The organism is Variovorax sp. GW823-FHT04B03 (assembly GCF_058796495.1).
The window spans coordinates 283,128-335,842 of the sequence record NZ_JBXAIT010000004.1; the positions used below are offsets into that span (position 1 = coordinate 283,128).

The following is a 52,715-nucleotide window of genomic DNA, read 5'->3' on the forward strand; positions in this document are numbered from 1 at the left end:
GTGCATGTGCAGCCGGGCGTCGCCGCCGTCGAGCGGCTCGATCTCCTTGATGCGGCCCAGGTTCACCGCGTGGCTGCGGTGCACGCGCACGAAGGTGGCCGGGTCGAGCTGGGTCAGGAAGTCGGTGAGCGTGGCGCGCAGCAGGTAGTCGTGGCCGTTGACGTGCAGGCCGACGTAGTTGCCCTCGGCCTGCAGCCAGTCGATGTCGGTGGCGGCGATGAGGAATTCGCGGCGCAGCTTGCGCACGAGGAAGCGTTCGGGGCGGGCCGGCGGTGGGGCTGCCGGCGGGGGCACGTCCTGCACGGAGGGTTCGAAACCCTCCGGTTCCGCCAGCGCCTCGGGCACCGGCGCCACGCCCTCTTCCGGCGGATCGAGCACGCGCGCCTCGCCCTGCAGCCGCAGCATGAAGAGCCGGTAGGCCCACACGCCGAAGACCATCGTGGCGTAGACGCGCACGTCCTTCAGGTACTCGTAGCCCCATCGCCCCATGGCGCCGGCGAAGTCGTAGGGCTCGCCGGCGGCCGCGTACACCGCGGCGCGCAGCCCGAACATCGCCGCCACGTGCGCCAGGCTCAGGAGCACGCTGGCCACCAGGTGCCCCGCAAGAAAGCGCACCCAGTGGTCGCGCGCCAGCGGCGACAGCCGGCGCTCCACGGCCACCAGCACCGGCACCAGGGCCAGCAGCGCGATGTGGCTCGACACCTCCCAGGTGACGACCTCCCAGTTCGCGCGCGGCACGGCGCGGCTGCGGGCGTCGATGAGCGCGACCACGGTGCTGATCGCGGCATGCACCGTCATCAGCACGATCCAGAAGCCGACCTCGACGTACCGTCGGATCGGTTCGTAGCGCTCGTACAGGTTCTTGTGCGGCTCGCTCATGCGGGGATTCTCGCGAACCGGGGGCCGGATTTCGTCCCTGGGGGCCACCGTTCGTCACAAATCCGAGCCGATCCGTCCCGGCGATGGCCCCGGGGACGGGCGCGGGGGCCACGATGGCCGCCGTTTCTTCGTTCCAGGAGCCCGCCATGCCCTCCGATCCCGTTTCAGCCCTCGCACCGCAGCGCCGCCACGACATCGACGCCCTGCGCGCCCTCGCCTTCCTGCTCGTCATCCTCTACCACGTGGGCATGTACTACGTGGCCGACTGGCCCTGGCACCTGAAGAGCCCGCACGCGGCCGAGTGGCTGCCGTGGCCGATGCGGGTGCTGAACCTGTGGCGCATGGACCTGGTCTTCCTGATCTCGGGCGTGTCGCTCGGTTTCCTGAGCCGGGGCCAGGGTACCTGGGGCCTGCTGCGCAGCCGGGGGCTGCGGCTGATGCTGCCGCTGGCCTTCGGCATGGCGGTGGTCGTGCCCTACCAGGCCTATGCCGAAGGCGTGGCGCGCGGGTTGGTGGCGCCGGGCTTCGGCACCTTCCTGCTGCGCTACCTGTCGATGGGCGCGCCGTGGCCCAAGGGGGCGTTCGCGGGGGCGGAGTTCGGTATCACCTGGAACCACCTCTGGTACCTGCCCTACCTGTTCCTCTACACGGCGCTGGTCGCGCTGACGCTGCCGCTGTGGCGCTCGGCGGCCGGCCAGTGGGTGCGGCGGCGCTTCAACGGGCTGCGCGGCTGGCAGCTGCTGGTGCTGCCGGCGCTGCCGCTGCTGGCCTGGACGGTGCTGCTGGCGCGGCACTTTCCGGCCACGCACAACCTGGTGTGGGACTTCCACCTGCACAGCATCTACTTCACCGTCTTCCTCTACGGCTACTGGATGGGCGTGGACACGGGCATCTGGCGCGAACTCGAACGGCTGCGCCGCGTGTCGCTGCTGCTGGCGGTGGCGACGATCGGCGCGTTCATCGCGCTGCGCGTCGGGGCCCTCGTTGCGCCCAAGGGGCTGCTGATGGACGTGCTGCGCACGGCCTACCTGTGGCTCGCGGTCGCCACCATCCTGGGCCATGGCCACCGCCACCTGAACCGCCCCTGGCCGTGGCTGCGCTGGGCCAACGAGTCGGTCTACCCCTGGTACATGCTGCACCAGACGCTGATCGTCGCGGGCGTGGCGCTGCTGGCGCCGCTCGCACTCGGCCCGGTGTGGGAGCCGATGGCGCTGGTCGTCGTGACGATCGCCGGCTGCTGGCTGCTGACCGACGGGCTGATCCGCCGCATCGGCTGGCTGCGCCCGCTGTTCGGGCTGAAGCGCAAGCCCGAAGCCGAGACGATGGCGCTTACGCCGCCTGCTTCGGCTTCGGCGTCGTCGACGCCTCGTCCACCGGCACCAGGATGGCGTTCGCCGTCGCCACGAGCTTGAGCTTGTCTTCGCCCTGGCCTTCAGGCTGCGCGAACAGCTCGGCCCCGACGAACACCTGCTTGCGCCCCGCCTTCACCACGCGCCCGCGTGCCACGAAGGCCTCGCCGATGGCGGGCGAGATGCAGTTGATGGAGAAGTGCGAAGCCAGCACGCGGCCCGCCACGGTGGCGGCCGCGAAGCCGCTCACGGTGTCGAGCAGCGCGGCGATCATTCCCGCGTGCAGGAAGCCGGTGTACTGGCCCATGTCTGCCTCGCGCCATTTCATGCGCAGTTCGGCCTGCCCGTCGGCGGCCTGGGTGACGTCGAAGCCGGCCCAGCGGTTGAAGGCGGCCGAACGGTTGATGGCCTGGATCGTGTCGAGCATGGAGGGTGTCCTTTCAGAGTGAATCAATGGAGGGAAGGCGAGACCCACTCTAGGAAGCGGAGCCGCCGCGCACCGTCTCTTGGGTGACCGGTTCGTCGCCGGCAGATGCCTGCGCGACAGCAACGCGCCCGCGTCACACCGGCGTCATGAAAAAAACTTTGCGACGCCTTAACCCCGTTCGCCCGCCCCGTCCGTAGAAGCGGAGATTCGTCACCGACTTTCTTCCGGAAGGCTTTCCATGCACACACCGTTCTCCGCCCGCCCCCTCCTGCGTGCCACCGCCGTCGCTGCCCTCTGGCTGGCCGCGGGCGCCGGCGCCCATGCACAGCTGCAGGCCGATGCCTCGCGCATCACGCAGGTCAAGGTCTACCCCGGCAGCGCCACGGTCGAGCGTGTGGCGCGCGTCGCGGCCGGCAGCCGCTCGGTCACCTTCGCCTGCCTGCCGGCGGGGCTCGACGTGCAGAGCCTGCAGGTGTCGGCTGGCGCGGCCGTGCGCGTGGGCGAGACCTCGGTGCTCAGCGAGGCGCGCGAGCTCTCGGCGAACTGCGCCACCAGCGCGCTCGACGGCCGCATCCGCGAGCTCGAAGACCGCAAGGCCGCGCTGCAGGCCGAGACCGACGCGCTGGGCATGGTCACGGGTTATCTCAAGGGGCTGTCGGGCGGCGAGTCGGGCCCCGGCGCGCGTGCGCCGATCGACGCGCGCAACCTCACAGCCGTGACCGACGCGATGCGCCGCTCGGGCCAGGACGCGCTGCTCAAGCAGCACCAGATCCAGCGCCAGCAGACCGACCTCGACCGCCAACTCAAGCCACTGCTGGCCGAGCGCGGCCGCACGCAGGGCCAGGGCGCGCAGGTGACGGCCGTCACCCTCACGCTCGCCGCCAGTGCCGACGCCGACGTGAAGCTCAGCTACCAGGTCAACGGCCCGGGCTGGACGCCGAGCTACCGCGCGCTGCTCGACACCACGACCCGCAAGGTGCGCATCGAGCGCCAGGCGCTGGTGGCGCAGGCCACGGGCGAGGACTGGCGCGGGGTGAAGCTGGTGCTGTCCACCGGCCAGCCACGCCGCGAGACCACGGGGCGCACGCCGAGCGCATGGCGCATCGGCATCGAGCCGCCGCCGCGCGCGAATGCCGACTTGGCGTACATGGCCGCGCCGATGCCCGCCGCCGCCCCGGCCGCCATTGCCGCCGACCGCAAGATGGCCATGGAGCGCGTGCGCGAGCCGCTGTTCGACGTGAGCGTGTTCGACAACAGCTTCGCCACCGAATTTGCCGTGCCGCAAAGCATCGATGTGCCCTCCAACGGCCAGCGCGTGACCCTGGCGCTGGGCCAGCATGAGGACACCGCGCAGCTCGCCGCGCGCACCAGCCCGCGCGTGGACCCGAGCGCCTTCCTGGTCGCCGAGATGGCGCAGCCCGCGGGCGTGTGGCCGGCCGGTCCGATGCAGCTGTACCGCGACGGCAACTTCGTCGGCCAGGGCCGCTGGAACGCGCCGAGCGACGCGAAGCTCACGCTCTCGTTCGGCCGCGACGAACTGGTGCGCGTGCAGGTCGAGCCCGAGCGCGACAACCAGGGCTCGGGCGGTTTTGTCGGCTCGCGCGCCGAGCGCCAGGTGCAGCGCGCCTACGTGGTCGAGAACCGCCACCGCACGCCGATCGCGGTGCAGGTGCTGGAGGCCGCGCCGGTGTCGGTCGACGAGCAGGTGCGCGTGACCACGCGCTTTGCACCGCAGCCGGCCGAGCAGGCGTGGAACAAGCAGCCGGGGCTGGCGATGTGGCGCTTCGACCTGGACGCGGGGCAGACGGCGCGCGTGTCGGCGGACTACACGATCGGGTATCCGAAGGACGCGCGGTTGCAGATGCGCTGAGGCTGGGTTTGTTCAGGGCGTGTGCACAGGCCACCGGGTACTTCCCTCCGCGAATGTCCCCCGGCCTGCGGCCTCCTCCTTGATTTCGCTGCGGGAAGCACCCAGCGTCCTGCGCACGGGACGCAGCGGTGGTGTGCGGCTGATCAACAAGTGCTCTGACCGCGCTCACGTCGATGGGGTGCCTTGCGCAGCGAAATCAAGGAGGAGGGGCGAAGCCCCGGGGGACATTCGCGGAGCAAGGCTCCCCGTCGGCGGGAGCGCCGCCCCGAACACTCGGCCCTTCAAAAATCAAACTTCGCCGACACCTCGAAGGTCCGCCGCGGCGCCAGCAGCACCTGGCTCGCGGCGCGGCCGGTCCAGGTCGCGTAGAGCCGGTCCGTCAGATTGCGCACACGGAAACTCAGCAGCGCATTCTTCAGGCGGTAGCTCACGGCCGCATCGACCGTCGTGAAGCCGTTGATGCGGATCTGGTTGGCGTTGTCGGTGTACATCGGCCCCGTGTGATTCAGCGACGCGAAGTATTCGAACTTCGAGCCGTCGGGCCGGTAGGTGGCGAAGATGTTGGCCATGCGCTCGGGCACGTTCGGCGGGGTCTTGCCCACGCGCGAGACGTTGCCGGCCTCGACCAGCGTGTCGAAGCGCGCATCGAGCGCCGCGAGGTTGCCCGCCAGCGTCCATTCGCGTGTGGGCTTCCACACGGCCGACAGCTCGAGGCCGCGCGACGACTGGCGGCCGTTGTTCACGGTGGTGGCGGCGTTGTTCGGGTCGCGCGAGAGCACGTTGTCGAGCTCGATCTTGTACAGCGCCGCGGTCCACTCGAGGTTGGCCGCGGGCAGGCTCTGCTTGACGCCCACCTCGGCCTGCTTGCCGCGCGACATCGGGAACGCAGCGTTCGACGCCGACAGCAGGAACAGCGAACCCACCGGCAGCGTGGCGTTGGTGTACTGCGCATACAGGCTCGACTGCGGCGACAGGTCGTACACCGCGCCGAGGCGCCCGGAGGTGGCGCGGTAGCTCGCGCCGAAGCGCGTGACGCTGCCCGCGTTCAGGTCCCAGATGCGGCGGTCGACCTCGGTGCGGTCGTGGCGCAGGCCGCCGACCAGCGTGAGGTCGCGCATCGGCTTGAGCGCGTCTTCCACGAAGACCGAAGCGACCTTCACGCGCGAGAAGGTGTCGGCGCGGTTGCCCGCGCCGGTGGTCAGCGCGGGGTTGTCGTCGAAGTAGCCGGTGTACGGGTCGAACACGGGCACGCGCAGTTGCGCGGCGGTGGCGGGGCTGCTGTTCGAGAAGCGGCGCTGGCTGCCGAAGCGCGTCTCGCTGTATTCACCGCCGACGACGAAGCGGTTGTCCAGCCCGGCGATCTTTCCCTTGTGCGTGGCGTCGAAGCGGTCGAGCCAGAAGTCCTGGTCGTGCGTGATGAGCGTCTGGTCGCGCGCGATGCTGGCCGGCGGCACGAAGGTGGCGCTTTCGGAGTTGCGGAACATGCGCTTGGACTGGTTGGCCGAGAACTCGTTGCGCCACGACCAGCCGCCGTCGAGTTGTCCCGTAAGGCGCGCGCGCAACCAATAGGTTTCTGAAGAGTTCTCGTCGTCGCGCACGTTGTAGTTGGTGCGCGCCATGCGGCGGTCGATCACGCGGCCGTCGGGCGTGCTGACGACATTCGTCGGCTGCGTGGCGAAGCTGCGCGGCACGAGCGGTGTGCCCCAGTAGGCGTCGTTGTCGTCGCGCAGGTAGTCGAACGACAGGTCCAGCTTCACCGAGCCGCCCAGGTCCACCAGCAGGCCGCTCGTGAAGTGGTCGATGCGCTCGCCGTTGCGATCGATGGTGCCCACCTTCGTGTCGTTGCGGCTGTAGTCGAGCCGGTAGGCGCTGGCCTCGCCCAGCGCACCGCCGAAGCCGAAGGCCGCGCGCGTGGAGCCGTAGCTGCCGTACGAGAGCAGCGCTTCCTTGTGCGGGTTGCTGCGGTCGGGCCGCTTGGTCACGAAGTTGACGATGCCGCCGATGGCGCCCTCGCCGTCGAGCACCGAGGCCGGGCCCTTGAGCACTTCGATGCGCTCGTAGTTCCAGGTGTCCTGCACGCGGTTGGTGACGCCCGCGCCCGAGCTGCGCACGCCGTCGTACAGGTACATGAGGCTGGTGAAGCCGCGCAGCGACAGCGTGGTCGGCGACGAGGGCGGGCCGCCGCCCGAGAGGCCCGCCATGCCGCGCAATGCTTCGCTGAAGGTGCGCGCGCCGCGCTGCTGGATCGCGTCCTGCGACAGGATCTCGACCGAGGCCGGCGTCTCGCGCACCGACAGGCCCAGACGCGAGGCCGTGCCGCTCGTGTCGTCGAGGTGCAGGCTGTTCGCGTCGCGGCTGCCTTCGATGGTGACGGTGCCGAGTTCGGCGTTGTTGCGGCTGTCTTGTGCAGAGGCGACTTGCAAGGCAGTGAAGGCGGCCAGCGCGACGGTGGTGCGGGTGAACGGGGTCATGGAGCGGTGCGTGGAAGAAATGAAGAAAGCGTCAGGCCACCGAGAAGCGCCGCAGCCGCCAGGCCGCGAGGCCAAACAGCAGCAGGCTCGGCACCAGCAGTTGCAGCACAGCGAGCGCGGCCTGCCCGCGCACGAGGTCGGCGGGCTCCTCGTGCCAGGCGAAGGTGGGCATGCGGTCGAAGTCGGCCGGCACGAGCGCATCGCGCGCGTCGATGCGCGGGAAGAAGAAGGCCTTCCAGGCTTCGTGGTGCGCCACGGTCTGCGCATCGAAGCGCGCGTGGCGGCGTGCGCCGTTGCCGGCCAGCGCGGTCATGCCTTCGTAGGCCACGGCCGCCGGCGACACGGCGCCGAAGCGGCCCACCAGCGCCTGCTGTGTCGCCTGCTGCGCGTCGAAGCGCGCGAGCGCGGGGCGGATCGCTTCGTCGACCTCGCGCTGGATGCGGTAGTTGGCCAGCGAGCGGCCGGCGATCTCGATCTTGCCGTCGCGCGGCACGAGGATAGCGCCCTGCCCCACGTGCTGGTACTCGGTGCCCAGCAGGTCCTGGTAGCGCTTCATCGCCTCGGCCGTGACCACGCGCTGGCGCGTGGCCAGCTCGGTGCGCGACGGTGCGGGCGCGGCCTGCGTGACGGCCAGGTTGAGCAGCACCGGCGCCACGAGCACCAGCAGCACCCAGGCGATGACGAGCACCATCGCATTCGTCGCCGACGAGGCGCCGAAGGCATTCACCGCCACCACCAGCGCAAACCAGAACAGCGCGTAGGCGCCGACCAGCAAGGCCCACCAGAGCGTGGCGCTGCCCGCCCCGCCCGCCGTGAGGCCCGCATGGCGTGCGATCCACAGCACCGCCACCGGCAGCAGCACGGCCGGCCCCAGCAGCACCGCCGCGCGCACCGTGAGCTTGCCCGCGAGCAGCGTGCGCAGCCGCAGCGGTTGCGACAGCAGCAGGCGCAAGGTGCCGTTCTCGCGTTCGGCCGACAACAGGTTGTAGCTGAGCGCGAAGATGAGCAGCGGCAGCAGGTAGACGATGACGAAGGCCAGGTCGAAATGCCCGCTCAGCAAATGCCACGGGCTCTCGATGTCGCTCGGGTTCATGAACACCACGCGGCTCTGGTTCGTGACCTGGTACTGGCTCGGGAACAGGTCGCTCTGCCCCAGCGCGACCGGGCCCAGCGGCGCGGTCGGCAGCAGCACGTGCTGGCCGCCGTAGCTGCTGGCCATGCGCGAAGGGTCAGCCGGGTTCTCGAAGGGCGTGGGCTGCGCGGTGCCGGCCAGGATGGCTTCGAGCAGCGTGCGTTGCGCGGTGCGGGTGTCGCGGTCGGCCTGCGCCACGGCCGCCTGCGCGCGGTCGCGCTGGGCGGTCTGCAGCAGGCCATTGCCCAACGCATAGGCCACGAGCAAAAGGAACAATGCGCCGACGACCCAGAGGCCGCGCTCGGCAAGCATCAAACGGACTTCCTGGCGCATCACGGCCAGCAGGCGGCGGCCTTGGGGAGGATGGATGGACGACATGGGTGGCATCCCCTCTCAGAGCGCGCGCTGGCGCAAGGTGGCGAAGGCCGCGAACGCCGCCGCGAGCAGCAGGCCGGCGCACAGCACGAGGAAGCTGCGCGCCTGGTGGCGCAGCGCCCACCCTGCTCCCGGCGGGTGGTAGTCGAAGGGCGGCACGGTGGCCCAGAGCTCGGGCGTGGCCTGGTAGGAGAAGTGGCGGTCGCCGAGCGGATCGGCATGCGCCACGAGGTCCTTGCTCATCAGGTCCTGGATATTGCGGCGGTGCAGTTCGGCCGCCGTGGTGAAGCGGCGGTGGTGCGAGAAGTCGGTGCCCGCCATGCCCATCGAGAAGCTGCGCACCGCGAGCAGCGGCAGCAGCAGGCCGCTCCACTCCTGCACCCTTTGCTGCTGTTCCCAGGTGTCCCACAGGCGGCCGTAGTGGCGGTCGTACACGGGGTACGAGGCCTGGTCGTCCAGGCGCAGCGCAATGCCCCACTTGCTCAGCGGCACGTCGCGCCCCCAGCGCTCGGTGGTGCCGAAGTTCTGCTGCCAGACCTGGTTCGACACGGCCTTGAGTTCCGCGCCCAGCGCTTTGTTGAATTCGAGCCGCGTCGGGCTCGGGAACCACGTGCGCGAGAGTTCGGACAGCACGCGCGGCGCCATCACGGCCTGCCCGATCCACAGCGCGAGCAGCACGGTGATCGCCATGCGCGAGGTGGACGACAGCGCCGACACGCCCAGCACCAGGCACACGAAGATGCCGAGGTAGACCGCGTAGCCCAGCGACCACGCGCCCAGCCGCAGCAGCGCATCGACGCGCCCGCCCGGCTCCGCGCCCACCGCCACGGCGACAGCCGCGACCAGTGCCGCCGGCACCAGCAGCACCGCGAGCAACGCCGACAGCGCGAGCGCCTTGCCGGCCAGCAGGCGCAGCGGCGCCACGCCCAGGCTCAGCGTCTGGCGCAGGATGCCCTGCTCGCGCTCGCCCGCGAAGGCGTTGAAGCCCAGCACGATCACCAGCAGCGGGCCGAGCACCTGCAGGATCCATCCGACCGAGAGGTTGCCGAAGCGCTGCAGGCCGGTGGCGTCCTGTGCGGCGTTGAACTTGACCTCGCTCTGGCGGTGCGCCTGCAGCCACACGGTGCTGCCGATGTAGGGGTTGATGCCCGCGTCGACCATCGACAGCGGCGGCTCGGGCTTGAAGGCATGCATGCCCTGGTGCGCGGCGTCGTGCGGATGGCGCTTGTCCTGGTGCAGCCAGTCGCGGTAGTCCATGGCCTGCGCGACGACCTGCTCGGCATGCGCGCCGCGCTGGTGCGCCCAGCCGACGGCGAGCGCGGTGAAGAGCAGCACGGCCACGAGCCCGCCCGCCCAGTACAGGCGGCCATCGCGCAGGCGTTCGGTGAATTCGCGTCGGGCGATCCAGCGCATCGTCATCGGGTCAGGCCCTCATGTGTTGCAGGTAGAGGGACTGCAGGTCGGTCTGGCCGATCTGCGCGCCGTCGAGGCTTTCGACCAGCCGCCCGCGCTTCATGATCCCGACGCGCGTGGCGGTCTGCTGCGCATGGAACAGGTCGTGCGTGGTCGTGAGCACCGCCACGCCGCGGTCGGCCGCGCGGCGCAGCAGGTCGGAGAACTCGGCGGCGGCGTGCGGGTCGAGCCCCGAGGTGGGCTCGTCGAGCAGCAGCGCCTTGGCCTCTTTGGCCAGCGCCACCGCGATCCACACCTTCTGGCGCATGCCCTTCGAATACATGCTGACGCGCTTGTCGGCGGCGGCGTGGTCGAGCCCCACCTCGGTCATCAGCGCAAGCAGGCGTTCGCGCGGCAGTTCGTGGCCCAGTGCGAGGCCGGCGAAGAAGCGCAGGTTCTCCAGGCCCGAGAGCGTGCCGTACAGCGTGACCTGCTCGGGGATGTACGCCACGTCCTGCTTGGTCGCGACCGGGTGGCGCGTGACGTCGGTGCCGTTGATCTGCACCGTGCCGTCGGTCGGCGCGATGAAGTTCAGGAACAGGTTGATGGTGGTCGTCTTGCCCGCGCCGTTGGCGCCCAGCAGGCAGTAGATGTCGCCGCCGCGGATGTCGAGGTCGAGGCGATCGAGCGCGGTGTGCGCGCCGTAGCGTTTGGTGAGGCCGGAGGCTCGGAGCATGGCGGAGGGGTTCCGATGGAAGAAAGAAAGGAAAGACGCGCGCAGGCACGCCCCCGGCGTGGGCACGCCGATGCGGTCATCGAGGGGGAATGAAGGCGGCAGCGGTGCCGCCGCGCGTCAGCGCTTGTTCTTGTTCTTTGCGCCGCCTTGCCGCGCCTTGAAGCGCGGGTTGGACTTGCAGATGACGTAGGTGCGGCCGCGCCGCGTCACCACCTGGCAATCGCGGTGACGCTTCTTGGCTTCCTTGAGCGAGGACAGGACTTGCATGGACGTGGCCGGGGAGTTCGTTCGGACACGCAAATATACGTTATTGCGAATTCATTCTCAATAACTTTGTTGACCTTTCCCCGGCATCCGGGGCCCCGCCGTCGTCAGTGCGGCGGGTGCGCCTTCGGCGCTTTCGCGCCGGCGTCGACGCAGGCCGCGCACAGGCCATGCAGCGTGACCTCGTGGTGCGTCACCTGGAAGCCCTTGGGTGCGAGGTCGTGCATCGGCCCCGGGCACGCGTGCAGCAGGAACACCTGGCCGCACTGCGAGCAATGGAAGTAGTGATGGTGGTGGTTCCCTGCATCGCCACCTTCGCTGGCGCCGTGCGAATGGTGGTCGTGCGGGTCGGCCTTGCAGGCCACTTCATAACGCGCCGGCTCGCCCGGCAGCTCGACCTTGGCGATCTCGCCGTCGGCCAGCAGCAGCGAGACCTGGCGGTACACCGTCGACAGGCTGATCTCGGGCACGATGGCCCGTGCGTGTTCGAGGATTTCGGGGGCGGTCAGCACGCGGCCGGCGTCGCTGAAGGCGGAGAAAACGGCGTTGCGCTGGCGCGTGAGACGTTGCATGTCTCGATGATAGGGGCGGCCCGCGCGGCCTTCAGCGAGCCGCGCGCAAGACCTTCACGCGTCGGCCGTTGGGCCGCCGTCTGCGTCGGGCGCCTCGGGCTTGGCCTTGCCCTTCTTGCCGCGCGCCGCCTTCTTCGCCGCGCGCTCGGCGTCGGCGCGCTGGCCGGCGGCCAGCCACTGCGCGAACTCCTCGGGCGTCTCGAGCGTGACGCGCCCCAGGTTGCCGGCGCGGAACTCGTGCATCACGATCTCGGCGGCCTTCTGCAGGTTGACCTTGCCCTTGCCCAGCAGCGCGCCGCGCTTGCGGCCGATGGTGTCGAGAACGTCTTCGTCCTTCATGCCGCCCAGGGTGGCGGCATCGAGCTCGACGAGCTTGAAGCGCGCGACGATGCCCTCGGCGTAGTTCGCCTTGAGGTAGTCGAGCAGCTCCAGCGCCACTTCTTCTTCATCGAACGCATTGCGCCCCACCGCGCCGCTGGCCGCGAGGTTGTAGCCGCTCTTGGGCACGATGATGCGCGGCCACAGCATGCCGGGCGTGTCCCACAGGTAGAAGTCGTCGGCCAGCGTGATGCGCTGCTCGAGCTTGGTGATGCCGGCCTCGTCGCCGGTCTTGGCCTTGCGCCCGCCGGTGAGCGTGTTGATGAGGGTCGATTTGCCCACGTTGGGAATGCCGCAGATCAGCACGCGCATCGGCTTGGCCATGCCGCCGCGGTTGGGCGACAGCTCGTGGCAGGCGCGCACGATGCGCTGCGCGGGCATGGTCAGGCTGGCGTCGAGCGCAATGGCGCGGGTGTCGGGCAGCGCGTTGTAGTGGGCCAGCCAGGCCTCGGTGCGCGCGGGGTCGGCCAGGTCCTGCTTGTTGAGCACCTTCAGCGTGGGCCGCCCGGCCGTGAGCTCGGCCAGCATCGGGTTGGCGCTGGAGCCGGGCAGGCGCGCGTCGAGCAGTTCGATCACCACGTCGATGTCCTTCACCCGTTCGGTGATGGCCTTCTGGGTCGAATACATGTGACCGGGGAACCACTGGATCGCCATCGATGGATGCTCTTTCTTTCGCGCTGTCTGGAAGGGGACCGGCCTCGCAGGCCGGGTGCGCATTGTGAACCGGGAAACGGACCGATTCCTCGATGCTGCGCTTTTGATAGCACCAACTGGCGTATTCACTGGCTTGTTGGCCGCAGGATCACCCCTAGAATCCGCGCGCTGCGCCCGCAGCCGTTTCAAAAAGTCACACCGAGGGAGATCCTTTTCATGGTCCAGCGCCTTGCCGCCGCCGCCCTGCTCGCGGCCACCACCATCCTGTCCGCCACCGTGGCGCATGCCCAGCGCCCGTCGCCGCCGCCCGGCCCGCTGACCGACGGCTTCCTGTGCTGCAACATGCGCACGTATGGCGACTCGATCAGCGACATCAACTACGACGAACAGGGCACGAGCATCGTCCCCGTGGGCACGCCGGCGCGCATCACGGCCTACGACTTCCGCTTCTTCAACCTCGATCTCGCGGGCAAGCCCCAGCGCATCAAGAACGACTACAGCCGCAACATCACGCTGATCGACTTCGCCAAGCGCTACGTGGTCACCGAAGACCCCAAGCGCAAGATCGCAGGCTTTCCGCCCGCGGTGGGCGCCGCCATCCTCGCGGGCAAGGTGATGCCCGGCATGACGCGCGAACAGGTGCTGATGGCACTGGGCTACCCGGTGGCCAGCGAGAACCCGAGCCTGGACGCGCCGGTGTGGCGCTACTGGCGCGACAGCTGGTCGGAGTTCCAGGTGAACTTCGATGCGCAGGGCCTCGTGAAGGACGTCGCGGGCAATGCCGTGGCGCTGAGCCGCGTGCTCGCCACAGCCCCCTGAGCACCCATTGGGGACACCGGGGTTCGTGTGCGCGGCATGACACGCGCAACACCCCGGAGGGTTTTGCATCGCACAGGGCGATTCCGCCCCTATGATTTGTCCGAAGCACGGCGCCGCCACGTGCGTCGGCCGGATCGAAACCCCTGAATGGAGTGCCTGCGATGAAACCCGTCTCCGAACTGCTCAAGCGCCACGATTCCGCCGCCTGGCGCACCTCGCCCGACACCAGCGTGTTCGACGCGCTGGCCACGCTGGCGCATTTCGAAGTGGGCGCGCTCATGGTGATGGACGGCGAAAAGCTCGTGGGCTTTTTGTCCGAGCGCGACTACACCCGCAAGGTGGCGCTGCAGGGCAAGAACTCGAAAGAGATGAAGGTCGCCGAGATCATGACGCCCGACGTGATGACCGTCACCCCGCAGACCCGCACCCGCGCCTGCATGGCGCTCATGAGCCAGCGCAAGTTCCGCCACCTGCCCGTGGTCGACGGCGACAAGGTGGTCGGCATGATCTCGATTCAAGACCTGATGGACGACATCATTGCCGAGCACGAGCAGACCATCACCCAGCTGACTAGTTACATCCAGAGCTGAGCGCGCTGCCATACCCCCGGAAAAGAGGGGCAACACACCTACGCACAGGGGCACTCTTTCGGGTGCACAGTGAAGGCTCGTTCACCATCCAGCAGGGACATACGCAATGCAGATCCAGGTCAACACGAGCAATGGCATCACCAACAAGGACACGCTGGAGCGCTGGGCAGACACCGAGATCAAGCAGCACCTGAGCCGTTTCGTCGAAGACGTGACGCGCGTCGAGGTGCACCTGAGCGACGAGAACCACGACAAGGCCGGCGGCGGCGACAAGTGCTGCGTGATGGAAGCACGCCTGGCGCACCACCAGCCGCTCGCGGTGACACAGCATGCCACCAGCCTCGACGAGGCCTTCCGCGGCGCGGCCGACAAGCTCAAGCGCCTGCTCGACAACACGCTGGGCCGCCTCAACAACCACCGCGCCCGCGACTCGATCCGCCGCGACGGCGAGGGCTTCGTCGCCGAATAGCGCTCAGCGCGCCGGCTTGCGCTTCGGCGCCGGCAGGCGCTGCGGCGTTTCCACCGGAATGAGCGGCGGGCGCCGCCCGTCGGCCATCCAGGCGTCGTAGAAATCGATCTTGCGATCGACCAGCGACAGCGCCTGCTGCCAGTCGGCAATGGTCTGGTGCACGCGCGCGCGGTGCGCCTCGAGCAGGTCGCGCCGCTGGCGCAGCGTGGCCTTGCCCTGCAATGCGAGCGCCGTGTAGTCGCGCATCTCGGCAATCGACATGCCGGTGCGGCGCAGCCGGTCCATCAGGTCGAGCCAGCCCACGTGCAGCTCGCCGTACACGCGCCGCCCGCCCGCGTCGCGCGCCACGCCGGGCACGAGGCCCTGCGATTCGTACCAGCGGATGGCGTGCACGGTGCGACCGGTGCGCGCGGCCAGTTCGCCGATGTGGAACGACGGCGTGGTGGTGGCGGCGGGTTCAGCCGGCATGGCCGGTCGGCGCGTCGAGCGCCCGCTCGACCAGCGCGGTGTCGAAGTACTCGGTCAATGTTTTCACCTGGCCTCCTTCGAGTCGGTAGACGTAGCAGTAGCGGTTGTTGTAGCGCTTGCCGGCCTTGGTGGGCACGTCGCCGCTGAACAGCACCACCACGCGGTCGCCTTCCGCAATGATGCATTCGGTCTTGCTCACATAGGGCCCGGCGAACTGCCCGAACAGCGGCTTGATCAGCTCCTCGCGGATCGCCTGCTTGCCCTGGTAGGTGCGCGACCAGGGCGTGCTGCCTTCCAGCGTCCAGCTGGCGTCGTCGGCCAGGCTGTCGATGAAGGCCTGGCCGTTGCCCCTGTCCAGCTCCGCGTGGATGCGCTGGACCAGGGCCTTGTTGTCGATCGTGTGCATGGCGTGATTTCCTTGGATGAATGAAGACACCGGACATCCGGTGAATTCATTGGAAATGCTCGAGTGCGCTCGAAGTCAAGCGCCATGCACCGAAGAACGGCGCGTCAGCCCCGGCCGGCGTTCGCCTGGCCCTTGGCGACTTCGTTCGCGCCCTGGGCTGCACCGCTTTGCGGCACGGCCTCGCCTTCACGCGCGGTCACTTCCGACAGGCGCGCGGCCAGCTGCTCGGGCATGTCGGCGGCAATGCCCAGCCAGGCGCCCTGCGTCAGCGTGATGTGGGCGGCCTCGAAGGTGCCGGCGCCGGCGCAGAGGATGGTGCGGTTGGGCGCGTCCTGCGCGGCCAGCACCAGCATCGCGGGCACCACGGCCTCGGGGCGGAAGGCCTCGAGCATGTCCTTGGGGAACAGGTCTTCCGTCATGCGCGTGGCGGCGGTGGGCGCCAGGCAGTTCACGCGGATGTCGTTCTTGGCGCCTTCGATGCTCAGCGTCTGCATGAGGCCCACCAGCGCCAGCTTGGCGGCGCCGTAGTTGCTCTGGCCGAAGTTGCCGTACAGGCCCGACGACGAGGTAGTCATCACGATGCGGCCGTACTTCTGCTCGTTCATGAGCGCCCAGACGGCCTTGGTGCAGTTCACGGCGCCCATCAGGTGCACGTCGACCACCAGCTTGAAATCGTCCAGTTCCATCTTGGCGAAGCTCTTGTCGCGCAGGATGCCGGCGTTGTTCACCAGGATGTCGACGCGGCCCCAGGCGTCGACCGCCTGCTTGACCATGGCCTGCACGGCCTCGAAGTCGGTCACCGAGGCGCCGTTGGCAATGGCTTCGCCGCCGGCCGCCTTGATCTCGTCGACCACCGCCTGCGCGGCGCTGACCGAGCCGCCCGAGCCGTCGCGCGCGCCGCCCAGGTCGTTGACCACCACCTTGGCGCCGCGCGCCGCCAAGGCCAGCGCATGCTGGCGGCCCAGGCCGCCGCCCGCGCCGGTCACGATGGCCACGCGGCCCTGGAAGTCGATGGAGGTGCTGTTGCTCATGAGGTCTCTGCTCGCTGTCTGAACGGTGTGGGTCGGTGTTGGTGAGGGTTGCCAATTGACAACAACCCAACGTTTTACCTCAGTTCCCCGCCCCGTTCGCCGCCGGGCGCCCCCGGCGGGAGTCACCCATGCGACGGCTGGACGGTGGCGCAGTACGCCACCAGCTGGTCGAGTTCGGCCGATTTGTCGAAGAAGGCATCGGCGCCCAGCTGCTGCGAGCGCAGGCGCATGTCGGCGGTGGCGTAGTTGCTGAGCACCACCACCTTCTGGTGCGGGGAGCGCTGGCGGCAGGCGTTCAGCACGGCCAGGCCATTGCCGCGCTGCAGGAACAGGTCGACGATGGCCAGGTCCCAGTCGCTCTTGTGGTCGCGCAGCCATTCGAGCGCTTCGTCGGCGGTGCTGGCCGAGGCGATCACGTGCGCATCGATCACGTCCTCGAGAAAGTCGACCAGGTTCTCGCGGATCACCGGACTGTCCTCGACCAAGTAGGCATGGAGCGTCATGGTGGGTGTCTCGGGTCCGGAACTGGGCAGCGCATGACGCCATCTTCGGGGCTGGCCGCCGCGCCACGGTGAGCCGGACAGGTCAATGGCTGTAGGCCATCGGCCAGCGGCGCTGTCGGCATGCGCCGGCCGGCGCCGCCGTGGCGCCGCCGTGAGGATGCTTCAGGCTGCGACCGGCAGGCGGCCGGGGGCCATGCCCAGGCGCGCCGGCGAGACGTACTGCTCGCGGTAGATCTCGAAGGGCATGGTGTCGGCCGCCTCGATGCGCTTTTGCGCCTGGATCGACTCGGCCGTCATCTGCTCGAACCCGGCCTGCTGCGCGGCCGAGAACGGCAGCGCCAGCAGCGCGGCGCGGGTCTGCTCCGACTGGGCGCGCACGAAGCCGACGAAGGAGTTGCCGTGCTGCTGCTCGATGGCCGCGAGCACGCGGGCCGAGGGCAGGCTGTCGGGGTTCTCGAGGCCGGCCTTGGCGGCGCGCACCGCGTCGACGTGCTGCGTGCCGCCCTGCGCCGCGTCGAGCGCGGCGGCAATCGGCAAGCACTGCTCGACCAGCTCCAGGCCCCAGTCGGTGAGCCCGACCTCGCGCCCGTCGCGGCGCAGCTTCAGCCCCGGCTCGCGGCCGCGCGCGGCCGTGAGGTGCTGGTTCTGCGCCAGGTCGGCGATTTCTTGCGGCGTGTCGTCGGGGCTGTCGTTCAGCAGGCAGTGCAGCAGGAACACGTCGATGAAGCGCATGGTCTGCGCGTTGATGCCGACGGTCTCGAAGGGGTCGAGGTCCATCAGGCGCACCTCGACGTACTCCACGCCGCGCTCGCGCAATGCATGCAGCGGGCGCTCGCCGGAATGGATGACGCGCTTGGGGCGGATGGTGCCGTAGAACTCGTTCTCGATCTGCAGCAGGCTGGTGCCCAGCTGGTTGTAGTCGCCGCCCAGGTTGCGGATGCCGATGGCCTCGTAGGCTGGCCACGGGCGCGTGAGCGCGTCCTGCAGCGAGGCGCCGTAGCCCTCCAGGCTGTTGTAGCTCACGGCCAGCGAGGCCTGCGCCTCGCTCTGGTAGCCCAGGCGGCCCATGCGCAGCGAGGTGCCGTGCGGCATGTACATGCTGCCGTCGCCCAGCGGCTGCAGCTCGTGCGGGCGGCCCGCGACAAAGCTCGAACACAGGGCCGGCGAGGCGCCGAACAGGTACAGCAGCAAAAAGGCCTGGCGGCGGAAGTTGCGAATGAGCGCGAAGTACTCTTCGCTCGACACCTCCGGCAGCGACCAGTTGTAGTGGATGCCCGAGATGGTCTGCATGCGGCGGCCATAGCGGTGGCTCAGGCCCATGCGGTAGACGCTCTTGGCGCGGCCCACGTTCGACGAGCCGTAGCGGCCGATCGGAATGGTCTCGTCGGTCGGCAGGCCGCAGGGCATGCTCGACACCCACAGGCGCTCGTCGCCGAGCTGGTCGAGCACGCGGTAGGTGAACTGGTGCACCCGCGTGAGCTCTTCGAGCGCCGACTCCACGCCCGCGTGCACGCCCGTGATGAGTTCGAGCTGCGATTCGCTGAAGTCGGTCGTGATGTGCGGATGCGTGAGCGCCGAGCCCAGCGCCAGCGGATGCGGCGTGAGGGCCAGCTTGCCGTCGGGCAGCGCGCGCAGGCTTTCCTTCTCGATGCCGCGACGCATTCCCTTCAATCGCGCGGCCGGGAGTGCACCCAGCCTCTCCTGCAATCTGTTGCTCATGTTCTTATGACCCATCAATCTTCTGTGGGGCTGGAAGGTAGCACGGGCGGACAGGCACTGCTGAAGCAGGGAATCCCGCATCCGGCTATGCTGTTTTTTGCTACTTTTTTCATAGCTACCCTCTCAAATACCACCGGCCTTGCGGCGCGCAGCGGGGGTTCGAAATTCAGTCCTTGGCGCGGCCCGCCGCGAGGTCGATCTCTTCCGACTGGTAGACATGGATCGACGGCACCCCGTCGGCCATGGCCGCGAGCGCCTTGCCGAAAGCGCGCGACGCATCGACGCGAAAGTGCGCCTGCAGCGCCGCCATGTCGCTCCAGCGCTCCACGAAGGTGAGCTGCAGCGGGTCTTGCACGTCGGTCGTGACGTCGTGCGAAATGCAGCCGGGCTCGGCGCGCGAGCGCAGCACGTGTTCCACGCTGATGGCCAGCATCGCCTGCAGGGTGTCGGCCTTTGCCAGCGCGTGTCCGATGACCAGGATCATGGGGGTCTCCTTCTGTGCGTTCTTTCGGGGTGACAGGATCAGGATGAATGCGCGCGCGGCCCGGCGTGGCGGGCCTTCAGCCGAACACGCGCAGCAGGAAGCGGTTGAGGTCGGCGATCTCTTCCATGCAGACCGAGTGCGCCATGGCGTATTCGTGCCATTCGACCGGGTGGCCCAGCGCCACCAGCGCGTCGCGCGACTGTTCGGCGCGCGCCAGCGGCACCACCGGGTCCTGCCGGCCATGCGCGAGGAACACGGGCGTGTCGTGGTTGGCGCCGTGGCGCTCGGCCGCCGTGGTCGCGGCGATCGGCAGGTAGCCCGAAAGGCCGACGATGCCGGCCAGCCGCTCGCCGTGGCGCAGCCCCGTCATCAGTGCCATCGCGCAGCCTTGCGAGAAGCCGGCCACCACGATGCGATGGGCGGGGATGCCGCGTGCCTTTTCGTTGGCGATGAGGGCCTCGATGCTCGCCTGCGAGCGGCGCAGGCCGGCTTCGTCCTCGCGCGCCACCAGGTCGGCCACCGCGATGTCGTACCAGGCGGGCATCTCGTAGCCGCCGTTGATGGTCACGGGAATGACGGGCGCGTTGGGGAACACGAAGCGCACCGGGCCCACGGCCGACAGGTCGAGCTCGCCGGCGATCGGCACGAAGTCGTTGCCGTCGGCACCCAGGCCGTGCATCAGGACCACCGAGGCGGTGGGGTTCGGGGCGGTTTCGATTTCGATGGGGGGACGGGACATGGTCAACGAAGGTATTCAGGAATGCGAATGCCCGGACCTTAGCGCATTCGGGCGACCCGGGCCGCCGCGAAACGGCCGGTTGGCTGACTTGCACCTCGCAACATCCGGCCCCCGGCTGTCCTTGCCGTCGCAAGGGGGCGCCGGATGCAACACAATGGCGTTTCGCATGAAGACCCCCACCCCGCCCCTGAAAAGCTCGTCGTCCCGCCCCGCCTTCGACAGCGAGGCGCTGCTGCGCGGCAGCGGGCTGCGCGTGACGCGCGCCGCCCAGACCGTGCTCGAGCTGCTCGAACACGGCTCGCAGCCGCTGACCCACGAGGAAGTGGCCGCCGCCTACACCGCCGCCACGGGCGAGCCGCCCGACCGCGTCACGCTCTACCGCGTGCTCGACCGCCTGGTCGAGGCCGGCCTGTGCGACCGCCGCGTGGGCGCCGACCGGGTCAACCGCTTCGCGCGGCACGTCGACACCGCCTCGGGCAACACCTTCGAATGCGACCAGTGCCACAAGGTGCTGGCCCTGCCCTCCGATCCCGAACTGCCCAAGGTGATGGGCCGGCTCGGCAAGGCGCTGCGCAAGCAGGGCATCGACACGCGGCACACGGCGCTCACGCTGCACGGCATGTGCGGCGACTGTGCCCGATAGGTCGCCGAGCCGACCAGGCCGCGCGTGTACGTCTCCCGGCACCACCGCCAGCCCGACCTCGGCGCGAGCCACGCGCTGATCGACGCGCATCCGCTGGGCGCCTGGGTCGTGCCGGGCGCCGACGGACTGGTCGCCAACCACCTGCCCTTCCTGCTCGACCGCTCGCGCGGCCCGTTCGGCACGCTGCTCGGCCACGTGTCGCGCGCCAATCCCGTGTGGCGCCAGCTCGATGCCCCTGCCCCTTCGGTCGTGATGTTCCAGGGACCGCAGGCCTACATCACGCCCGGCTGGTACCCCGGCAAGGCCGAGCACGGCCAGGTGGTGCCGACCTGGAACTACGCCGTCGCCCATGCGCACGGCATCGCGCGCGCCATCGACGACGAAGCCTGGCTGCTCGACCTGCTCGCGCGGCTGACCGCGGCGAACGAGGCCGGCCAACCCGTGCCCTGGCAGACCACGGACGCGCCCGAGACCTTCATCCGCAAGCTGGCGCGCGCCGTGGTGGGCATCGAGATCCCCATCGACCGCCTCAAAGGCAAGCTCAAGGCCAGCCAGGACGAAGCCCTGCAGGACCGTCAAGGCACGGTGCGGGGGCTGGCCGCCGTCGGCAGCGAGAACGCGTCGGCCATGGCGCGGCTGGTGCAACAGGCGATGCAGCCCGGCAGCGCCGGCGACTGAACCGCCCGCGCGTTCACACGTTCCACGACGGAAACGGATCGGGCAGGTTCTGCCACCACGAGGGGCCGAAGCGCATCTCGTTGGGCGTGAGCAGGCAGGCATCGAGCCGTGCGCGCAGCGCGGCCTCATCCATGCCGATGCCGATCAGCACCAGCTCCTGGCGCGCGTCGCCGGTGGCGTCGTCCCAGTTCTTGCGGATGAGTTCGAGCCCGTCGGGGTCGGTCGGCCAGTGTTCGCGCGGCACGGCCGCCCACCACAGGCCCGCCACGCCGTAGCGGCAGGCACCGCCGGCCTGCGACCACGAACCCGCGCGGGTCGGGCGGCTCGCGAGCCAGAAGAAGCCCTTGGAGCGCACCACGCCCTCCCACTCGCTCTGCACCAGGTCCCAGAAGCGCTGCGGATGGAACGGCAGGCGCGAGCGGTAGACGAAGCTGCGGATGCCGTAGGCCTCGCTCTCGGGCACATGCTCGCCGCGCAGCTCGGCCAGCCAGCCGGGCGCCTGCTCGGCCTGCTCGAAATCGAACAGGCCCGTGTCGAGCACGCGATCGAGCGCGACGCGGCCGAACTCCGATTCCTCGATGCGCGCACGCGGGTTGAGGCTGCGCAAGATGGCCATCAGCCGCTCGCGCTCCTCGCCCGTCACGAGATCGGTCTTGTTGACCACGAGCACGTCGCAGAACTCGATCTGCTCGATCAGCAGGTCGACCACCGTGCGCGTGTCTTCGTCGCCCAGCGACTGGCCGCGCTGGCCCAGGCTGTCGGGCGAGCCGTAGTCGCGCAGGAAATTGAAGGCATCGACCACCGTGACCATGGTGTCCAGCCGCGCCACGTCGGCCAGGCTCTGTCCGTCTTCGCCCGCGAAGGTGAAGGTCTCGGCCACGGGCAGCGGCTCGGAAATGCCGGTCGACTCGATCACGAGCTGGTCGAAGCGCCCTTCCTTGGCGAGCCGCTTCACCTCGATCAGCAGGTCTTCGCGCAGCGTGCAGCAGATGCAGCCGTTGCTCATCTCGACCAGCTTCTCGTCGGTGCGCGACAGCGCGGCGCCGCCCTCGCGCACCAGCGCCGCGTCGATGTTGACCTCGCTCATGTCGTTGACGATCACCGCCACGCGGCGGCCCTCGCGGTTGTGCAGGATGTGGTTGAGCAGCGTGGTCTTGCCGGCGCCCAGGAAGCCGGACAGCACGGTGACGGGAAGGCGATCGGCCATGAGGGCAGGCTCCGTAGTTGCAACAGAATTGCATTATATGGACTGACGCAACTCAGTTGCATTTCTTGCACGAGTGACCGACAGGCGCGCGCTCGCCTACCATCCAGCGCATGACCGATTTCTCTGCCTTCGTCGCCCCGCCGCCCTCCGACGCGCCGCACACGGCCGTCGTCGCCGCCGCGTCGGCCTGCCTCGACCGCTTCACGGCCGCCTTCAACGCCTCGGACACGCGCGGCATGGACGCCGAGCTGCACTTTCCGCACACGATGCTCTCCGGCGCGCAGCGGCTCGACTGGCCCGCGCCCGGCCGGCACCCGGTGGATTTCTTCGACACGCTCAAGGCCGGCGGCTGGGCGCGCACGCAGTACGAACAGAAGGAGCCCGTGCTCGTGAGCCACGACAAGGTGCACTTCGTCGTGCACTACACGCGGCGCGATGCGGCCGGCGCGGTGCTCAGCACGCACGCCAACCTCTGGATCGTCGTGCAGGCCGATGGGCGCTGGGGCATCGCCCTGCGCTCGTACTGAATGAACCCGAAAGAAAAAGGACCGCGTCCCATGTCCCTTTCCGCACTGCAACTCGTTTGGCCGTCGCCTGAACATTTGCCCGGCTACATCGCCGCCCTGGAACGCGGCTGGTCGCCCAACAACCTGCGCGCCGAAGCCGGCCGCGAAGAGCTGGCGCTGATCCGCACCGACCCCGAAGGCTTTCTTGCCGGCCTCGTCGACCGCGAGGCCAAGGGCCCGCCCATCCCGCTGCCCAACGGTGGCACCGTGCCGCGGCTGCCGGGCTACCGGCGCTGGCTGTGGGACGGCGAGTTCTGCGGCAGCATCCAGTTGCGCTGGCAGCCGGGCACCAACGCCCTGCCTTCGTACTGCCTCGGCCACATCGGCTACGGCGTGGTGCCGTGGAAAAGCGGCCGGGGCTACGCCACCGCCGCGCTGCGCGCGCTGCTGCCCGATGCGCGCGCCATCGGCCTGGACCACGTCGAGATCACGACCAGCCCCGACAACCTCGCCTCGCAGCGCGTGATCCGCGCCAACGGCGGCGTGCTGTTCGAGGAGTTCATCACCGAGCCCGGCCTCGGCGGCGCGCCCGAGCTGCGCTTTCGCATCGACGTGCGCGACCTGCGCTGACGCGCCCTACAGCTCGAACGGCTCGACCTGCCGCCCGTCGATGTCGGTGAAGCCGTAGGCACGCGCCAGATCGGCCACGCGCAGCACCTGGCCGGTCTTGTCGAGGACCTGCGCATCGCCGGCCAGCGCGGCCACGGCGCGGCCCAGGTAGCGCGGCGATTCGGTGCGCGCCAGCGCGGGGCGCTCCTGCCAGTGCGCCTCGTCGGTCTTGTGGCCCGCGAGCACGAACTCGGTGCGCATCCAGCCCGGCGACACCGCCACCGAGGCCACGCCGTGCGGCTGCAGTTCCTGCGCGATGCCGAAGGCCAGCCGCGTCATCGAGGCCTTGGCGAGGTCGTAGAACAGGTTGCCGCGCAGGTAGTGGCCACGGTCCCAGAAGGTGGTGGTGACGATCAGACCCTGCTTGCGCGCCACCATGCCCGGCGCGGCGCAGCGGCTGGCCACGAGGTGGTTGCGCACGCCGCGGTCGAACATCGAATCCCAGTTGGCGAGCGGGTGCTCCCAGAACGGCGCCTCGAAGACGCCCGTGAAGCTTTCGTGCCCGCCCCAGGCGTTGTTCACGAGCAGGTCGAGCCGGCCCTGCTCGCGCTCGACGCGCGCGAACAGCGCCGCCACCTCGTCTTCCTTCGTGTGGTCGCAGGCCACGGCAATGCCGCGCCCGCCGAGTTGCGTGACCTCGTCGGCGGTGTCGTCGATGGTGCCGGGCAAGGCGGCCAGCTCGGACAGGGCGAGCAGCTGCCCGTAGCTGTCCGCCGGCCGCGCGCGGGTGCTGCGCCCGGTCACGTACACGGTGGCGCCGGCTGCGCCCAGTTCCTGCGCGATGCCGCGGCCCGCGCCGCGGCTGGCGCCGGTCACCACGGCCACGCGGCCCGCCAGCGGACGGTGCGCGGCGTCAGGGGTGGAGGGGGCTGCTGTCATGTGTCGTTGCTCCTTCGTTCGGTGAGGGTCCTTGGGCAGGACAAGCCGCCACGATAGGCCGGCCTCAGCGCGCCGTCTTGGAAGAAACCGAAACCCTGCGCCCGAGGAATTCGGTGGGTGTCACGCCGCACAGGGCGCGGAACTCGTTGACAAGGTGCGACTGGTCGTAGAAGCCGTGGTCCAGCGCCATGTCGGCCCAGGCCGGCGCGCTGTGCAGGCGCAGCGCGCGCAGGCAGGCATGCAGCCGCGCGAGCCGGCCCCAGGCGCGCGGCGACAGCCCGACGTGCGCATGAAAGAGCTGCTGCAACCGGCGCTCGCCCACGCCGACCGCCTGCGCCACCTCGCGCAATGCCTGGCGCCCGTCGGCGGCGGCGATGAGCCGCGCGGCGTGCATCGCGGCGGCCGGCGGCGTGCCGTCGCCGGCTTTCTGCAGGCGCTTCATCAGGGCCTGTTGCAGCAGGTCGGCGCGTGCGGCATCGCCGCGCGCTTCGGCCATGCGCGCGAGCAGCGTCGTACCCTCTCCGCCCCAGAGTTCGTCCAGGTGCACCGCGCGGCCCGCGATCTCGCCAGCCGGCACGCCCAGCAACGCCGCCGCCGCGCCGGGACGCAGCGCCACCGACAGGCCTTCCACCGTGTCGCGCATCCGCACCACGGCCGGCGCGGCGAACGCACCGATGGCCTCGATCGCCTGCCCGGGCGCGTCGTCGGCCGAGGGCGCATCACCGAAGTTGAAGACCAGCCGGATCGCGCCGTCGGGCAGCACGCGCTCGCGCACCTCGTGGCCGGGCGCGAAGGTCTCGCGGTACATCAGCAGGTGCGAGACATGCGCTTGCAGGACCGGCGCGATCGGCAGCACCTGCAGCGTGCCGTCGGGCACGCCCGACTCCGGCCCATGCAGCGGGTCGTCGTGGAGCCGGAGGAAAAGACGTTCGCCCATGGCGGTCGATTGTGAGGAAAAACCCGCCGCCGCGCGACCGGGCGGGCACGGGCCGACAATCGGCCAGCTCCCCCTGTCCACCTTTGGTTCGCATGCCCGATTTCGCCCTCCCCGTGCTCTATTCGTTCCGCCGCTGTCCGTATGCGATGCGGGCCCGGCTCGCGCTGGTGGCGAGCGGACAGCACTGCGAGTTGCGCGAGATCGAGCTCAAGCGCAAGCCCGCCGAGATGCTCGCGGCCTCGCCCAAGGGCACGGTGCCCGTGCTGGTGCTTGACGGCGGCGCGGCGGTGCTGGAGCAGAGCCTGGACGTGATGCTGTGGGCGCTGCGTCGCCACGATCCGCTGCGCTGGCTGGCTCCGGAGCGCGGCACGCTCGACGACCTGCTCGCGCTGGTGGCTGCCTGCGACAACGGCTTCAAGCCGCTGCTCGACCGCTACAAGTACCCGGCGCGTTACCCGGCATCGGAAGGCCCGGCGCGCGACGAGGGCGCGCGCTTCCTGCAAGGGCTCGAAGACCGGCTCGCGATGTCGGCACAACTGGCCGGCGCGCACGCCACGCTGGCCGATGCGGCGCTGATGCCTTTCGTTCGCCAGTTCGCGATGGTCGATGCGGCCTGGTTCGACGCTCAGCCGTGGCCGCGCCTGCAGACCTGGCTCGCGGGCTGGGCCGCGTCGGACATGTTCGCGCGCACCATGACCAAGTACGCGCCCTGGCAAGCGGGCGAACCGGACGTGAACTTTCCGCCCGTTTGATCAGTACACGTCGCGGCGGTAGCGGCCTTCGGCGATGAGCGCGTCCATGCCGCTCTCGCCCAGCACCTCGGTGAGCGCCGCATCCACGCCCGGCGCCATGCCTTCAAGGCTGCCGCACACGAAGACGATCGCGCCCTCTTCATCCACCCACTGCTTCAACGCTTCGGCGGCCTCGCGCAGGCGGTCCTGCACGTACACGCGCTGCGCCTGGTCGCGCGAGTAGACGAAATCGGCGCGCGCCACGAGGCCGCCGGCCTGCCATGCCGCGACCTCGTCCGCGCCGAAGCCGTCATGCGCCGCCTGCCGTTCGCCGAACACCAGCCAGTTGCGGCCATGCCCGCGGCGCGCACGCTCGCGCAGCAGCGCGCGCAGGCCCGCAAAGCCCGAGCCGTTGCCGATGAAGATGCAGGGCCGCGCGTCGTCGGGCAGCGCGAAGCCCGGGTTGGCGACGAGGCGCAGCGCGAGTTCCGCGCCCACCGGCGCGCCGACCGTGAGCCAGCCCGAGGCCACGCCCAGGCCGTTGTCATGCCGCGCCTGCCGCACCAGCAGCTGGATGGCGCCATCGGACGGAATCGACGCGACCGAGTAGCTGCGCGGCGCGGGCGCCGGGGCGCCGTCGTCGTGCATCTGGCGCGGCACGATCTCGACCAGTGCGCCGGGCACCCAGTCCATCGCGTTGCCACTGACGCGCCGCAGCTCGATCTCGAACAGCGGATCGCCCTGGCTGCCCGCATTGAGCAGGTGCCGGCCGTCGAGCCGCCAGGCGTCGAAAGCCGGCGCGGTCGACACAGGCCACGCGGCATCGCGCACCCCGAAGGTCTCGCGCAGCGCATCGTGCCAACGCGCGAGCGCTGCCGGGTCTTCGCCGTCCACCTCGATCATGGGGAACAGCGGCTGCGCGCCCTGGTTGTGCAGGTCGTGGTCGAGCTTGCGGCCGAAGCCGCAGAAGGTCGCGTAGTGGCGGTCGCCGAGCGCGAGCAGACCGTAGCGCAGGTGGCGCAAGCCCGGACCGCCCTGCCGCGCGAACGCACGGGCGAAGGCCCGCGCGCTGTCGGGCGGCTCGCCTTCGCCGAAGCTGCTCGCCACCCACAGCACCTGACGGAAGTGCAGCAAGGCGTCAGCGCTCAGTGCGGACACAGGCCGCACCACCGCCGCGACACCGGCGGCCTGCAGCGCGCCGGCCGTCTGCAGCGCGAGGCGCTCGGCATGGCCGGTCTGGCTCGCGAAGGCGACCAGCACCTGGCCCGCGTCGCCCACCGTGGCGGGCACGGCGACCGCATCGAGCCGCGCACGCTCGGCGCGCACGGCCTTCGCGGTGCGGCGGCGGCCGAGGTACATCATCCAGCCGCTGATCGCGAACAGCGCGAGCCCCAGGCTCGTGAGCATCATCACGATGCGCCCCGGCAGGCCCCAGTAGGTGCCCATGTGCAGCGGGTAGATGCTGTTCACGAGGCGGCCCGCGAGCGGCTTGTCGGCATAGCGTTCGTGACGCAGCGTCTCGCCGGTCGCGGCCTGCAGGTACAGGCGGTTGCGCGCGCGCTCGTGCTCGGCATGCGTGCGCAGGTAGACGGCCTCCACCTGCGTGCCGTTGCGCGCGGGCAGCCGCAGCGTCACCTGGGTCCAGTCGCCCCCCGTGGTATCGACGAAGGCCTGCCAGACGCGCGCCAGGTCGAGCGTCACCGGGGCATCGGCCGGCGCGCGTTCGGCACGCACCACACGGCCCTCGCCGACCGCGCCGTCCACCACCTTGCGCAGCCCGTCGAAGGCCCAGTACATGCCGGTGGTGGTCGACACCACGTAGGCCAGCAGCGCGACGGTGCCGACCACCGCATGCAGGTTCCACAGGAAGGCACGGCCGCGCAGCGCGAAGTCGATGCGCAGCCACTGGCGCCACGCGAAGGGCCGACGCGGCCAGCGCAGGTACAGGCCCGACAGCGCGAGCACCAGCAACAGGCCGGCCAGCGAGCCGGTGATGGGCTTGCCGTCGTCGCGCGGCAGCAGCAGCCAGCGGTGCAGCTCCTCGACGAACTCGAAGAAGTGCTCGCCCACCGGATCGGGCAGCAGCGCGCCGGTGGCGGGATCGGCGAAGCGCGTCTCGCCGCGCCGCTCGCCCGGCGGCGGCGCGAACCCGATGCGCGCGGGGCGCCCGGGCTCGGTCGACACGGCGACGGTCGCGATGCGCCGCCCGGGCATCTCGGCCTGCACGCGCGCAACGAGCGCAGGCGGTGCCAGTGCGGGTGCGGCCGAGGCCGCCGGGATCGGGTTCAGCAGGTCGGTGATCTCGGCGCGGAACGACAGCGTCGCCCCGCTCAGGCCGATGACGACCAGCACGCTGCCCGCCGTGATGCCGATGAACCAATGGATCTGGAACCAGACGCGACGCAGCAAAGCCATGAAAAACAGAAGAAAACGAGAAACAGGAAGCCCCGCCAAGGCGGGGCGCGCGGGTTCAAAGATCGATCTTGACCAGGGCCTTGATCGTACGCGGCGTGCCCACCGCCAGCCGCGTGCCGGCCGCCGACCAGTAGCGCTTGTCGCCCACGTTGTCGATGTTCAGCTGGAAGGTCGTGCGCTTGCCCATGAGCTGCGCCACGTAGCGCGCGCCGAGACCGAAGACCGTCGCACCGCCGATGAAGCCCTGGTTCAGGTCGTCGACAGGACGGCGCCCCGTGAAGTACGCGCCGCCGTTGACCGACAGCCCCGGCACGACCGCGATGTCGTACGAGAGGAAGGCGCTCGCCGTGGTGCGCGCCGTGTTCTCGGGCCGCTTGCCGTCGTACTGCGCGTTGATGCGGCGGAACTCGGCGTCCAGCCACTGGCCCGAGAGCTGCCACGCCAGCGCGGGCGTGGGCCGCCCCTGCGCCGACACCTCGAGGCCGCGGTAGCGCTGGCGCCCGCTGGCCACGAAGGTGTTGGCGCTGTCGGTGTAGGCGCCGGGCCGCTCGATGTCGAACAGCGCGCCCGACAGCAGCGTGCCGCTGCCGGTCAGCCAGCGCAGGCCGATTTCCTTCTGCCGGCTCAGGCCGGGCGGCATGCGCGTGTTCTGGTTGGCGGTGCCGGCCGGCGCCACCTCGCCCTCTTCCACGCCCTGCGAGTACGACACGTAGGCCATGAGCTCGGGCGTGAACTTGTAGCTCAGCGCCGCCAGCGGCGTGGTCTTGCGCACGCTGTAGTCCAGGGCCGGCAGCGTGGCGCTCGCGCCTTGCCAGCTCTGGTAGCGCGTGTGGCGCAGGCCGGCCACCAGCTGCCACTGCGGCGAGAAAGTGATGCGGTCGAGCGCGTACAGGCCCAGCTCCTCGCTGTCCTGCGCGCCCGAGGTGGGCCGCGACGGCACCGCGCTCAGCGCCAGCGCGCCGATGGGCACGGGGTTGTACAGGTTCTGCAGCGTGGTCGCACCGCCATAGTTGCGCTGGAACACGGGCGCCTGCGTCTTGTCGCTGCGTGCCGCGCCGAGCGTCAGCTCATGCTGCAGCGCGCCGGTGGCGAAGGTGCCGAACAGCTCGGCGCGCAGCAGGTCGGAACGCTGCTCCAGATGCTGCACGTTGCCCGTGAGACGGCCCAGGCCGGTGCGCACGTTGTAGGTGCCGAACTGCGCCAGGCGCCGGTCGCGCTCGGCTTCGGAATGGCCGGCTTCCACGCTGAGCGCCCAGTTGTCGCTCAAGGCGTAGTCGGCGCGCAGCTGGGTGTTGGTGACCTCGGCCTCGAACACGGCCCAGGGCGGCGCGATCAGCTTGTGCGGATCGGGCAGCGCCGGCAGTGCGATGACGCCGTTGACGGCCGCGAGCCGCGCGATGCCGGCCTGCTCGGTGATGCGCTTGCGGTAATGCTCGATGTCGGCCTTGAGCGTGAGTCGCCGGTTCACGCGCCAGTCGAGCGCGGCCGAGACGAAGCTGCGCTTGCCGTCCACGCCGTCGATGGTCGAGCCCAGCTGGCCGCCGGCCGCGTTCAGGCGCAGCCCGAACTGGTCGTTCTCGCCGAACTGCCGGCCGATGTCGACCTGGCCCTGCAGGCCACCCTGGTTGTCGACGCTCATCCCGAGCGAGGTGACGGGCGTGCGCCCCGCGCGCTTGGTGACGAAGTTGATCACCCCGGCCGGCGTGGTGAAGCCGTAGTACAGCGCCGACGCGCCCTTGAGCACCTCGACGCGCTCCTTGTTCTCCATCGGAATTTCCGACACGTTGGGAATCGCGAGCGCGCCGTTGAGGCGGTAGTTGGTGCGGTTCTCCACGGCAATGCCGCGGATGACAAGCTGGTCGAAGGTGTCGCCACCGTTCTGCTGGCGCGTCACGCCGGCCGTGTTGCGCAGCACGTCGTACACGCCCGTGGCGCCCTGCAGCTCGATCACCTCGCGCGTCACGGTGTTGACCGTGGCCGGCACGTCCATCACGGACGCGCCCCGGAACGTGCCCGCCTCGACCGTCTCGGCCAGGAAGCCGTTGGCGCGCGAGGCTTCGACGTTCACGGTGCCCAGCTCGCCCGCCCGCGTTTCGGACGCAGCGGACGCGGGCACGGATTGCGCCTGCGCTGCCTGCACGGCGGCGAGCGCAAGGCTCACACAAACTCTCTTCATTCAAATCCCTTGGATGTTCTTGGCGGCGCGCCTCCCGGCGGCCTGGTGACGCTTCCGGCGTGCGGAAGCGGGAGGGATTATGGATGAGAGGAGTTCTCATTTGACAACAGTTGCCGGACCCTGCCGATAGGATCGGACGCCAGAGCGTTCCATGTCGAAACGCCATCAAGGAGGAATTCATGACTGCCAGTGAAACATCGACCGGACGGGAGGCCCTGTGATGAAGACGGCCGGACGCCTGGCGCTCGGCGTGCTCGCCTGGGTCACCGTGGTTCCGCTGCTGGGACTTCTGTGCATGTGGCTGGGCCCGTCGGTCCTTGACTCGCCCGAAGCCTCGCGCGTCACCATGTATGCGGTCCAGGCCATCAACCTCGGCGCGGCCGCGCTGCTCTACTGGTATGCCGTGCCGAGCGTGCCGCACTGGGGCCGACGCGTGGCCTACTTCGTCGCCTTCGTGGCGCTGATGGTGGTCGCCAGCGCCCTCGTGGCCTTCGGCGTCAAACTGCTTTTCGTGGCGCTGGTGTTGTTCTGGCGTTGAGCTGGGGCCAGGGAAGCTTGGCCCGGCGGCTTGACGGGAATGAGCGGAAGCCTCATTTGAGAACAGTGTTTTGGCGCTCGCGCCCCTAGCATCGCCTCCAGAGCGTTCCATTTCGAAACGCCAATCAGGGAGGAAATTCATGACTGCCAACGAGCATTCGGCGCCGAAATCCATGCTGTACGAAGGCCACCCAATGAAAACGGCGGGCCGCCTCGCACTTGGCGTGCTCGCTTGGGCGGCCTCGATCCCGCTGACGGGATTCCTCGGTATCTGGCTGTACCAGTCGGTCCTTTTTCCTCCCGAGATCGCGATCTTCTTCGTCCGTCTATTCGCGGGAGTGCTGATCCTCGCGGCCGCGCTGATCTATTGGCGTTGCGTACCGAGCGCGCCGGATTGGGGGCGACGCATGATCTACCTCGTCGGCTTCGCGCTGCTACTGACAGGCGTCGGCTACCTGGCCGCCTACGCCGGCATCGCTCTCGTGGTGCTGCTGCTCTGGAGTTGAGCCGCCCTGCCTCCGCTACCCCTTCACCGCCGCCGCCGACGCCCGCTGAATGCACTCGATGAAGTGCTGCGCCGCCGGCGTCGACGGCTGCCCGCGCCGGCGCACCACGCACACGTTCAGCACCGGCAGCGTCTCGCGCACGTCGACGCGGCGGATGCCGTGGCGCTTGAAGCTGAGCCCTGCGAGCGGCTCGACGAAGAGGCCGATCAAATCCATGTGCCCCACCAGCGCCAGCGCCACGGTGACCGAGTGGCCCTGCAGCACGCGCGTGGGCGGCGACAGCCCGAGCGGGGTGAACAGCGGCGCCACGGCGTTGGTTCCGCCATGGTCGTCGCCCGGCAGGACCCATTCGGCGGCATAAAGGTCGTTCAGCGAGCGCGCATTGCGCAGCGGATGGCGCTCGCGCAGGCCGACCACCAGCTGCACCGGAAACAGCTCCAGCGCCTCGAACTGCGGATCGAGCGTGCCGGGCACGATGTGCGCCACCGCGAAGTCGAGATACCCGTCGCGCAGCCGCGCGAGCATCCACGGCAGCACGGCCTCGCTGAACTGCACGTCGACCGCGGGCAGGCGGGTGTGGAAGTCCTTGAAGGCGGCGGGCAGCACGGTGAGCGCGAACGAGGCGCTCACGGCCAGCGAAACGGAGCCGGTGGCGCCGTCGCGGATCTGCGCAATCTCGTCGCGGGCGCGTTCCATGTCGGCCAGCAGCAGCCGCGCGCGCGGCGCGAAGGCCAGGCCGAACTGCGTGAGCCGCACGCCTTTCACACTGCGCTCCACCAGCGGCGCGCCGACCTCGCGCTCCAGCTCGCGCACGATCTTGGTCACGGCCGGCTGCGAAATGCCGAGCACGCGCGCGGCGGCGCGGATGCTGAGCTGCTCGACCACGGCCACGAAGGCATGCAACTGATTGGGTTTCATCTTTGGAGTGACAACCAAAAGTTATCGTTGACGCCCAATTATTGTCTTTTCATGACAGCGTCGAGTCTCTAGCATCCGCCGCGGTTCGAGCCCACGCGGCCTGCGCCCCCGATACACACAGGAGACACATGAACACCCCCGCTTCCCAGCCCTCGCCTTCCTCGCCGGCCCGCCGGCGCCAGACCATCGTGGCCACCACCATCGGCAACGGCCTGGAGTTCTTCGACTTCACCGTCTACGGCTTTCTCGCGCTGGTGATCGGCAAGCTGTTCTTCCCCACCTTCAGCTCCTACGGCCAGCTGCTGCTGACGGTGGCGAGCTTCGGCGTCGGTTTCATCATGCGGCCGCTGGGCGGCATCGTGATCGGCGCGTACGCCGACCGCGCGGGCCGCAAGAAGGCGATGACGCTCACGATCTTTTTGATGGCGCTGGGCTGCGCGCTGATCGCGTTCACGCCGACCTACGCGAGCATCGGCGTCGCGGCGCCGATCGTGATCGTGCTGGCGCGCCTGATCCAGGGCTTCTCGGCCGGCGGCGAGGTGGGCGCATCGACCACGCTGCTGGTGGAGCACGCCACGCCGGCCAACCGCGGCTACATGGCGAGCTGGCAGTTCGCGAGCCAGGGTCTGGGCGTGCTGATGGGTGCCGTGGTGGTCGGCGTGCTGACCGTCTCGCTGTCCGCCGAAGCCATGCAGAGCTGGGGCTGGCGCGTGCCGTTCGTGCTCGGCATGCTGATCGCGCCGGTGGGCATGTACATCCGCCGCCACCTCGAAGAATCGCTGCACATCTCGCCGGAAGACGCCAAGGCGCCGCGCGAGAGCAGCCTGAAGATCGTCTGCACGCAGCACGGCAGGACGGTGCTGGCCGCCATCCTCGCGCTGGTGGGCGGCACCACGGCGGCCTACGTGGTCACCTTCTACATGCCGACCTACGCCGTGCGCGAGCTGGGCCTCACGCCCTCGGTGGCGCTGTTCGGCGCGGCGCTCACGGGCTTGCTGTCGTTCGCGCTCGCGCCCTTCGTGGGCAAGTGGTCGGACATCGTGGGCCGCAAGACGCTCATCCTCTGGAGCCGCATCGTGATGGCGATCCTGATCTACCCGGGCTTCCTGTGGCTCAACGCCTCGCCCACGCCCGTGGTGCTGTTCACCGTGCTCGGCGTGCTGAGCATCGGCCTGGTGGTGCAGACGGTGCCGGGCATCACGATGCTGCCGGAGATGTTTCCCAAGCGCGTGCGCGCGAGCGGCATGTCGCTGGTCTACAGCGTGGGCGTGGCACTGTTCGGCGGCTTCGCGCCCTTCGTCAGCACCTGGCTGGTCAACGCCACCGGCAGCAAGCTCGCGCCGGCCTGGTACCTGGTGGGGATGACGCTGGTGTCGCTGCTCGGGCTCCTTTGGTTGCGCGACCACACGGGCCGCGACATCGATGCGGCCAGCGCCCACGCGCCGGCCTGATACCGTCTTCCTCCTTCCCGCCTTCATGCACAGGAATCTTCCCGCCATGTCCCAGCCTGCCACCGCCGCCACCCGCCATTTCTCGGGCACGTACGTCGAAGCCCGCGCCAAGTTCCTCGAGGCCGCCGCGGCGCGCGGCGCCACCCTCGAGTCGTTCGTGCACCCCACGCACCGCGGCGCGCTCGGCGAAGAACTCGCCACCGACGTCGCGCTGATCGGCGCGGCCGACGCGAAAAAGGTGCTGCTCGTCACCTCGGGCACGCACGGCCCCGAGGGCTTCTGCGGCTCGGGCGCCCAGGTGGCCACGCTGAACGACGCCGACCTGCTCGCGCGCCTCGAACGCGCGGGCGTCGCGCTGCTGCTGGTGCATGCGGTGAACCCGCACGGCTTCTCGCACCTGCACCGCACCAACGAAGACAACATCGACCTGAACCGCAACCACATCGACTTCAGCGCACCGCTGCCGGTGAACGCCGAGTACGCCGACGTGGAGCCGCTGGTGCTGCCCGCCAACTGGCCGCCGACGCCGGCCGACGACGCGGCGGTGGCGAGCTACATCGCCACGCACGGCATGACCGCCTTCCGCGCGGCCGTCACACGCGGGCAGTACACCTCGCCCGACGGCCTCTTCTACGGCGGCACCGCGCCGTCGTGGAGCAACCGCACCATCCGCGCCATCCTGCGCGGCTACGCGGCCTCGGCCACGCACCTGGGCTGGATCGACGTGCACACCGGCCTGGGCCCCTACGGCCACGGCGAAAAGATCTACCCGGGCCGCAACACGCCCGAAGACCTCGCGCTGGCCCACGCCTGGTGGGGTGCCGACGTGTTCGCGCCGTTCGCGGGCGACTCGGCCTCGGCCGACGTGTCGGGCCCGGTGATCTCGACCGCCTACGACGAATGCCCGAACGCGCGCGTCGCGCCCATGGGCCTCGAATTCGGCACGCTGCCCGACCTGGAAGTGCTCGACCGCCTGCGCGCCGACACCTGGCTGCGCCGCCACCCCGAGGCGCCCGAAGCGCAGAAGCGCGAGATCCGCCGCCGCCTGCGCGACGCGTTCTACTGCGACAACGACGAGTGGAAGGGCATGGTGCTGGGGCAGACCCGCGTCGTGCTCCTGCAGACCTTGCAAGGGCTGAGCAAGGCCTGACCCGACGGGCTTCGGCTCAGCCGAAGTTCGGCGCGCGCTTCTCGCGCAGCGAGGCCACGCCTTCGCGCACGTCGGCGCCCGCGAAGCCCATGAACTCCAGCGCCAGCGAGGCGTCGAAGGTCGGCCCGGCCTGGCGCAGCCAGTTGTTCAGCGCGTACTTGGTGAAGCGGATCGCGCTCTGGCTGCCGGCCGCCAGGCGGTCGGCGATCTCGTAGGCGCGCGGCAACAGGTCGGCCTCGTCCACCGCCAGCGACACCAGGCCGATGCGCTCAGCTTCCTCGCCGCTCACCGGCTCGCACAGCAGCAGGTGGTACTTGGCCTTGGCCATGCCGCACAAGAGCGGCCAGACGATGGCCGCATGGTCGCCCGCCGCCACGCCCAGGCGGGTGTGGCCGTCGACGATCTTCGCGTTCTTCGTGGCGATGGAGATGTCGGCCAGCAGCCCCGCCACCAGCCCCGCGCCCACGGCCGGGCCGTGCATGGCGCTGACGATGGGCTTGTCGCAGTTGACGAGGTTGTAGACCAGGTCGCGCGCTTCCTTCCACACGCGCTGGCGCACGGTGTCGTCGGTGGTCATGTCCTGCACCATGCCCAGGTCGCCGCCGCCCGAGAAGCCCATGCCCTCGCCGCGCAGCACGGCACAGCGCACCGTGTCGTCGGCCGCCACGTCGCGCCAGATCTCGGCCAGCTCGCGATGGCCGTCATGGCCGGCCGTGGGCAGCTTGCCGTTGGCAGCGCGCATCTGGATGTCGAGCACCGCGCCGTTCGCGCCGCGGCGCGTGAGGGCGAGGGTCTGGTAGCGGGTGTAGTCCATGCGTGTGTCTCCGCCCCGCACGCACGGCCATGGCGCGGGGACTTCGTTCGGTGAGAGGAAGGACGAAAGGCCGGAGGCCTATTTTTGCGCGGCCAGCTCGCGGCAGCGCTTCACGTTCGCATCGAAACGCGGCGCCAGGCCCGGCTCGCAGGCGTCGTCGGCGGGGTTCAGCCTGCACATGCCGACCACCGCGTAGTCCATGACGGCCGCCGTGCACATCGGGTAGGCGGCCAGCTCGGGGTTGGCCTTGGCCTTGAAGCCCCAGCGCTCGGAGAACTGCACCATGCGCGTCATCGCGCCGAGGAAGAAGCTGCGGTCCTTCGCGGCAATGGCCGCTTCCATGCGCGGCAGCTCCTCGTTGAGGTAGCCGACCGAGTCCATCGGAAAACCGGCGGGGTCGGGCTGCGGCTGCGCGAAGGCCGTGGCGGCCAGCAGGGCCAGCGAGGCGCCCACGCAGGCGCGTCGCAACGGAAGGAAGAAGGCGGAACCGGTGGGCAGGTGGCGGTATGGCATGGCCTGCGATTCTGCAACGTTTGGAAGCATTTTTGCGCGCCGAGCGATGCGCGCACGCGACGTTTTCAGGCGGCTACCGGCCTCTCCACGCGGCGCGGGACAATGGCCGCTTCCGTTTTCCTTTGCAAAGACCCCCATGGCCCGACGCCCCCAACGACAGCTGCGCACCATCGAGCGCGGCATCCTCTGCCTCCTGATCGGCGTCGCCGTGCTGCTGGGGCCGCGCTTCCTGCAGGGCACGCGCTGGTTCGAGATGGTGGCCGGCGCGTACCTCGTCGGCTGGTTCGCGCTCGCGCTGGGGGTGGCGCTGGTCGGCGTCGGCCTGTTCCAGCGCGGCAAGCCGGAGCGCTGAGGCCCGGCCGCAAGGTCAGCAGGCGCTCAGTGCGCCGCCGCCTTCTTGCCGCGCAGCTTGCCGACGAGTTCCACCACGGCCAGCACGATGGCGCCGGCCACGATGCCGACGACGGCATTGACGCCCATCGAGCCCAGCGTGCCGAACACGCCGCCCGTGGCCTTGGCCCAGTCTTCGACCGCATGGCCGAACGCCGGCACGCCGTGCACCAGGATGCCGCCGCCCACGAGGAACATGGCGGCCGTGCCAGCCACCGACAGGCCCTTCATGAGCCAGGGCGCCGCCGCCAGGATGCCGCGGCCCAGGGCGCGCGCCGCCGCGCTGCTGCGCTGGCTCAGGTACAGGCCCGCGTCGTCCAGCTTCACGATGCCGGCCACGAGGCCGTAGACGCCCACCGTCATGATCAGCGCGATGCCGACCAGCACGCTGAGCTGCGTCGTGAACGGCTGGCCCTGCACGGTGCCCAGCGTGATGGCGATGATTTCGGCCGAGAGGATGAAGTCGGTGCGCACCGCGCCCTTGATCTTGTCCTTCTCGACCGCGACCACGTCGACCGTGGTGTCGGCCACGGCCTGCTGGTGGCGCGCGGTGTCGGCCTCGTGCTCCTGCTTGTGCAGGAACTTGTGGACCAGCTTCTCGGCGCCCTCGAAGCACAGGAACGCGCCACCCACCATGAGCAGCGGCGTCACCAGCCAGGGCAGCCAGGTGCCGATGGCCAGTGCGGCCGGCACCAGGATGGCCTTGTTGACGAGGGAGCCCTTGCACACGGCCCACACCACCGGCAGCTCGCGCTCGGTGCGCACGCCGGTGACCTGCTGCGCGTTCAGCGCGAGGTCGTCGCCGAGCACCCCGGCGGTCTTCTTGGCAGCAACTTTGGTGAGGACGGAGACGTCATCGAGCACGGTGGCGATGTCGTCGAGCAGCAGGAGCAGGCTGGTGGCCATGGGCGAAAGTCAGGCTGTGGAAGAAGCGGCGAGCTTATCCGCAGCCGATGGCCGCGCCGGTGAAGACCGTACGCGGCATCCGGGGGTGGATCAGTCCACCGCCCGCTTCAGGCGAATCTCTTCGACGCGCACGGTGCCCAGCGCCGTGGTCTTGGCGGTCTTCATCTCACGCTTGAAGCCGGCGAGTTCATGGAAGCGCATGGCGCGGTCGTTGCGCAGCGGCACCCAGATGGTGACCGTGGTGCAGCCTTCTTCGGCCAGGCCTTCGCGGGCGGCGTCCCACAGGGCCACGCCGGCGCCCTTGCCCCAGTGCTCGGGCTTGACGTAGATGGCCCAGATCTCGCCCGTGGTGGGCGGGGTCTTGGGGTCGCGCGAGCGGTCGAAGCCCACGAAGCCGACGATCTCGCTGCCGTGCGTCACCACATGGACCTGGGGTTCGCTGAACTCGATGGCCTCGCGCCACTTGGCCTCGCGCGAGGCGGGGGCCAGCACGCGCAGGTCGTCTTCGGACAGGATGCCTTCGTAGGCGGCCTTGGCAGAGAGGGCATGGACTTCGGCGACGGCCTTGGCGTCGCGCATCGTGGCGGGGCGAACTTCGTAATCGGACATGAAAGCGGAAAAACGTGTGGAACCGGCTATTGTCGCCGCACCGCTAAACTCCTCCCGCATCCGCACGTATCAACTGGAGAAAGCACATGGCCAAGGGTCAGCAACGCACCAACAAGGAAGCGAAGAAACCGAAGAAGGACACCTCGCCGCCGAAGGCACCCACCGGCGGCATCGAGCCCGTGCGCACTGTCACCACGGCAGTGATTCCGCGCGGCAAGCTCAAGAACAAGTGACCGACACTCCCGCGCCCGCCCCCAAGCCGGCGCAGCCGCGCAACCCGTTGCATGGCCTCACGCTGGAGGCCATCGTGACTGCGCTGGCCGATTACTACGGCTGGGAGCAGCTGGGGCACCTGGTGCCGATCCGCTGCTTCATCAGCGAGCCCAGCGTGGGTTCCAGCCTCAAGTTCCTGCGCAAGACCCCCTGGGCGCGCGACAAGGTCGAGAGCCTGTACCTCTTCATGCTGCGCGAGCAACGCCGCGAACAGCAACAGCAGCAAGAACCTCCCGCGCGATGAAGGTCCGTCTCGAACCGTCGGGCCTCGAATTCGAGGCCGAGGCGGGCGTCACGCTGCTGCATGCGGCGGAGGCGGCCGGCATCGAGCTGCCCAGTTCGTGCCGCAACGGCACCTGCCGCACCTGCATCTGTCAGCGCCTGTCGGGCGAGAGCCGCCACCTCATCGAATGGCCGGGCCTGAGCTTCGACGAAAAGATCGACGGCTGGATTCTTCCGTGCGTGGCCGTGGCGCAGAGCGACCTCACGCTCGACACGCCGCAGGCGCGCGCCCTCTTCGACTGACGATCAGGACCGCGCCGAAGCCGGTGCCGCGACCACCAGCCGGTCGCGCTGCGCCAGCGACGGAAACAGCCGGAACCACGTCAGCGCCACCAGCATCGTCCCCACGCCGCCGAGCACCACCGAGCCGACCGGCCCCAGCAGCGCCGCCGTGGCGCCCGACTCGAACTCGCCGAGCTGGTTGCTCGCGCCGATGAAGATCGAGTTGACCGCGCTCACCCGCCCGCGCATGGCGTCGGGCGTTTCCAGCTGCACCAGCGTCTGGCGGATCACGACGTTGACCATGTCGGCCCCGCCCGACACCGCGAGCGCAATGAGCGAGACGAGAAAGCTCTTCGACAGCCCGAACACCACCATGCACAGCCCGAACGCCCCGACCGCCAGCAGCAGCGTGCGCCCCACGTTGCGCTCGACCGGCCGGCGCGTGAGCGCGATCGACATCACCAGTGCGCCCACCGCCGGTGCGCTGCGCAGCAGGCCCAGGCCCCAGGGGCCGGTGTGCAGGATGTCCTTGGCATAGATCGGCAGCAGCGCCACCGCGCCGCCCAGCAGCACGGCGAACAGGTCGAGCGACACGGCGCCCAGCACCGGCTTGCGCTTCCAGATGAAATTGACGCCCGCGAACACCGTGGCCAGCGTGACCGGCTCGCGCGCGGCCGGGGCGTGGTCGTAGCGCAGCCGCAGCACCAGCACGCAGGCCACCGCGAAGCACAGCACGCTCGCGCCGTACACCACCGCCATGCCCGCCACGAACAGCAGCCCGCCGAGCGCGGGGCCGCCGATGATCGCGCCCTGCATGCCGGCCGAGCTGAACGCCATCGCACGCGACAGCAGCAGCGGCGGCACCAGCAGCGGCGTGAGCGCCTGCTGCGCCGGCATTTGGAAGGCGCGCACCGCGCCCAGCACCAGCGACAGCCCGAGCAGCAGCCCGCGCGTGTCGTTCCTGTGCAGCACCGCGAACAGCAGCGCCAAGGCCACCGTGCCCTGCACCGCGAAGCACACCGCCACGATGCGGCCCCGGTGGTGCCGGTCCACCACGTGGCCGGCCAGCAGCGCCAGCAGCAGCGCGGGCACGAACTGGTACAGGCCCACCAGGCCCAGGTCCCACGCGCTGCCGGTCAACTCGTACATGTGCCAGCCGATGGCCACGAGCATCATCTGCGAGGCGGCGGTGCCAAAGAGGCGCGCCACCCACAGCTGCATGAAGGGGCGCTCGCGCCTCAGGTCGGTGAACGTGGGAGACAAGGGAGAAGAAGCAGCGCCGGGCATATCGGTCGAGGATAGCCCAGCCTTCTTCCGGCTTTCTGAGCCTCTCTACACTCGTCGTCCCCATGACCGCTTCGCCGCCCGACCTGCTCCCCGTCCACGAAGACGCCCACCTGCTGGTGCTCGACAAGCCTGCCGGCCTGCTGTGCGTGCCCGGGCGCGGCGAGGACAAGCAGGACTGCCTGAGCGCGCGCGCCCAGCGCCAGTGGCCCGACGCGCTCATCGTGCACCGGCTCGACATGGGCACCAGCGGCCTCGTGGTGATGGCGCGCGGCCTGGAGATGCAACGCGCCCTGAGCGCGGCCTTCGCCGACCGCGAGGTGCACAAGCGCTACGAAGCCATCGTCGACGGTGTGATGCCGCAGCGCGATGACTGGTCGCTCATCGACGCCCCGCTGATGGCCGACTGGCCACGTCGGCCGCTGCAGAAGATCGACCCGGCGGGCAAGCCCAGCCTCACGCGCTGGCGCGCGCTGAGCAGCGTGTCGCCGCCCGGCGGCCCTGCGGCCACGCACGTGCTGCTGGAGCCGCTCACCGGCCGCTCACACCAGCTGCGCGTTCACCTGCTGTCGATCGGGCACCCGATTTTGGGCGATGCGCTGTACGGCGACGCCGCGCTGCAGGCACGCGCGCCGCGCCTGCTGCTGCATGCCAGGGAACTGGGGTTCGTGCATCCCGCGACGCGGGAGCCGTTGCACTTCGAACGTGCGGCGGGCTTCGTGCTCAGCGGCCCTTGACGACGAGCACCGGCATGGTGGCGTCCTGCAGCACGCGCTGCGTCACGCTGCCCAGCAGCAGTTTCTCGATGCCGCTGCGCCCGTGCGAGCCCATCACGATCAGGTCGGCCGCGATGGCGATGGCGGTGTCCACGATGCCTTCGTGCACCACGTGGCCGTCGATCACGCGCTGGTCGCTGTGCAGGCCTTCGGCCGCCAGGGCGGCCACGCCGCGTGCGAGCGCCGCGTTGGCGCTGGCGGTGGCCGCCGCGAGGTATTCGTTCTGGCCGAGCGCATAGTCCGCGCCCACGCCGATGAAGGGGTAGTTGTCGATCACGTGGATCAGCGTGATGCGGCTGCCGAAGGCCAGGGCGAGACCGCTGGCCTTGCTGACCGCGAGCATGGAAGTTTCGGAGCCGTCGATGGGGACCAGGATGTGATTGAACATGGCGGGACCTCGCTTAGCGTTCGCAGACAGACAGACAGACTGACGGACCCGGTTCGCACCGGGTCGGGCCCCGAATTTAACCGCTATGCAGAACCCGCCCTGTAGGACTCCGACCAGCGAAGTCCGCAGGCGTCTCAATCCCCCTGGAAACCCTCAGACCGGCAGGTGACCACCAGCGTGTCGCGCCACCCATCGCCGCCCTCTTCCAGCGGCTGGATCGGCGTCGATTCGTGGATCACGCGCGCGTCGTCCAGCAGCAGCAGCGTCCACGGCTCGGTCATGGTGAAGCGCTCGCCGCGCCGGCCGTTGGCCTCGAACACGCGCGTCTCGCCGCCCTTGATGCCCTGGCGCCCGATCAGCACCACCGCCACCAGGTCGACACCGTCGCGGTGCGCGCCTTCGGGCGTCGGGCGACCGATGCCGCCGGCGGTGTCGATGCGGAACTGGTGCGCTTCCACGTACCAGCGCTGCGGTGCACCGCGCATGTCGCTGCTCACCTGGCCCAGCTGCTGCATCAGCCGCTGCCACACGGGCTGCGCCACCGTGGCCTCGAGCATCGGCGCAAACCAGCGCTGCATGCCACCGTGCAGCGCGTTGTATTCGACCGGCTGCCAGTGCGCGCGGTGCGGCACCTGCGCCAGCGTGGCGTCGGCCTCGACCGTGAAGCAGGCATGGCGCCGCGTGCGGTAGCGCCCGCCATCCTTCAGGTATTCGTCGGGCGGCAGGTCGTTCCAGTCGGCGTGCAGCGCCTCGAGCTGCGCCAGCGGCACGCCGAGCCAGTCGCACACGCCCTGCGGGCTGAGCACCGCGTAGCCGTGCTCGCGCAGCGCCCCGGCCAGTTCGGCCGGCGGCGTGAACGGGGGAGCGAAGGCGGCGGTGCTCACTGGGCGCTGACCTTCACGTCCTTCCAGAACGCGACGCGGTCACGGATTTCCTCGGCTTCGGGCTTCGGGTCGGGGTAGTACCAGGCGGCGTCGGCGTGCAGCTCGCCGTTGACCAGCAGCGAGTAGTAGTTCGCCGAGCCCTTCCACGGGCAGGTGGTCTTGTGGTTGCTGAAGGTGACCACGTCGCGGTTGAGCGAACTCATCGGGAAGTAGTGGTTGCCTTCGACGAGCACGGTGTCGTCGCTTTCGGCGATGGTGACGCCGTTCCAGGTTGCTTTCATGGGATCGATCTCCGGGGAGGTGCAAGGTGCCGATGCCGCATTGCGCGCTCGGGACAGCGGCTATTGTGACGCTGGCGCGACGTGCTTTCCTTGCGCCGGGTCATCCCGGCCCGATGCCGGCAGGGTTTCCCCGGCCGTGTCAGGCGCGGCCGCGCCCCGTGCGCCCCGATGCCGGCTCGAGAAAGAGCTGCCGGAAATAGTTGCGGAACGCGGTCATCGCCGGCGAAAACTCCACGCCCTGCTTCCACCCCAGGCCGATGTTCATCGTGGGCACCGCGTCACGCAGGTTGATGGTCTCGATGCGCTTGCCCTCCAGCGACCACGGGCGGTAGACCATGTCCGACAGCACCGTCACGCCCAGCCCGTTGGCCACCGTGCTGCGCACCGCTTCCACCGAACTCGTGCGCAGCCGGATCTGCGGCTGGTGCGGCGTCTTGCTCCAGTACTTGAGCGCGGTGGCGGCGGCCTCGTCGACCGTGAGCATGATGTACGGCTCGGCCGCCACGTCGGCCAGCGTCACCTCGGCCTTGTCGAGCAGCGGGTGCTTGGCCGGCACCCACAGCCGGCGCTGCGAGCCGAAAAAAGTTTCGAGCGACAGCTCGCGCAGCACCACGTTCGAGGTGAGCACCACGCCGATGTCGTAGCGCTGCGTGATCAGGCCCTCCTCGATGGCCTCGCGCGCCACCTCGTGCACCTTCACCGTCACCTGCGGATGCAGCTGCTCGAAGCGCTGCAGGTGGTGCGGCAGGAAGTAGCCCAGCACCGTGTAGCTGGCCGCGATGGTGAGCGAGCCCTCGACGTTCTCGCCCTCGTGCGGCATGCGCACCGCCTCGTCCGCCGCCGACAGCACCGCGTAGGCGTGGCTCAGGAAACGGCGCCCGGCCTTGGTGAGTTCCACGCCATGCGGGTGCCGCTCGAAGAGCTGCTGCCCCATCAGCTCCTCGAGTTCGCGAATCGCGGTGGTCACGGCCGACTGCGAGATGTTCAGCTGCAGCGCCGCGTGCGAGATGCGCCCCACCTCGGCCACCGCAGAGAAGTACTTGAGCTGGCGAAGGGTCAGGGACATGGCGCCGTCTTCCTAGGGTATTTACGGATACGCGCTGCCCGCCTCGGGCGAAAACCCGATACCGCGCGATCGCTTCCCTCCAGCGTAGCGCCCAATCCGGCGGCTTGCAGCATCTGTTTTTCAGATACCGGGCCGCCTGAAAACAATGCTTTTCGGCCTTTCGACCGCTGGCTAACCTTCGCGCCAACCTGCATCGCCCCCTTGGCGATGCGCACCACACAAAGGCGGGACGACGTGACGAAGACAACGCGGATCGATCTGAATTCCGACATGGGCGAAGGCTTCGGCCCCTGGACCATCGGCGACGGCGTGGACGAGCAGCTCATGCCGCTGATCAGCTCGGCCAACATCGCGACCGGCTTCCATGCCGGCGACCCGAACATCATGCGCAGGATGGTGCTGCTGGCCCGCGAACACGGCGTGGGCATCGGCGCACACCCGGGCTTTCGCGACCTCGTGGGCTTCGGGCGCCGCCACATCACCGCACCGGCCGACGAGCTGGTGAACGACATGGTCTACCAGCTCGGCGCGCTGCGCGAGTTCGCGCGCCTGGCCGGCATGACGCTGCAGCACATCAAGCCGCACGGCGCGCTGTACATGCATGCGGCGCGCGACGAGGCGCTGTCGCGCGCCCTCATCACCGCGCTGCAGCAGATCGAACCCACGCTGCGCCTGTTCTGCATGGAATCGTCCGTCACCTTCCAGGTGGCGCGCGAGCTGGGCCAGCCGGTGGTGCGCGAGTTCTATGCCGACCGCGACTACGACCTGAGCGGCTCCATCGTCTTCACGCGCCGCGTCGGCGCGCTCGACCCCGAGGCCGTGGCCGCCAAGGTGCTGCGCGCCTGCACCGAGGGCGTGGTGCGCACGGTCGAAGGCCAGGACGTGGCGGTCGGTTTCGACTCGGTCTGCATCCACAGCGACACGCCCGGCGCGCTCGCGCTGGTGCAGGCCACGCGGCGCGCCCTTGCCGACAACGGCATCGAAGTTGCAGGCCTGGCCAAGCCCGCCTGAGTTTTTTCCTCGTTACCCGAACCTGTTCCAGGAGTGTCCCGATGTCCGCTACCCATGAAGTCCTGAGCCCGCTGCCGGGCACCTTCTACCGCCGCTCGGCGCCCGACGCGCCGCCGTTCAAGGCCGAAGGCGACACCGTGGCCGTGGGCGACGTGCTCGGCCTGGTCGAGGTGATGAAGCAGTTCAGCGAAGTCACAGCCGACGCGGCCGGGCGCTTGGCGCGCTTCGCGGTCGAGAACGGCGAGCCGGTCGATCCGGGCCAGCTGCTGGCCGTCATCGAAACGGCCTGAGGCAGCTGCCCATGACCGCCGCATTCGACACACTGCTGGTCGCCAACCGGGGCGAGATCGCGGTGCGCATCATCCGCGCCGCCAAGGAGCTGGGGCTGAAGACCGTCGCCGTCTACAGCGACGCCGACGCGCAGAGCCTCGCGGTGCGCATGGCTGACAAGGCCGTGCGCATCGGCCCGGCGCACGCCACCAAGAGCTACCTGAGCATCGACGCGATCCTGCAGGCCGCCGCCGACAGCGGCGCCGGCGCGGTGCATCCGGGCTACGGTTTTCTCTCGGAGAACGCCGCGTTCGCCGAGCGCGTCGAGGCCGCGGGCCTGGTGTTCGTGGGCCCGACGCCGCATGCGATCCGCACCATGGGCGACAAGGCCGCGGCACGCGCCGCCGCCCTGCGCGCCGGCGTGCCCACCGTGCCCGGCAGCGCGGGCGTGGTGACCGACCCGGACACCGCCGTCGAGGTGGCGAAGGACATCGGCTACCCGATCATGATCAAGGCCTCGGCCGGCGGCGGCGGGCGCGGCATCCGCGTGGCGCACGACGAAGCCGAGCTGCGCCAGCAGTTCGCCACCGCCACCGCCGAAGCGCAGGCGGCCTTCGGCAACGGCGAGGTGTACCTCGAACGCTTCATCCGCCAGGCGCGCCACATCGAAGTGCAGATCCTGGGCGACGGCGAGCGCGTGGTGCACTGCTTCGAGCGCGAATGCTCGCTGCAGCGGCGCCGCCAGAAGGTGTGGGAAGAAGCGCCCTCGGCCGCCATCAGCGAGGCCACGCGCGCCGCGCTGTGCGAATCGGCACTGCGGCTCGCACGCGCCGTGGCCTACCGCGGCGCGGGCACACTCGAATACCTGTACGACGACGACACGCGCGAGTTCTTCTTCATCGAGATGAACACGCGCATCCAGGTCGAGCACCCGATCACCGAGATGGTCACCGGCGTCGACCTCGTGAAGGAAATGCTGCGCATCGCGCTCGGCCAGCCGCTGCGCCTGCAGCAGGACGACATCCGCCTGACCGGCGCGGCCATCGAGGTGCGCATCAACGCCGAGAACGCGGCGAAGAACTTCATGCCGAGCCCCGGCCTCGTGTCGCAGCTCGTGGTGCCGGGCGGCCCGGGCGTGCGCTTCGACACCTTCCTGTTTCCCGGCTACACCGTGCCGGCCTACTACGACTCGCTGCTCGGCAAGCTCATCGTGCACGACACCGACCGCGCCAGTGCGCTGGCCCGCATGCGCCGTGCGCTCGACGAGTTGCAGGTGGACGGCATCCATACGACGATCCCACTGCACCGCGCGCTGTGCGAGGACGCGGATGTCGCCAAGGCCGAGTTCCACACCGGTTTTCTCGAAACCTGGCTCGCGGCGAATCCACTCGCCGACGCGCCTCCCATGTTGAAGGTGGCCGCATGACCGCTGCAAGCACCCTCCCCGTCCAGGCCCGCTACAGCTTCGGCGGCGACGAGCACCTGTTCGTCGAGATCAGCGAAGAGATGTCGCTGCCCGCCTTCTTCAAGGGCATGGCGATCTGCAACGAGCTGCGCCGTCGCGCGCTGCCCGGCGTGACCGAGATCTGCCCGGCCAACGCCGCCTACCTCGTGCGCTTCGACCCCGATGCGATCGCGCCCGACACGCTGCTGGCCACGCTGAAGGAGATCGAAGCGGGCCTGGGCGATGCCGACCTGCAGATGCAGACGCGCATCGTCGAGATCCCGGTGCTCTACAACGACCCGTGGACGCACGAGACGCTGATGCGTTTTCGCGAGCGCCACCAGGACCCGTCGAGCACCGACATCGAGTACGCCGCGCGCATCAACGGCCACGCTTCGGTCGAGGCCTTCATCGAGGCGCACTCGTCGGCGCCGTGGTTCGTGTCGATGGTCGGCTTCGTGGCCGGCCTGCCCTTCCTGTTCCAGATGGTCGAACGCCAGCGCCAGATCCAGGTGCCCAAGTACCTGAGCCCGCGCACCGACACGCCCAAGCTCACGCTGGGCCACGGCGGCTGCTTCAGCTGCATCTACTCGGTGCGCGGCGCGGGCGGCTACCAGATGTTCGGCGTCACGCCCGCGCCGATCTTCGACCCGGCCCAGCGGCTGTCGTACCTCAAGGACCTGATGGTGTTCTTCCAGCCCGGCGACATCGTCAAGTGGAAGCCCATCGACCGCGCCGAGTACGACCGCCAGGTGGCGCAGGTCGAGGCCGGCACCTACGCGCTGCGCATCGCGCCCGTGTCGTTCTCGCTCAACGAATTTTTGGCCGACCCCGACGGCTACAACCAACAGCTCCTGAAGGTGCTCCATGGCGATTGAAGTCCTCAAGCCCGGCCTCGCGACCAGCGTGCAGGACGCCGGCCGCCCCGGCTACTACCACCTGGGCATTCCGCTGTCGGGCGCGCTCGACCAGCAAAGCCTGGTGCTCGCGAACCTGCTGGTCGGCAACGACGAAGGCGCAGCCGTCATCGAAAGCACGCTGCTCGGGCCCGAGCTGCAGTTCGACGCACCCGCGCTGGTGGCGGTGACCGGCGCCGACGCGAAGATCAAGCTCAACGGCAATGAAGCGCCGCGCAACACATCGTTCGCGGTGCAGGCCGGCGACAAGCTGAGCTTTGATTTCATGAAGCTCGGCGCGCGCATGTGCATCGCCGTGGCCGGCGGCATCGACGTGCCGGTGGTGCTGGGCAGCCGCTCGACCTACGGCCTGGGTGCGTTCGGCGGCTTCAACGGCCGCAAGCTGCTGGCCGGCGACAAGCTGCCCGTGGGCACGCCCGCTGCCGGCGCCCGCGCAGGCCGCACGGTCGATGCCGCGCTGCTGCCGGTGCTCGAGAAGGAAGTGGCCCTGCGCGTGCTGCCGGGCATCTACTTCCACCGCCTGCAGGAGGTGTCGGTGCAAAGCTTCTTCGCCGACACCTGGACCGTCGGCTCCGAGGCCGACCGCATCGGCTACCGCTACAAGCACGGCACGCCGCTGAAGTTCCAGGACCGCACGCCGCCCTTCGGCGCGGGCGACGACCCGTCGAACATCGTCGATGCGGGCTACCCGTACGGCTCCATCCAGGTGCCGGGCGGGCGCGAGCCGATCATCCTGCACCGCGATGCGGTCTCGGGCGGCGGCTATGCGATGGTCGGCACGGTCATCAGCGCCGACATGGACCTCATCGCCCAGATGCAGCCCAACCACAAGGCGCGCTTCGTCGAGGTCGACATGGCGCAGGCGCTCGAAGCCCGCGCCGAACGCCGACGACGGCTCGACCGCCTGCGGGCCGCACTCGCGGCCTGACGCGCGCCCGTCCTCCCCTTTTTCTTCACCGCTGTCACCCAAGGAGTTCTTCATGAACAGCTCGCCCCTGCGCGTTTCATTGATCGCCGCTTCGCTCGCCACCGCCCTGGCGTGGCATGCCCCGGCCTCGGCCGCCGACTGGTTTCCCTACAAGGCCGAGGCCACCGAGCCCGCCTTCTCGGCCGAGGGCACGAAGAAACCCATCGACTACACGCCGCTGGCCAAGGCGTCGAAGAAGTGGGACATCTGCGTGTCGTTCCCGCACATGAAGGACGCCTACTGGCTCGGCGTGGACTACGGCGTGATCGAGGAGGCGCGCCGCCTGGGCGTGAAGCTGCAGGTGGTCGACGCGGGCGGCTACACCAACCTGGGCAAGCAGGTCTCGCAGATCGAGGACTGCGTGGCGCGCGGCGCCAACGCGGTGGTCATCGGCGCGATCTCGGGCGACGGGCTGAACAACGTCATCAAGGCCACGGCCGCGAAGAAGGTGCCGGTGATCGACCTGGTCAACGGCATCAGCTCGCCCGACCTGTCGGCGAAGTCGCTGGTGTCGTTCTACACGATGGGCCAGTCGACCGGCGAGTACCTCGCCAAGAAGCACCCCGCAGGCTCGCCGCCGGTGAAGGTCGGCTGGTTCCCCGGCCCGGCCGGCGCGGGCTGGGTCGAGGCCGCGCACAAGGGCTTCATGGAAGCGATCAAGGGCAGCGCCGTGACGGTGCTCGACCCCAAGTACGGCGACACCGGCAAGGAGGCGCAGGCCAAGCTGGTCGAGGACGTGCTGCAGGGCAACCCCGACCTGGCCTACGTCGCCGGCACGGCAGTGACCGCCGAGGCCGCCACCGGCATCCTGCGCGCGCGCAACCTCGACAAGAAGGTGCAGGTGCTCTCGTTCTACATGACGCCGGGCGTGTACGAAGGCATCCAGAAGGGCCGCATCGTGGCCGCGCCGGCCGACTCGATGGTGATCCAGGGCCGCATCGCGGTCGACCAGGCCGTGCGCCTGCTGGAGAACAAGGACGTGGTGAAGCACGTCGGCCCGAAGATCTTCGTGGTCGACGCCGGCAACATCAAGACCGTGAAGCAGGCCGACATCCTGCCGCCGACCGGCTTCAAGCCGGTGTTCGAGGTCAAGTAGGCCGGCCATGGCTCCCGTGCTGCTGCAGACCCTCGGCCTGGGCAAACGCTACCCCGGCGTGCTCGCGCTCGATGCGATGGACTTCGAGCTGCGCGCCGGCGAGGTGCATGTGCTGTTCGGCGAAAACGGCGCCGGCAAGTCCACGCTGATCTCGCTGCTGGCCGGCGCCAACGTGCCGACCGCGGGCGAGATCCGCATGCACGGCGCGCCGGTGAAGTTCGCCAACGTGCACGACGCGCGGCGCCACGGCATCAGCGCGGTGTTCCAGGAGTTCTCGCTGATCCCCACGCTGTCGGTGGCGCAGAACCTGAGCCTGGGCGAGGAGCCGTGCCAGGGCGGCCTGCTCGACCGCGCGGCGGTGCGCGAGCGCGCCCGCACGATGCTGGCCGACCTGGGCTTCGAGATCGACGTCGACGCGCCCGTGGCGGGCCTCACGCGCGCGCAGCAGCAGATGGTGGAAATCGCCAAGGGCCTGCGCGGCGAGGTGTCGGTGCTGATCCTCGACGAGCCCACGGCCTCGCTCACCGACACCGAGACGCAGCGCCTGTTCGAACTGGTGGCGCGGCTGAAGGCGCGCGGCGTGGGCATCGTCTACATCTCGCACCGCATGCAGGAGATCGCGCAGATCGCCGACCGCATCACGGTGCTGCGCGACGGCCGCAAGGTCACGACGGTGGACGCGCATGCGACCAGCGCCGACCGGCTCATCGAGCTGATGAGCGGGCGCGCCATCGACAACATCTACCCGCGCATCACGGCCAACCCCGGCGAGGTGGTGCTGCAGGTCGAAGGGCTGGCCTCGCCCAACGGCGTGCGCCATGCCAGCCTCACGGTGCGGCGCGGCGAGGTGGTCGGGCTGGCCGGATTGGTCGGCTGCGGCAAGTCGGAGCTGTTCCGCGCGATCTACGGGCTCGATCCCGTGAGCGAAGGCCGCGTACTGTTCAAGGGCCGGCCGCGCACCGGCGCGACGGTGCGCCAGCTGCTCGACGAGGGCCTGTTCTACCTGCCGCCCGACCGCAAGGGCGAAGGTCTGGTGCTCGGCTTCACGTCGCGCGCCAACATCACGCTGCCGCTGGTGCACGGTCCGCTGCGCGGGCGCGGCGGCTGGCTGCGCAAGCGCCTCGGGCGCCGGCTTTCGACGACGGCCGCCGAGCGCGTCGAGCTCGCGCCGCGCAACCTCGAACGGCCCGTGGGCCTGCTCTCGGGCGGCAACCAGCAGAAGGTGCTGTTCGGCAAGGGCATGACGCGCGACGCCGCGCTCTACGTGTTCGACGAGCCCACGGTCGGCGTCGACGTCGGCACCCGCAGCGCGCTGTACGAGGTGATCCGCAAGCTCTGCGAAGGCGGCGCCGCGGTGGTCGTGATCTCGTCCGACCTGCCCGAGGTGCTGCACCTGAGCCACCGCGTGTACGTGATGTGCCGCGGCGAGATCGCCGGCGAGCTGCATGGCGACGCCATCCAGGAAACCGCCGTGCTCAACCTGTTTTTCGGCCCCAGCGAGAACCCCTCCTCATGACTTCGCCTTCCCTCACCGCCGCCCCCGCGGCTCCCACGCCCGGCCTGGCCGGGCGCGCCCTCGGTCTGCTGCGCAGCCTCTTCCTGCGCCTGGGCGTGCTGCCCTTCATGCTGGTGATCGCCTGCGTGGTGTTCGCCACGCTGTCCGACCAGTTCCTCACGGTGCAGAACCTCGTGAACCTGCTGCGCCAGTCGGTCTACCTGATCCTCGTGTCGCTGGGCCAGATGCTGGCGCTGGTCACCGGCGGCTTCGACCTGTCGGTGGGCACGGTGATGGCGATCACCTCGGTGGTCTCCGCGCTCGCCATGCAGGCGCTGGGCGCGGCCTTTCCCGACGCGGCCTGGATGGTGGTGCTCGTGGGCTGCGCCTGCGGGATGCTGGCCGGGCTGGTGGTGGGCCTGGTCAATGGCTTCGGCGTGGCGGTGATCGGCGTGTCGCCCTTCATCGTGACGCTGGGCGTGCAGTCGATCGGCTTCGGCTTTGCGCTGTTCCTCACGGGCGGCGTGCCGGTGTCGGGCATGCCGGCGCAGTTCAGCGAGCTGTTCGGCTTCGGCACCGTGCTCGGCGTGCCGGTGCCGATCCTGGTGACGGCCGTGTGCGTGGCCGGCATGGGCGTGCTCATGGGCCGCCTGCCGACCGGCACGCACCTGCTCGCGGTGGGCGGCAACGCCAAGGCCGCGGCGCTGTCGGGCATCGACACGCGCCGCGTGCTGCTCATGGCCTACCTGCTGTGCGCGGGCCTGGCGGCCGTGAGCGGCCTGCTGCTCACGGCGCGCGTGGAAACCGGCGAGGCCAACCTCGGCGGCACCGTGGCGCTCGAATCGATTGCGGCCTGCGTGATCGCCGGCGTGAGCCTGCGCGGCGGCATCGGCCGCGTGCCCAACGTGGTGATGGGCGCGATCTTCATCGGCCTGGTGCAGAACGGCATGAACCTGGCCAGCGTGGGCTCGTACCTGCAGATGGTGGTGCTGGGCGCCCTGCTGATCGTGGCCGTGGTCGCCGACCAGATCCGCCATCGCATGGTGGCGCCGGGCAGCCATTGAGCGCCCCCCAATACAAGCAACAAAGGAATCTCTCATGACATCCAAGACCAACGCCGCCATCGACGCGCGCCGCATCGCCGCCACGCCGCGCGGCGTCGGCATCGGCTTTCCGATCTACGCAGAGCGCGCGCTCAACGCCGAGCTGTGGGACGTCGAAGGCCGGCGCTACATCGACTTCGGCTCGGGCATCGCGGTGCTCAACACCGGCCACCGGCATCCGCGCGTGGTGGAGGCCATTCGCACGCAGCTTGATCGCTTCACCCACACGGCCTACCAGGTGGTGCCGTACGAAAGCGTGGTGTCGCTGGCCGAGCGCCTGAACCGCCTCACGCCCGGCACCCACGCCAAGAAGACCGCCTTCTTCACGACCGGCGCCGAGGCGGTCGAGAACGCGATCAAGATCGCGCGCGCCGCCACGCGCCGGCCCGGCGTGATCGCGCTGAGCGGCGGCTTTCACGGCCGCACCTTCATGGGCATGGCGCTCACGGGCAAGGTGGTGCCGTACAAGACCGGCTTCGGGCCCTTCCCCGGCAGCATCTTCCACGTGCCCGCGCCGATCGCGCTGCACGGCGTGTCGGTGGACGATTCGCTGCGCGCCATCGACAAGCTGTTCAAGGCCGACATCGAGCCCGA

At 69.7% G+C, this 52,715-nt stretch carries 59 protein-coding genes (2 of these 59 cut by a window edge); 28 read left to right on the forward strand and 31 right to left on the reverse strand.

The genetic code is table 11. From position 1 onward, the window contains the following. A protein-coding gene (locus AC1RAD_RS18610; protein WP_492736503.1) for a LytTR family DNA-binding domain-containing protein crosses the window boundary here: on the reverse strand, positions 1-879 show its 5' portion. Its footprint begins 57 nt before the window's first position; only the first 879 of its 936 coding nucleotides appear in the window; it begins with the start codon at positions 877-879; the stop codon falls past the left edge of the window. A gap of 146 nt (positions 880-1,025) precedes the next feature. Between AC1RAD_RS18610 and AC1RAD_RS18615 the strand changes: the two genes are divergently transcribed. Beyond that, the gene (locus AC1RAD_RS18615; RefSeq protein ID WP_492736505.1) at positions 1,026-2,291 is read left to right on the forward strand and encodes an acyltransferase family protein; all 1,266 of its coding nucleotides are present in this window, start codon (positions 1,026-1,028) and stop codon (positions 2,289-2,291) included. On the opposite strand, the gene AC1RAD_RS18620 is transcribed toward AC1RAD_RS18615, so the two are convergent. After that, positions 2,209-2,655 (reverse strand): PaaI family thioesterase, encoded by a 447-nt coding sequence (locus tag AC1RAD_RS18620; RefSeq protein ID WP_492736507.1) that lies wholly within the window; start codon positions 2,653-2,655, stop codon positions 2,209-2,211. The two genes, AC1RAD_RS18615 and AC1RAD_RS18620, sit on opposite strands and share 83 nt — an antisense overlap. Before the next feature lie 238 nt (positions 2,656-2,893). Here AC1RAD_RS18620 and AC1RAD_RS18625 point away from each other — a divergent pair, with 238 nt between their 5' ends. Continuing rightward, the gene (locus AC1RAD_RS18625) at positions 2,894-4,525 is read left to right on the forward strand and encodes a DUF4139 domain-containing protein (RefSeq protein WP_492736509.1); all 1,632 of its coding nucleotides are present in this window, start codon (positions 2,894-2,896) and stop codon (positions 4,523-4,525) included. A gap of 281 nt (positions 4,526-4,806) precedes the next feature. On the opposite strand, the gene AC1RAD_RS18630 is transcribed toward AC1RAD_RS18625, so the two are convergent. From AC1RAD_RS18630 to ylqF, 7 genes are all read right to left on the reverse strand, one after another. Further along, on the reverse strand, positions 4,807-6,996 hold the full coding sequence (locus AC1RAD_RS18630; RefSeq protein ID WP_492736511.1) for a TonB-dependent receptor: 2,190 nt from the start codon (positions 6,994-6,996) through the stop codon (positions 4,807-4,809). A 31-nt stretch (positions 6,997-7,027) separates the two neighbouring features. Next, positions 7,028-8,506, reverse strand: a complete 1,479-nt coding sequence (locus tag AC1RAD_RS18635; protein WP_492736513.1) for an ABC transporter permease subunit — start codon at positions 8,504-8,506, stop codon at positions 7,028-7,030. A gap of 15 nt (positions 8,507-8,521) precedes the next feature. Further along, a complete protein-coding gene (locus tag AC1RAD_RS18640; RefSeq protein WP_492736515.1) occupies positions 8,522-9,922 on the reverse strand; it encodes an ABC transporter permease subunit in 1,401 nt (466 codons plus the stop codon). Positions 9,923-9,926: 4 nt separating this feature from the next. Beyond that, positions 9,927-10,631, reverse strand: a complete 705-nt coding sequence (locus AC1RAD_RS18645) for an ABC transporter ATP-binding protein (protein WP_062476970.1) — start codon at positions 10,629-10,631, stop codon at positions 9,927-9,929. Between the two features lie 117 nt (positions 10,632-10,748). Further along, the gene (ykgO, locus tag AC1RAD_RS18650; RefSeq protein WP_013542562.1) at positions 10,749-10,898 is read right to left on the reverse strand and encodes a type B 50S ribosomal protein L36; all 150 of its coding nucleotides are present in this window, start codon (positions 10,896-10,898) and stop codon (positions 10,749-10,751) included. A gap of 104 nt (positions 10,899-11,002) precedes the next feature. After that, positions 11,003-11,467, reverse strand: a complete 465-nt coding sequence (locus tag AC1RAD_RS18655; RefSeq protein WP_492736517.1) for a Fur family transcriptional regulator — start codon at positions 11,465-11,467, stop codon at positions 11,003-11,005. 54 nt (positions 11,468-11,521) lie between these two features. Next, a complete protein-coding gene (ylqF, locus tag AC1RAD_RS18660; protein ID WP_492736519.1) occupies positions 11,522-12,499 on the reverse strand; it encodes a ribosome biogenesis GTPase YlqF in 978 nt (325 codons plus the stop codon). Between the two features lie 216 nt (positions 12,500-12,715). Between ylqF and bamE the strand changes: the two genes are divergently transcribed. The 3 genes from bamE (at position 12,716) to AC1RAD_RS18675 (ending at position 14,377) form a co-directional block, all read left to right on the forward strand. Then, entirely contained in the window at positions 12,716-13,318 is a 603-nt protein-coding gene (gene bamE / locus AC1RAD_RS18665) for an outer membrane protein assembly factor BamE domain-containing protein (RefSeq protein WP_492736521.1), read from the forward strand. A gap of 161 nt (positions 13,319-13,479) precedes the next feature. Further along, positions 13,480-13,908, forward strand: a complete 429-nt coding sequence (locus AC1RAD_RS18670) for a CBS domain-containing protein (RefSeq protein WP_062476982.1) — start codon at positions 13,480-13,482, stop codon at positions 13,906-13,908. A gap of 106 nt (positions 13,909-14,014) precedes the next feature. Further along, complete coding sequence (locus tag AC1RAD_RS18675; protein WP_062476985.1) at positions 14,015-14,377, forward strand: HPF/RaiA family ribosome-associated protein; 363 nt, start codon at positions 14,015-14,017, stop codon at positions 14,375-14,377. A gap of 3 nt (positions 14,378-14,380) precedes the next feature. Here the strand turns inward: AC1RAD_RS18675 and AC1RAD_RS18680 are convergent, their stop codons facing one another. The 7 genes from AC1RAD_RS18680 to AC1RAD_RS18710 form a co-directional block, all read right to left on the reverse strand. Next, complete coding sequence (locus AC1RAD_RS18680; RefSeq protein WP_070062566.1) at positions 14,381-14,845, reverse strand: MerR family transcriptional regulator; 465 nt, start codon at positions 14,843-14,845, stop codon at positions 14,381-14,383. Then, positions 14,835-15,251, reverse strand: a complete 417-nt coding sequence (locus AC1RAD_RS18685) for a nuclear transport factor 2 family protein (protein WP_492736523.1) — start codon at positions 15,249-15,251, stop codon at positions 14,835-14,837. The genes AC1RAD_RS18680 and AC1RAD_RS18685 overlap by 11 nt, the downstream gene beginning before the upstream one ends. A gap of 104 nt (positions 15,252-15,355) precedes the next feature. Next, positions 15,356-16,282 carry an SDR family NAD(P)-dependent oxidoreductase gene (locus tag AC1RAD_RS18690; protein WP_492736525.1) on the reverse strand — a complete coding sequence of 309 codons (927 nt, stop codon included), beginning with the start codon at positions 16,280-16,282 and terminating at the stop codon, positions 15,356-15,358. 122 nt (positions 16,283-16,404) lie between these two features. Further along, positions 16,405-16,785, reverse strand: coding sequence for a response regulator transcription factor (locus AC1RAD_RS18695; RefSeq protein WP_487848285.1), 381 nt, complete (start codon positions 16,783-16,785; stop codon positions 16,405-16,407). Positions 16,786-16,947: 162 nt separating this feature from the next. Continuing rightward, positions 16,948-18,504 (reverse strand): glutamate--cysteine ligase, encoded by a 1,557-nt coding sequence (gshA, locus tag AC1RAD_RS18700; RefSeq protein WP_062477001.1) that lies wholly within the window; start codon positions 18,502-18,504, stop codon positions 16,948-16,950. A gap of 166 nt (positions 18,505-18,670) precedes the next feature. Further along, a complete protein-coding gene (locus tag AC1RAD_RS18705; protein ID WP_492736527.1) occupies positions 18,671-18,988 on the reverse strand; it encodes a putative quinol monooxygenase in 318 nt (105 codons plus the stop codon). 76 nt (positions 18,989-19,064) lie between these two features. Beyond that, positions 19,065-19,727, reverse strand: coding sequence for an alpha/beta hydrolase (locus AC1RAD_RS18710; protein WP_492736529.1), 663 nt, complete (start codon positions 19,725-19,727; stop codon positions 19,065-19,067). 166 nt (positions 19,728-19,893) lie between these two features. Between AC1RAD_RS18710 and AC1RAD_RS18715 the strand changes: the two genes are divergently transcribed. Further along, positions 19,894-20,370: a Fur family transcriptional regulator gene (locus tag AC1RAD_RS18715; protein ID WP_095747674.1), complete on the forward strand. Its 477-nt coding sequence runs from the start codon at positions 19,894-19,896 to the stop codon at positions 20,368-20,370. Positions 20,371-20,394: 24 nt separating this feature from the next. Then, positions 20,395-21,048: an FMN-binding negative transcriptional regulator gene (locus AC1RAD_RS18720; protein WP_492736531.1), complete on the forward strand. Its 654-nt coding sequence runs from the start codon at positions 20,395-20,397 to the stop codon at positions 21,046-21,048. A 13-nt stretch (positions 21,049-21,061) separates the two neighbouring features. On the opposite strand, the gene zigA is transcribed toward AC1RAD_RS18720, so the two are convergent. Beyond that, positions 21,062-22,255 carry a zinc metallochaperone GTPase ZigA gene (zigA, locus tag AC1RAD_RS18725; protein WP_492736533.1) on the reverse strand — a complete coding sequence of 398 codons (1,194 nt, stop codon included), beginning with the start codon at positions 22,253-22,255 and terminating at the stop codon, positions 21,062-21,064. A 110-nt stretch (positions 22,256-22,365) separates the two neighbouring features. Between zigA and AC1RAD_RS18730 the strand changes: the two genes are divergently transcribed. Continuing rightward, positions 22,366-22,782, forward strand: coding sequence for a hypothetical protein (locus AC1RAD_RS18730; RefSeq protein WP_492736535.1), 417 nt, complete (start codon positions 22,366-22,368; stop codon positions 22,780-22,782). A gap of 30 nt (positions 22,783-22,812) precedes the next feature. Then, complete coding sequence (locus AC1RAD_RS18735; protein ID WP_492736537.1) at positions 22,813-23,391, forward strand: GNAT family N-acetyltransferase; 579 nt, start codon at positions 22,813-22,815, stop codon at positions 23,389-23,391. A gap of 6 nt (positions 23,392-23,397) precedes the next feature. Here the strand turns inward: AC1RAD_RS18735 and AC1RAD_RS18740 are convergent, their stop codons facing one another. After that, positions 23,398-24,309: an SDR family oxidoreductase gene (locus AC1RAD_RS18740; protein ID WP_492736539.1), complete on the reverse strand. Its 912-nt coding sequence runs from the start codon at positions 24,307-24,309 to the stop codon at positions 23,398-23,400. A 64-nt stretch (positions 24,310-24,373) separates the two neighbouring features. Then, complete coding sequence (locus AC1RAD_RS18745; protein WP_492736541.1) at positions 24,374-25,246, reverse strand: helix-turn-helix transcriptional regulator; 873 nt, start codon at positions 25,244-25,246, stop codon at positions 24,374-24,376. Between the two features lie 92 nt (positions 25,247-25,338). On the opposite strand from AC1RAD_RS18745, the gene AC1RAD_RS18750 reads away from it, so the two are divergent. Next, complete coding sequence (locus AC1RAD_RS18750) at positions 25,339-25,998, forward strand: glutathione S-transferase (protein ID WP_492736543.1); 660 nt, start codon at positions 25,339-25,341, stop codon at positions 25,996-25,998. Here AC1RAD_RS18750 and AC1RAD_RS18755 read toward each other — a convergent pair whose 3' ends face one another. Continuing rightward, the gene (locus AC1RAD_RS18755) at positions 25,999-28,392 is read right to left on the reverse strand and encodes a PepSY domain-containing protein (RefSeq protein WP_492736545.1); all 2,394 of its coding nucleotides are present in this window, start codon (positions 28,390-28,392) and stop codon (positions 25,999-26,001) included. It abuts the gene before it with no gap. 55 nt (positions 28,393-28,447) lie between these two features. Then, a complete protein-coding gene (locus AC1RAD_RS18760) occupies positions 28,448-30,568 on the reverse strand; it encodes a TonB-dependent siderophore receptor (RefSeq protein ID WP_492736547.1) in 2,121 nt (706 codons plus the stop codon). Between the two features lie 220 nt (positions 30,569-30,788). Here AC1RAD_RS18760 and AC1RAD_RS18765 point away from each other — a divergent pair, with 220 nt between their 5' ends. Continuing rightward, on the forward strand, positions 30,789-31,106 hold the full coding sequence (locus tag AC1RAD_RS18765) for a hypothetical protein (protein WP_492736549.1): 318 nt from the start codon (positions 30,789-30,791) through the stop codon (positions 31,104-31,106). A 139-nt stretch (positions 31,107-31,245) separates the two neighbouring features. Beyond that, positions 31,246-31,611 carry a hypothetical protein gene (locus AC1RAD_RS18770; protein WP_157755147.1) on the forward strand — a complete coding sequence of 122 codons (366 nt, stop codon included), beginning with the start codon at positions 31,246-31,248 and terminating at the stop codon, positions 31,609-31,611. A gap of 15 nt (positions 31,612-31,626) precedes the next feature. On the opposite strand, the gene AC1RAD_RS18775 is transcribed toward AC1RAD_RS18770, so the two are convergent. Further along, positions 31,627-32,529: a LysR substrate-binding domain-containing protein gene (locus AC1RAD_RS18775; protein ID WP_492736551.1), complete on the reverse strand. Its 903-nt coding sequence runs from the start codon at positions 32,527-32,529 to the stop codon at positions 31,627-31,629. A 128-nt stretch (positions 32,530-32,657) separates the two neighbouring features. Between AC1RAD_RS18775 and AC1RAD_RS18780 the strand changes: the two genes are divergently transcribed. Together AC1RAD_RS18780 and AC1RAD_RS18785 are read left to right on the forward strand one after the other, a co-directional pair. Continuing rightward, complete coding sequence (locus AC1RAD_RS18780; protein WP_492736553.1) at positions 32,658-33,980, forward strand: MFS transporter; 1,323 nt, start codon at positions 32,658-32,660, stop codon at positions 33,978-33,980. Positions 33,981-34,026: 46 nt separating this feature from the next. Continuing rightward, complete coding sequence (locus AC1RAD_RS18785) at positions 34,027-35,130, forward strand: M14 family metallopeptidase (protein WP_492736555.1); 1,104 nt, start codon at positions 34,027-34,029, stop codon at positions 35,128-35,130. A 16-nt stretch (positions 35,131-35,146) separates the two neighbouring features. Here AC1RAD_RS18785 and AC1RAD_RS18790 read toward each other — a convergent pair whose 3' ends face one another. Both AC1RAD_RS18790 and AC1RAD_RS18795 read right to left on the reverse strand, forming a co-directional pair. Beyond that, entirely contained in the window at positions 35,147-35,944 is a 798-nt protein-coding gene (locus tag AC1RAD_RS18790; protein ID WP_492736556.1) for an enoyl-CoA hydratase/isomerase family protein, read from the reverse strand. A 78-nt stretch (positions 35,945-36,022) separates the two neighbouring features. Beyond that, entirely contained in the window at positions 36,023-36,457 is a 435-nt protein-coding gene (locus AC1RAD_RS18795) for a hypothetical protein (RefSeq protein WP_492736558.1), read from the reverse strand. 136 nt (positions 36,458-36,593) lie between these two features. Between AC1RAD_RS18795 and AC1RAD_RS18800 the strand changes: the two genes are divergently transcribed. Continuing rightward, positions 36,594-36,809: a hypothetical protein gene (locus AC1RAD_RS18800; RefSeq protein WP_070062548.1), complete on the forward strand. Its 216-nt coding sequence runs from the start codon at positions 36,594-36,596 to the stop codon at positions 36,807-36,809. 26 nt (positions 36,810-36,835) lie between these two features. On the opposite strand, the gene AC1RAD_RS18805 is transcribed toward AC1RAD_RS18800, so the two are convergent. Next, a complete protein-coding gene (locus AC1RAD_RS18805; RefSeq protein WP_492736560.1) occupies positions 36,836-37,753 on the reverse strand; it encodes a DUF808 domain-containing protein in 918 nt (305 codons plus the stop codon). A 90-nt stretch (positions 37,754-37,843) separates the two neighbouring features. Further along, positions 37,844-38,362 carry a GNAT family N-acetyltransferase gene (locus tag AC1RAD_RS18810; RefSeq protein WP_062477596.1) on the reverse strand — a complete coding sequence of 173 codons (519 nt, stop codon included), beginning with the start codon at positions 38,360-38,362 and terminating at the stop codon, positions 37,844-37,846. Between the two features lie 86 nt (positions 38,363-38,448). Between AC1RAD_RS18810 and AC1RAD_RS18815 the strand changes: the two genes are divergently transcribed. The 3 genes from AC1RAD_RS18815 to AC1RAD_RS18825 are packed head-to-tail and all read left to right on the forward strand — an operon-like array spanning position 38,449 to position 39,160. After that, entirely contained in the window at positions 38,449-38,595 is a 147-nt protein-coding gene (locus tag AC1RAD_RS18815; RefSeq protein ID WP_167395057.1) for a hypothetical protein, read from the forward strand. Further along, positions 38,592-38,879 carry a VF530 family protein gene (locus AC1RAD_RS18820; protein ID WP_159275966.1) on the forward strand — a complete coding sequence of 96 codons (288 nt, stop codon included), beginning with the start codon at positions 38,592-38,594 and terminating at the stop codon, positions 38,877-38,879. Before AC1RAD_RS18815 ends, AC1RAD_RS18820 begins: the two co-directional genes overlap by 4 nt. Next, entirely contained in the window at positions 38,876-39,160 is a 285-nt protein-coding gene (locus AC1RAD_RS18825) for a 2Fe-2S iron-sulfur cluster-binding protein (protein WP_139705662.1), read from the forward strand. The genes AC1RAD_RS18820 and AC1RAD_RS18825 overlap by 4 nt, the downstream gene beginning before the upstream one ends. A 3-nt stretch (positions 39,161-39,163) precedes the next feature. Here the strand turns inward: AC1RAD_RS18825 and AC1RAD_RS18830 are convergent, their stop codons facing one another. After that, positions 39,164-40,360 carry an MFS transporter gene (locus AC1RAD_RS18830; protein ID WP_492736966.1) on the reverse strand — a complete coding sequence of 399 codons (1,197 nt, stop codon included), beginning with the start codon at positions 40,358-40,360 and terminating at the stop codon, positions 39,164-39,166. Positions 40,361-40,488: 128 nt separating this feature from the next. Here AC1RAD_RS18830 and AC1RAD_RS18835 point away from each other — a divergent pair, with 128 nt between their 5' ends. Next, complete coding sequence (locus AC1RAD_RS18835; protein WP_492736563.1) at positions 40,489-41,160, forward strand: RluA family pseudouridine synthase; 672 nt, start codon at positions 40,489-40,491, stop codon at positions 41,158-41,160. On the opposite strand, the gene AC1RAD_RS18840 is transcribed toward AC1RAD_RS18835, so the two are convergent. From AC1RAD_RS18840 to AC1RAD_RS18855, 4 genes are all read right to left on the reverse strand, one after another. Then, on the reverse strand, positions 41,147-41,587 hold the full coding sequence (locus tag AC1RAD_RS18840; RefSeq protein ID WP_056579296.1) for a universal stress protein: 441 nt from the start codon (positions 41,585-41,587) through the stop codon (positions 41,147-41,149). The genes AC1RAD_RS18835 and AC1RAD_RS18840 overlap by 14 nt on opposite strands. 134 nt (positions 41,588-41,721) lie before the next feature. Beyond that, positions 41,722-42,471 carry a 2OG-Fe dioxygenase family protein gene (locus AC1RAD_RS18845; protein ID WP_492736565.1) on the reverse strand — a complete coding sequence of 250 codons (750 nt, stop codon included), beginning with the start codon at positions 42,469-42,471 and terminating at the stop codon, positions 41,722-41,724. Next, positions 42,468-42,752: a DUF427 domain-containing protein gene (locus AC1RAD_RS18850; protein WP_056579293.1), complete on the reverse strand. Its 285-nt coding sequence runs from the start codon at positions 42,750-42,752 to the stop codon at positions 42,468-42,470. Before AC1RAD_RS18850 ends, AC1RAD_RS18845 begins: the two co-directional genes overlap by 4 nt. A gap of 139 nt (positions 42,753-42,891) precedes the next feature. Then, positions 42,892-43,818 (reverse strand): LysR family transcriptional regulator, encoded by a 927-nt coding sequence (locus tag AC1RAD_RS18855; RefSeq protein ID WP_062477611.1) that lies wholly within the window; start codon positions 43,816-43,818, stop codon positions 42,892-42,894. 234 nt (positions 43,819-44,052) lie between these two features. Here AC1RAD_RS18855 and AC1RAD_RS18860 point away from each other — a divergent pair, with 234 nt between their 5' ends. The 9 genes in view from AC1RAD_RS18860 to gabT are tightly spaced (at most 52 nt apart) and all read left to right on the forward strand, a layout consistent with a single transcriptional unit that may run on beyond the window. Then, positions 44,053-44,829 (forward strand): 5-oxoprolinase subunit PxpA, encoded by a 777-nt coding sequence (locus AC1RAD_RS18860; RefSeq protein WP_492736567.1) that lies wholly within the window; start codon positions 44,053-44,055, stop codon positions 44,827-44,829. A 41-nt stretch (positions 44,830-44,870) separates the two neighbouring features. After that, complete coding sequence (locus AC1RAD_RS18865; RefSeq protein ID WP_492736569.1) at positions 44,871-45,119, forward strand: acetyl-CoA carboxylase; 249 nt, start codon at positions 44,871-44,873, stop codon at positions 45,117-45,119. Positions 45,120-45,130: 11 nt separating this feature from the next. Continuing rightward, the gene (locus AC1RAD_RS18870; RefSeq protein WP_492736571.1) at positions 45,131-46,525 is read left to right on the forward strand and encodes an acetyl-CoA carboxylase biotin carboxylase subunit; all 1,395 of its coding nucleotides are present in this window, start codon (positions 45,131-45,133) and stop codon (positions 46,523-46,525) included. Further along, positions 46,522-47,421 (forward strand): 5-oxoprolinase subunit B family protein, encoded by a 900-nt coding sequence (locus AC1RAD_RS18875; RefSeq protein ID WP_492736573.1) that lies wholly within the window; start codon positions 46,522-46,524, stop codon positions 47,419-47,421. Before AC1RAD_RS18870 ends, AC1RAD_RS18875 begins: the two co-directional genes overlap by 4 nt. Next, entirely contained in the window at positions 47,411-48,388 is a 978-nt protein-coding gene (locus tag AC1RAD_RS18880) for a 5-oxoprolinase subunit C family protein (protein WP_492736575.1), read from the forward strand. The genes AC1RAD_RS18875 and AC1RAD_RS18880 overlap by 11 nt, the downstream gene beginning before the upstream one ends. 52 nt (positions 48,389-48,440) lie before the next feature. Then, positions 48,441-49,523: a TMAO reductase system periplasmic protein TorT gene (gene torT, locus AC1RAD_RS18885; protein ID WP_354343690.1), complete on the forward strand. Its 1,083-nt coding sequence runs from the start codon at positions 48,441-48,443 to the stop codon at positions 49,521-49,523. A gap of 7 nt (positions 49,524-49,530) precedes the next feature. Continuing rightward, positions 49,531-51,039, forward strand: a complete 1,509-nt coding sequence (locus tag AC1RAD_RS18890) for a sugar ABC transporter ATP-binding protein (protein ID WP_492736577.1) — start codon at positions 49,531-49,533, stop codon at positions 51,037-51,039. Beyond that, positions 51,036-52,082 carry an ABC transporter permease gene (locus tag AC1RAD_RS18895; protein WP_070062533.1) on the forward strand — a complete coding sequence of 349 codons (1,047 nt, stop codon included), beginning with the start codon at positions 51,036-51,038 and terminating at the stop codon, positions 52,080-52,082. Before AC1RAD_RS18890 ends, AC1RAD_RS18895 begins: the two co-directional genes overlap by 4 nt. Before the next feature lie 34 nt (positions 52,083-52,116). Further along, positions 52,117-52,715 carry the start of a 4-aminobutyrate--2-oxoglutarate transaminase gene (gabT, locus tag AC1RAD_RS18900; protein ID WP_492736579.1) on the forward strand. The gene runs 673 nt beyond the window's last position, so only the first 599 of its 1,272 coding nucleotides appear in the window; it begins with the start codon at positions 52,117-52,119; the stop codon falls past the right edge of the window.

What these genes read in the sequence shown, in the direction of transcription:
- AC1RAD_RS18615 (WP_492736505.1), top strand. Translation starts at nt 1,026, where the DNA reads ATGCCCTCCGATCCCGTTTCAGCCCTCGCACCGCAGCGCCGCCACGAC.
- AC1RAD_RS18620 (WP_492736507.1), bottom strand. Translation starts at nt 2,655, where the DNA reads ATGCTCGACACGATCCAGGCCATCAACCGTTCGGCCGCCTTCAACCGC.
- AC1RAD_RS18625 (WP_492736509.1), top strand. Translation starts at nt 2,894, where the DNA reads ATGCACACACCGTTCTCCGCCCGCCCCCTCCTGCGTGCCACCGCCGTC.
- AC1RAD_RS18630 (WP_492736511.1), bottom strand. Translation starts at nt 6,996, where the DNA reads ATGACCCCGTTCACCCGCACCACCGTCGCGCTGGCCGCCTTCACTGCC.
- AC1RAD_RS18635 (WP_492736513.1), bottom strand. Translation starts at nt 8,506, where the DNA reads ATGTCGTCCATCCATCCTCCCCAAGGCCGCCGCCTGCTGGCCGTGATG.
- AC1RAD_RS18640 (WP_492736515.1), bottom strand. Translation starts at nt 9,922, where the DNA reads ATGACGATGCGCTGGATCGCCCGACGCGAATTCACCGAACGCCTGCGC.
- AC1RAD_RS18645 (WP_062476970.1), bottom strand. Translation starts at nt 10,631, where the DNA reads ATGCTCCGAGCCTCCGGCCTCACCAAACGCTACGGCGCGCACACCGCG.
- ykgO (WP_013542562.1), bottom strand. Translation starts at nt 10,898, where the DNA reads ATGCAAGTCCTGTCCTCGCTCAAGGAAGCCAAGAAGCGTCACCGCGAT.
- AC1RAD_RS18655 (WP_492736517.1), bottom strand. Translation starts at nt 11,467, where the DNA reads ATGCAACGTCTCACGCGCCAGCGCAACGCCGTTTTCTCCGCCTTCAGC.
- ylqF (WP_492736519.1), bottom strand. Translation starts at nt 12,499, where the DNA reads ATGGCGATCCAGTGGTTCCCCGGTCACATGTATTCGACCCAGAAGGCC.
- bamE (WP_492736521.1), top strand. Translation starts at nt 12,716, where the DNA reads ATGGTCCAGCGCCTTGCCGCCGCCGCCCTGCTCGCGGCCACCACCATC.
- AC1RAD_RS18670 (WP_062476982.1), top strand. Translation starts at nt 13,480, where the DNA reads ATGAAACCCGTCTCCGAACTGCTCAAGCGCCACGATTCCGCCGCCTGG.
- AC1RAD_RS18675 (WP_062476985.1), top strand. Translation starts at nt 14,015, where the DNA reads ATGCAGATCCAGGTCAACACGAGCAATGGCATCACCAACAAGGACACG.
- AC1RAD_RS18680 (WP_070062566.1), bottom strand. Translation starts at nt 14,845, where the DNA reads ATGCCGGCTGAACCCGCCGCCACCACCACGCCGTCGTTCCACATCGGC.
- AC1RAD_RS18685 (WP_492736523.1), bottom strand. Translation starts at nt 15,251, where the DNA reads ATGCACACGATCGACAACAAGGCCCTGGTCCAGCGCATCCACGCGGAG.
- AC1RAD_RS18690 (WP_492736525.1), bottom strand. Translation starts at nt 16,282, where the DNA reads ATGAGCAACAGCACCTCCATCGACTTCCAGGGCCGCGTGGCCATCGTG.
- AC1RAD_RS18695 (WP_487848285.1), bottom strand. Translation starts at nt 16,785, where the DNA reads ATGACGCTCCATGCCTACTTGGTCGAGGACAGTCCGGTGATCCGCGAG.
- gshA (WP_062477001.1), bottom strand. Translation starts at nt 18,504, where the DNA reads ATGAGCAACAGATTGCAGGAGAGGCTGGGTGCACTCCCGGCCGCGCGA.
- AC1RAD_RS18705 (WP_492736527.1), bottom strand. Translation starts at nt 18,988, where the DNA reads ATGATCCTGGTCATCGGACACGCGCTGGCAAAGGCCGACACCCTGCAG.
- AC1RAD_RS18710 (WP_492736529.1), bottom strand. Translation starts at nt 19,727, where the DNA reads ATGTCCCGTCCCCCCATCGAAATCGAAACCGCCCCGAACCCCACCGCC.
- AC1RAD_RS18715 (WP_095747674.1), top strand. Translation starts at nt 19,894, where the DNA reads ATGAAGACCCCCACCCCGCCCCTGAAAAGCTCGTCGTCCCGCCCCGCC.
- zigA (WP_492736533.1), bottom strand. Translation starts at nt 22,255, where the DNA reads ATGGCCGATCGCCTTCCCGTCACCGTGCTGTCCGGCTTCCTGGGCGCC.
- AC1RAD_RS18730 (WP_492736535.1), top strand. Translation starts at nt 22,366, where the DNA reads ATGACCGATTTCTCTGCCTTCGTCGCCCCGCCGCCCTCCGACGCGCCG.
- AC1RAD_RS18735 (WP_492736537.1), top strand. Translation starts at nt 22,813, where the DNA reads ATGTCCCTTTCCGCACTGCAACTCGTTTGGCCGTCGCCTGAACATTTG.
- AC1RAD_RS18740 (WP_492736539.1), bottom strand. Translation starts at nt 24,309, where the DNA reads ATGACAGCAGCCCCCTCCACCCCTGACGCCGCGCACCGTCCGCTGGCG.
- AC1RAD_RS18745 (WP_492736541.1), bottom strand. Translation starts at nt 25,246, where the DNA reads ATGGGCGAACGTCTTTTCCTCCGGCTCCACGACGACCCGCTGCATGGG.
- AC1RAD_RS18750 (WP_492736543.1), top strand. Translation starts at nt 25,339, where the DNA reads ATGCCCGATTTCGCCCTCCCCGTGCTCTATTCGTTCCGCCGCTGTCCG.
- AC1RAD_RS18755 (WP_492736545.1), bottom strand. Translation starts at nt 28,392, where the DNA reads ATGGCTTTGCTGCGTCGCGTCTGGTTCCAGATCCATTGGTTCATCGGC.
- AC1RAD_RS18760 (WP_492736547.1), bottom strand. Translation starts at nt 30,568, where the DNA reads ATGAAGAGAGTTTGTGTGAGCCTTGCGCTCGCCGCCGTGCAGGCAGCG.
- AC1RAD_RS18765 (WP_492736549.1), top strand. Translation starts at nt 30,789, where the DNA reads ATGAAGACGGCCGGACGCCTGGCGCTCGGCGTGCTCGCCTGGGTCACC.
- AC1RAD_RS18770 (WP_157755147.1), top strand. Translation starts at nt 31,246, where the DNA reads ATGACTGCCAACGAGCATTCGGCGCCGAAATCCATGCTGTACGAAGGC.
- AC1RAD_RS18775 (WP_492736551.1), bottom strand. Translation starts at nt 32,529, where the DNA reads ATGAAACCCAATCAGTTGCATGCCTTCGTGGCCGTGGTCGAGCAGCTC.
- AC1RAD_RS18780 (WP_492736553.1), top strand. Translation starts at nt 32,658, where the DNA reads ATGAACACCCCCGCTTCCCAGCCCTCGCCTTCCTCGCCGGCCCGCCGG.
- AC1RAD_RS18785 (WP_492736555.1), top strand. Translation starts at nt 34,027, where the DNA reads ATGTCCCAGCCTGCCACCGCCGCCACCCGCCATTTCTCGGGCACGTAC.
- AC1RAD_RS18790 (WP_492736556.1), bottom strand. Translation starts at nt 35,944, where the DNA reads ATGGACTACACCCGCTACCAGACCCTCGCCCTCACGCGCCGCGGCGCG.
- AC1RAD_RS18795 (WP_492736558.1), bottom strand. Translation starts at nt 36,457, where the DNA reads ATGCCATACCGCCACCTGCCCACCGGTTCCGCCTTCTTCCTTCCGTTG.
- AC1RAD_RS18800 (WP_070062548.1), top strand. Translation starts at nt 36,594, where the DNA reads ATGGCCCGACGCCCCCAACGACAGCTGCGCACCATCGAGCGCGGCATC.
- AC1RAD_RS18805 (WP_492736560.1), bottom strand. Translation starts at nt 37,753, where the DNA reads ATGGCCACCAGCCTGCTCCTGCTGCTCGACGACATCGCCACCGTGCTC.
- AC1RAD_RS18810 (WP_062477596.1), bottom strand. Translation starts at nt 38,362, where the DNA reads ATGTCCGATTACGAAGTTCGCCCCGCCACGATGCGCGACGCCAAGGCC.
- AC1RAD_RS18815 (WP_167395057.1), top strand. Translation starts at nt 38,449, where the DNA reads ATGGCCAAGGGTCAGCAACGCACCAACAAGGAAGCGAAGAAACCGAAG.
- AC1RAD_RS18825 (WP_139705662.1), top strand. Translation starts at nt 38,876, where the DNA reads ATGAAGGTCCGTCTCGAACCGTCGGGCCTCGAATTCGAGGCCGAGGCG.
- AC1RAD_RS18830 (WP_492736966.1), bottom strand. Translation starts at nt 40,360, where the DNA reads ATGCAGCTGTGGGTGGCGCGCCTCTTTGGCACCGCCGCCTCGCAGATG.
- AC1RAD_RS18835 (WP_492736563.1), top strand. Translation starts at nt 40,489, where the DNA reads ATGACCGCTTCGCCGCCCGACCTGCTCCCCGTCCACGAAGACGCCCAC.
- AC1RAD_RS18840 (WP_056579296.1), bottom strand. Translation starts at nt 41,587, where the DNA reads ATGTTCAATCACATCCTGGTCCCCATCGACGGCTCCGAAACTTCCATG.
- AC1RAD_RS18850 (WP_056579293.1), bottom strand. Translation starts at nt 42,752, where the DNA reads ATGAAAGCAACCTGGAACGGCGTCACCATCGCCGAAAGCGACGACACC.
- AC1RAD_RS18855 (WP_062477611.1), bottom strand. Translation starts at nt 43,818, where the DNA reads ATGTCCCTGACCCTTCGCCAGCTCAAGTACTTCTCTGCGGTGGCCGAG.
- AC1RAD_RS18865 (WP_492736569.1), top strand. Translation starts at nt 44,871, where the DNA reads ATGTCCGCTACCCATGAAGTCCTGAGCCCGCTGCCGGGCACCTTCTAC.
- AC1RAD_RS18870 (WP_492736571.1), top strand. Translation starts at nt 45,131, where the DNA reads ATGACCGCCGCATTCGACACACTGCTGGTCGCCAACCGGGGCGAGATC.
- AC1RAD_RS18875 (WP_492736573.1), top strand. Translation starts at nt 46,522, where the DNA reads ATGACCGCTGCAAGCACCCTCCCCGTCCAGGCCCGCTACAGCTTCGGC.
- AC1RAD_RS18880 (WP_492736575.1), top strand. Translation starts at nt 47,411, where the DNA reads ATGGCGATTGAAGTCCTCAAGCCCGGCCTCGCGACCAGCGTGCAGGAC.
- torT (WP_354343690.1), top strand. Translation starts at nt 48,441, where the DNA reads ATGAACAGCTCGCCCCTGCGCGTTTCATTGATCGCCGCTTCGCTCGCC.
- AC1RAD_RS18890 (WP_492736577.1), top strand. Translation starts at nt 49,531, where the DNA reads ATGGCTCCCGTGCTGCTGCAGACCCTCGGCCTGGGCAAACGCTACCCC.
- AC1RAD_RS18895 (WP_070062533.1), top strand. Translation starts at nt 51,036, where the DNA reads ATGACTTCGCCTTCCCTCACCGCCGCCCCCGCGGCTCCCACGCCCGGC.